The organism is Thioalkalivibrio sp. AKL19 (genome assembly GCF_000420165.1).
Classification (GTDB): domain Bacteria; phylum Pseudomonadota; class Gammaproteobacteria; order Ectothiorhodospirales; family Ectothiorhodospiraceae; genus Thioalkalivibrio.
Genome location: NZ_ATUK01000018.1, coordinates 57003 through 114673 on the forward strand (window position 1 = coordinate 57003; position 57671 = coordinate 114673).

Annotated in this window: 48 protein-coding genes and 2 pseudogenes (2 of these 50 cut by a window edge); 36 read left to right on the top strand and 14 right to left on the bottom strand. The window is 67.9% G+C overall.

Going from position 1 to position 57671, the window contains the following annotated elements:
- Window positions 1-977: the 5' portion of a MerR family transcriptional regulator gene (locus F817_RS0113385; protein WP_024328123.1), read on the bottom strand. Its footprint begins 34 nt before the window's first position; 977 of the gene's 1011 nt are visible here — the first part of the coding sequence; it begins with the start codon at window positions 975-977; its stop codon lies beyond the left edge, outside the window.
- Window positions 978-1106: 129 nt separating this feature from the next.
- On the opposite strand from F817_RS0113385, the gene F817_RS0113390 reads away from it, so the two are divergent.
- Together F817_RS0113390 and F817_RS0113395 are read left to right on the top strand one after the other, a co-directional pair.
- Window positions 1107-2996 (top strand): thioredoxin domain-containing protein, encoded by a 1890-nt coding sequence (locus F817_RS0113390; RefSeq protein ID WP_024328124.1) that lies wholly within the window; start codon window positions 1107-1109, stop codon window positions 2994-2996.
- 399 nt (window positions 2997-3395) lie between these two features.
- On the top strand, window positions 3396-4733 hold the full coding sequence (locus tag F817_RS0113395; RefSeq protein ID WP_024328125.1) for a DUF3422 family protein: 1338 nt from the start codon (window positions 3396-3398) through the stop codon (window positions 4731-4733).
- Between the two features lie 30 nt (window positions 4734-4763).
- Here the strand turns inward: F817_RS0113395 and F817_RS0113400 are convergent, their stop codons facing one another.
- A complete protein-coding gene (locus F817_RS0113400; RefSeq protein WP_024328126.1) occupies window positions 4764-5576 on the bottom strand; it encodes an inositol monophosphatase family protein in 813 nt (270 codons plus the stop codon).
- Between the two features lie 147 nt (window positions 5577-5723).
- Between F817_RS0113400 and F817_RS0113405 the strand changes: the two genes are divergently transcribed.
- The 19 genes from F817_RS0113405 to F817_RS0113495 all read left to right on the top strand — a co-directional run bounded on the left by F817_RS0113405 (window position 5724) and on the right by F817_RS0113495 (window position 23273).
- The gene (locus F817_RS0113405) at window positions 5724-6470 is read left to right on the top strand and encodes an RNA methyltransferase (protein WP_024328127.1); all 747 of its coding nucleotides are present in this window, start codon (window positions 5724-5726) and stop codon (window positions 6468-6470) included.
- Window positions 6471-6527: 57 nt separating this feature from the next.
- Window positions 6528-7355, top strand: coding sequence for a serine O-acetyltransferase (gene cysE / locus F817_RS0113410; protein WP_196801223.1), 828 nt, complete (start codon window positions 6528-6530; stop codon window positions 7353-7355).
- A 58-nt stretch (window positions 7356-7413) separates the two neighbouring features.
- Window positions 7414-7926: an Rrf2 family transcriptional regulator gene (locus F817_RS0113415; RefSeq protein ID WP_024328129.1), complete on the top strand. Its 513-nt coding sequence runs from the start codon at window positions 7414-7416 to the stop codon at window positions 7924-7926.
- A 6-nt stretch (window positions 7927-7932) separates the two neighbouring features.
- A complete protein-coding gene (locus F817_RS0113420) occupies window positions 7933-9156 on the top strand; it encodes an IscS subfamily cysteine desulfurase (protein ID WP_024328130.1) in 1224 nt (407 codons plus the stop codon).
- 54 nt (window positions 9157-9210) lie between these two features.
- Complete coding sequence (iscU, locus tag F817_RS0113425) at window positions 9211-9621, top strand: Fe-S cluster assembly scaffold IscU (protein WP_024328131.1); 411 nt, start codon at window positions 9211-9213, stop codon at window positions 9619-9621.
- A gap of 7 nt (window positions 9622-9628) precedes the next feature.
- Window positions 9629-9952, top strand: a complete 324-nt coding sequence (gene iscA, locus F817_RS0113430; protein ID WP_024328132.1) for an iron-sulfur cluster assembly protein IscA — start codon at window positions 9629-9631, stop codon at window positions 9950-9952.
- Between the two features lie 108 nt (window positions 9953-10060).
- Window positions 10061-10588, top strand: coding sequence for a Fe-S protein assembly co-chaperone HscB (gene hscB / locus F817_RS0113435; protein WP_024328133.1), 528 nt, complete (start codon window positions 10061-10063; stop codon window positions 10586-10588).
- 15 nt (window positions 10589-10603) lie between these two features.
- Complete coding sequence (gene hscA / locus F817_RS0113440; protein WP_024328134.1) at window positions 10604-12487, top strand: Fe-S protein assembly chaperone HscA; 1884 nt, start codon at window positions 10604-10606, stop codon at window positions 12485-12487.
- A gap of 4 nt (window positions 12488-12491) precedes the next feature.
- The gene (gene fdx / locus F817_RS0113445; protein WP_024328135.1) at window positions 12492-12830 is read left to right on the top strand and encodes an ISC system 2Fe-2S type ferredoxin; all 339 of its coding nucleotides are present in this window, start codon (window positions 12492-12494) and stop codon (window positions 12828-12830) included.
- Window positions 12831-12844: 14 nt separating this feature from the next.
- Complete coding sequence (gene iscX, locus F817_RS0113450; RefSeq protein ID WP_017942414.1) at window positions 12845-13048, top strand: Fe-S cluster assembly protein IscX; 204 nt, start codon at window positions 12845-12847, stop codon at window positions 13046-13048.
- Window positions 13049-13469: 421 nt separating this feature from the next.
- Complete coding sequence (ndk, locus tag F817_RS0113455; protein WP_017942415.1) at window positions 13470-13901, top strand: nucleoside-diphosphate kinase; 432 nt, start codon at window positions 13470-13472, stop codon at window positions 13899-13901.
- Window positions 13902-14295: 394 nt separating this feature from the next.
- Complete coding sequence (rlmN, locus tag F817_RS0113460) at window positions 14296-15429, top strand: 23S rRNA (adenine(2503)-C(2))-methyltransferase RlmN (RefSeq protein ID WP_024328136.1); 1134 nt, start codon at window positions 14296-14298, stop codon at window positions 15427-15429.
- Complete coding sequence (pilW, locus tag F817_RS0113465) at window positions 15426-16196, top strand: type IV pilus biogenesis/stability protein PilW (RefSeq protein WP_024328137.1); 771 nt, start codon at window positions 15426-15428, stop codon at window positions 16194-16196. Before rlmN ends, pilW begins: the two co-directional genes overlap by 4 nt.
- Complete coding sequence (locus F817_RS0113470) at window positions 16193-17377, top strand: helix-turn-helix domain-containing protein (protein ID WP_024328138.1); 1185 nt, start codon at window positions 16193-16195, stop codon at window positions 17375-17377. Before pilW ends, F817_RS0113470 begins: the two co-directional genes overlap by 4 nt.
- Before the next feature lie 43 nt (window positions 17378-17420).
- On the top strand, window positions 17421-18701 hold the full coding sequence (hisS, locus tag F817_RS0113475; protein ID WP_024328139.1) for a histidine--tRNA ligase: 1281 nt from the start codon (window positions 17421-17423) through the stop codon (window positions 18699-18701).
- Between the two features lie 23 nt (window positions 18702-18724).
- On the top strand, window positions 18725-19339 hold the full coding sequence (locus F817_RS0113480) for a tetratricopeptide repeat protein (protein WP_024328140.1): 615 nt from the start codon (window positions 18725-18727) through the stop codon (window positions 19337-19339).
- 58 nt (window positions 19340-19397) lie between these two features.
- Window positions 19398-20558: an outer membrane protein assembly factor BamB gene (bamB, locus tag F817_RS0113485; RefSeq protein WP_024328141.1), complete on the top strand. Its 1161-nt coding sequence runs from the start codon at window positions 19398-19400 to the stop codon at window positions 20556-20558.
- A gap of 49 nt (window positions 20559-20607) precedes the next feature.
- Window positions 20608-22068 (top strand): ribosome biogenesis GTPase Der, encoded by a 1461-nt coding sequence (gene der, locus F817_RS0113490; RefSeq protein ID WP_024328142.1) that lies wholly within the window; start codon window positions 20608-20610, stop codon window positions 22066-22068.
- Window positions 22069-22157: 89 nt separating this feature from the next.
- Window positions 22158-23273, top strand: coding sequence for an aminotransferase class I/II-fold pyridoxal phosphate-dependent enzyme (locus tag F817_RS0113495; RefSeq protein WP_042799199.1), 1116 nt, complete (start codon window positions 22158-22160; stop codon window positions 23271-23273).
- A gap of 98 nt (window positions 23274-23371) precedes the next feature.
- On the opposite strand, the gene F817_RS0113500 is transcribed toward F817_RS0113495, so the two are convergent.
- Both F817_RS0113500 and F817_RS0113505 read right to left on the bottom strand, forming a co-directional pair.
- Complete coding sequence (locus F817_RS0113500) at window positions 23372-25039, bottom strand: Na/Pi symporter (protein WP_024328144.1); 1668 nt, start codon at window positions 25037-25039, stop codon at window positions 23372-23374.
- A gap of 49 nt (window positions 25040-25088) precedes the next feature.
- Window positions 25089-25643 (bottom strand): annotated as a pseudogene (locus F817_RS0113505) (sodium-dependent transporter); the annotation flags it as partial.
- 3 nt (window positions 25644-25646) lie between these two features.
- Here F817_RS0113505 and F817_RS0113510 point away from each other — a divergent pair.
- Window positions 25647-26027 (top strand): annotated as a pseudogene (locus F817_RS0113510) (aminotransferase class I/II-fold pyridoxal phosphate-dependent enzyme); the annotation flags it as partial.
- 20 nt (window positions 26028-26047) lie between these two features.
- On the opposite strand, the gene F817_RS0113515 reads toward F817_RS0113510, so the two are convergent.
- Window positions 26048-27421 (bottom strand): sodium-dependent transporter, encoded by a 1374-nt coding sequence (locus F817_RS0113515; RefSeq protein ID WP_024328146.1) that lies wholly within the window; start codon window positions 27419-27421, stop codon window positions 26048-26050.
- 10 nt (window positions 27422-27431) lie between these two features.
- Entirely contained in the window at window positions 27432-29069 is a 1638-nt protein-coding gene (locus F817_RS0113520; RefSeq protein WP_024328147.1) for an alpha-D-glucose phosphate-specific phosphoglucomutase, read from the bottom strand.
- A gap of 112 nt (window positions 29070-29181) precedes the next feature.
- On the opposite strand from F817_RS0113520, the gene F817_RS0113525 reads away from it, so the two are divergent.
- Window positions 29182-29664 carry a DUF1249 domain-containing protein gene (locus F817_RS0113525; RefSeq protein ID WP_024328148.1) on the top strand — a complete coding sequence of 161 codons (483 nt, stop codon included), beginning with the start codon at window positions 29182-29184 and terminating at the stop codon, window positions 29662-29664.
- A 24-nt stretch (window positions 29665-29688) separates the two neighbouring features.
- Here F817_RS0113525 and F817_RS0113530 read toward each other — a convergent pair whose 3' ends face one another.
- Window positions 29689-31830, bottom strand: coding sequence for an EAL domain-containing protein (locus F817_RS0113530; RefSeq protein WP_024328149.1), 2142 nt, complete (start codon window positions 31828-31830; stop codon window positions 29689-29691).
- 30 nt (window positions 31831-31860) lie between these two features.
- On the bottom strand, window positions 31861-33990 hold the full coding sequence (locus F817_RS0113535; RefSeq protein WP_024328150.1) for an HDOD domain-containing protein: 2130 nt from the start codon (window positions 33988-33990) through the stop codon (window positions 31861-31863).
- A gap of 409 nt (window positions 33991-34399) precedes the next feature.
- On the opposite strand from F817_RS0113535, the gene F817_RS0113540 reads away from it, so the two are divergent.
- Window positions 34400-35872, top strand: a complete 1473-nt coding sequence (locus F817_RS0113540; protein WP_024328151.1) for a MinD/ParA family protein — start codon at window positions 34400-34402, stop codon at window positions 35870-35872.
- A 7-nt stretch (window positions 35873-35879) separates the two neighbouring features.
- Here the strand turns inward: F817_RS0113540 and F817_RS14460 are convergent, their stop codons facing one another.
- A complete protein-coding gene (locus F817_RS14460) occupies window positions 35880-36056 on the bottom strand; it encodes a PLDc N-terminal domain-containing protein (protein ID WP_081644515.1) in 177 nt (58 codons plus the stop codon).
- A 226-nt stretch (window positions 36057-36282) separates the two neighbouring features.
- Between F817_RS14460 and F817_RS0113550 the strand changes: the two genes are divergently transcribed.
- The 4 genes from F817_RS0113550 to F817_RS0113565 all read left to right on the top strand — a co-directional run bounded on the left by F817_RS0113550 (window position 36283) and on the right by F817_RS0113565 (window position 40224).
- Window positions 36283-36732: a YaiI/YqxD family protein gene (locus F817_RS0113550; protein WP_024328152.1), complete on the top strand. Its 450-nt coding sequence runs from the start codon at window positions 36283-36285 to the stop codon at window positions 36730-36732.
- Between the two features lie 577 nt (window positions 36733-37309).
- Window positions 37310-37654 carry a hypothetical protein gene (locus tag F817_RS0113555; protein WP_024328153.1) on the top strand — a complete coding sequence of 115 codons (345 nt, stop codon included), beginning with the start codon at window positions 37310-37312 and terminating at the stop codon, window positions 37652-37654.
- 54 nt (window positions 37655-37708) lie between these two features.
- Entirely contained in the window at window positions 37709-38035 is a 327-nt protein-coding gene (locus F817_RS0113560) for a non-heme iron oxygenase ferredoxin subunit (protein ID WP_024328154.1), read from the top strand.
- A 200-nt stretch (window positions 38036-38235) separates the two neighbouring features.
- Window positions 38236-40224, top strand: a complete 1989-nt coding sequence (locus F817_RS0113565; RefSeq protein WP_024328155.1) for a DUF1631 family protein — start codon at window positions 38236-38238, stop codon at window positions 40222-40224.
- Between the two features lie 386 nt (window positions 40225-40610).
- Here F817_RS0113565 and cysZ read toward each other — a convergent pair whose 3' ends face one another.
- From cysZ to queF, 4 genes are all read right to left on the bottom strand, one after another.
- Complete coding sequence (gene cysZ / locus F817_RS0113570) at window positions 40611-41369, bottom strand: sulfate transporter CysZ (protein WP_024328156.1); 759 nt, start codon at window positions 41367-41369, stop codon at window positions 40611-40613.
- 8 nt (window positions 41370-41377) lie between these two features.
- Complete coding sequence (locus tag F817_RS0113575) at window positions 41378-41587, bottom strand: DUF3185 family protein (protein ID WP_024328157.1); 210 nt, start codon at window positions 41585-41587, stop codon at window positions 41378-41380.
- A 249-nt stretch (window positions 41588-41836) separates the two neighbouring features.
- On the bottom strand, window positions 41837-43132 hold the full coding sequence (locus tag F817_RS0113580; protein ID WP_024328158.1) for an FGGY-family carbohydrate kinase: 1296 nt from the start codon (window positions 43130-43132) through the stop codon (window positions 41837-41839).
- Between the two features lie 19 nt (window positions 43133-43151).
- Window positions 43152-43574, bottom strand: coding sequence for a preQ(1) synthase (gene queF, locus F817_RS0113585; protein ID WP_018145957.1), 423 nt, complete (start codon window positions 43572-43574; stop codon window positions 43152-43154).
- 232 nt (window positions 43575-43806) lie between these two features.
- Here queF and smc point away from each other — a divergent pair, with 232 nt between their 5' ends.
- From smc to F817_RS0113625, 8 genes are all read left to right on the top strand, one after another.
- A complete protein-coding gene (smc, locus tag F817_RS0113590) occupies window positions 43807-47301 on the top strand; it encodes a chromosome segregation protein SMC (RefSeq protein WP_024328159.1) in 3495 nt (1164 codons plus the stop codon).
- Window positions 47302-47340: 39 nt separating this feature from the next.
- Entirely contained in the window at window positions 47341-48558 is a 1218-nt protein-coding gene (gene zipA, locus F817_RS0113595) for a cell division protein ZipA (RefSeq protein ID WP_024328160.1), read from the top strand.
- Window positions 48555-50645, top strand: coding sequence for an NAD-dependent DNA ligase LigA (gene ligA / locus F817_RS0113600; RefSeq protein WP_024328161.1), 2091 nt, complete (start codon window positions 48555-48557; stop codon window positions 50643-50645). Before zipA ends, ligA begins: the two co-directional genes overlap by 4 nt.
- Window positions 50646-50801: 156 nt before the next feature.
- Window positions 50802-51257, top strand: coding sequence for a transposase (locus F817_RS0113605; protein ID WP_024328162.1), 456 nt, complete (start codon window positions 50802-50804; stop codon window positions 51255-51257).
- A gap of 288 nt (window positions 51258-51545) precedes the next feature.
- Window positions 51546-53447, top strand: a complete 1902-nt coding sequence (locus tag F817_RS0113610; RefSeq protein ID WP_024328163.1) for a nucleoside-diphosphate sugar epimerase/dehydratase — start codon at window positions 51546-51548, stop codon at window positions 53445-53447.
- A gap of 229 nt (window positions 53448-53676) precedes the next feature.
- Window positions 53677-54843, top strand: coding sequence for a nucleotide sugar dehydrogenase (locus F817_RS0113615; protein WP_024328164.1), 1167 nt, complete (start codon window positions 53677-53679; stop codon window positions 54841-54843).
- An 819-nt stretch (window positions 54844-55662) separates the two neighbouring features.
- Window positions 55663-56517, top strand: a complete 855-nt coding sequence (locus tag F817_RS0113620; protein ID WP_024328165.1) for a Wzz/FepE/Etk N-terminal domain-containing protein — start codon at window positions 55663-55665, stop codon at window positions 56515-56517.
- A gap of 257 nt (window positions 56518-56774) precedes the next feature.
- The gene (locus tag F817_RS0113625) at window positions 56775-57125 is read left to right on the top strand and encodes a MarR family EPS-associated transcriptional regulator (protein ID WP_024328166.1); all 351 of its coding nucleotides are present in this window, start codon (window positions 56775-56777) and stop codon (window positions 57123-57125) included.
- Between the two features lie 6 nt (window positions 57126-57131).
- Here the strand turns inward: F817_RS0113625 and F817_RS0113630 are convergent, their stop codons facing one another.
- Window positions 57132-57671 carry the 3' portion of an IS110 family transposase gene (locus tag F817_RS0113630; RefSeq protein WP_018167930.1) on the bottom strand. 402 nt of this gene lie beyond the right edge of the window, so 540 of the gene's 942 nt are visible here — the last part of the coding sequence; its start codon lies off the right edge, out of view; it ends in the stop codon at window positions 57132-57134.

Consider the following 57671-nt stretch of genomic DNA (forward strand, 5'->3'; position numbering starts at 1 on the left):
GCTTCCAGGGGCGGCCCGGGCAGGACCTCGATCTCGCGGCCGTGTTCGCACTTCGAAAGCTCCAGGGCCGCCGAGCCCGCAAGGTAGCAGGGCGGACCGGCCTGCTTGAGGATGGCCTCCACCCGGGGGAGCTCGGGGCTGCGCATCAGTTGCGAGGAGCCATGGATGATCAGCGCCGGGGCGTTGAGGCGGCGCATCAGGGTCTCCAGGCCCTCGGGGCTGGTGGCGTCGAACAGGGGCAGGGTCTTCAGGCCGCGGCGGGCGCAGGCGAGCTGCAGCAACATGCCGCCGACCTGCTGGTGACCGCCGCCCAGCACCAGGCAGGGGTAGGCGGGGTCATCGCAGGCCCGGGTCGCGGTGCGCAACTGATCGGCGAAGGCCGCGGTGGCCCAGGCCGCGAAGATGGCCAGGCGGACTTCGCCTTCGGCGTCGTGCCGGGACTCCTCGCGCAGGCGGCGGTAGACCTCGAGGAAGGCGCTTTCGTGGACGCCATCCCAGCCGTGGCGCATGACCTGCCGGGCGTAGGTGCGATCCAGTTCACCGACGTCCAGATCCGTGACCGAGTCGTACAGGGCCTCGGCGAGAGGGTCCATGGTGTGGGGGGCGATCCCGGGGCTGGCACTCGTGCGCCGTTGAGGCCGCCTGGTGTTCTCCGGGGTCGTCCCGGTCTTGCTCGGCTCGGACCGGGCGGGTGCCGACGCGGGTTCGTCATCCAGGACCCGATGGACCTGGGACACCGGTATGCCCTGTTCCAGCAGCTCCATGATCCGCTTGATCCGCGCGATGTCACCAAGGCTGTAGAGCCGGTGACCCTTGGGTGTGCGCATCGGGCGAATCAGCCCGTAGCGGCGCTCCCAGGCACGTAGCGTCACGTCGTTGATGCCCGTCTCCGCGCATACGTGCCGGATCGGGTACAGGCCTTCTTCGTCGTGGGGTTCGATGTGCGTCGCGCTCGCCATGAATAAATTGTACGACATTTATACAGCGCATGTACAAGCGGTGAAATATGTGCTGCGATCCGCGTGGCCCCGGGAATGGGAATGAACCTTCCCGGTCTGCGCGTCCCAAAGGGTAGCAACCTTTTTTCGTTGTTGCTGGAGGATCGCATGTTTGCACCGCTCGGAAATCGCTGGTCCGGACTCCTCGCCCCGCTGCTGCTGGCGGCGCTGGCCGCACCCGGCAGCGTCCAGGCCAATCCGGAGATGGCCGACAGCATTTCGCCCTATCTGCGCCTGCACGTGGAGGATCCGGTTCAGTGGCGTGCCTGGGATCCGGCCCTCCTCGAGAAGGCGAAGGAGGAGCAGCGGCCGCTGTTGATCTCCAGTGGCTATTACTCCTGTTACTACTGCCATGTGATGCAGGAGGAGAGCTTCAAGGACGAAGGTATCGCCGAGCGCCTGAACGAGAATTTCATCCCGGTGAAGGTGGATCGCGAGGTCAACGGGGCACTGGACAGCTACCTGCTGGAGTTCCAGCGCGCCACCGCCGGCAGCGCGGGCTGGCCGCTCAACGTGGTGGTCACGCCCCGCGGGCACGCGCTGACCGGCGTGGTGTACGCCCCGCGCGATCAGTTCGCCGAATTCCTCGATGGCATTACCCAGCGTCTGGAGGCGGACTACGACCGGCTGGTGGATCTCGCTCGGCGCGGTAGCGAGGAGTTGACCCAGCAGTTGCGCGAGGGCGAGGAGCCAATGTCGGAAAGCCGTGCCGGCCGCCTGCCGCAGGTATTGTGGAACCGGCTGGAACGCGAGGCGGACGATCTGCAGGGCGGCTTTGGCAGCTCTACCAAGTTCCCGCATTCGCCGTATCTGTACGCAATGCTGGAGGCCGAACAGGCCGGTACGGCCCCCGGGTGGGTTGCGGAATTCCTGGAGATCACCCTGGACGAGATGGCCCACTCCGGCCTGCGCGATGTGCTGGGGGGCGGTTTCTTCCGCTATTCCGAGTCGCCGGACTGGAACGAACCGCACTTCGAGGTGATGCTGGAGGATCAGGCCCAACTGGCGCTGGTGTACCTGCGTGCCGGCGACCATTTCGGCCGCGACGACTGGGTCGAGCTGGGACTGGAGAATCTCGATTTCGTCAAGCGCGACATGGCTCTGCGCGAGGACGAGACCGGAGACCGGGCGGAGACCGCCGAGGACGGGTTCCGCGGGTTCGCGTCGAGCCTGTCGGCGGTCGACGACGAGGGGCGCGAGGGCGGTGCCTACCTCTGGCCCGAGGCGGATCTCGAGTCCGCGCTGGCGGACCACGAGCATCCGGGGCTGGTGCGCGCCTGGTTCGGCATGGAGGGCAGTTCGGTGTTCGATCTCGGCTACCTGCCACGGCGTGGCGCGGGGGTCGAGGCCCTGGCAGAGCGCTTTGACCTGGACGAGGAGGCGGTGCGCGAACAGGTGGCCGCCGGGCGCGAGGCGCTGATCCGGGCCCGCGAGGCGCGCGGCCTGCCGCGCGACGAGAAGGTCCTGACCGGGGCGCACGGTCTGCTGCTCTCCGCCCTGGCGGAGGGCGCGCAGCATGATGAGCGCTTCCTGGAGGCCGGTGCGGCGGTGTATGCCTGGCTGCTGGAGGTTGCTTCCGATGCGGATGAACTGCCCGCGCTGATGGGCCTGCCCGCCGCGCAGGCGGGGGCCGCCACGTTGAACGATTACGCCTTTGTTGCGCGCGGACTGCGCGACTGGAAGGCCGCCACGGGCGAGGGCGAGCAGGCCCCGGCGCTCGCATTGCTGGAAGCGGCCTGGGAGCGCTTCCGCGACGACGACGGCTTTCGCTCGGAGCCGGAGCCGCCGCTGCCGGGGATGATCTCACAGCGCTTCCATCCGGCGGTGCACCGGCCGTCGCCGACAACCCTGATTTTCCGTCTCAGCGAGGCGTGGGCCGGGGACAGCGAGGCGGTGGATGCGGCGTTCGGGGAGTACGACTTGCGCCCGGGGCGTGCCATCGAAACCGATCCCGAACACCACGCCCGCCTGGTCCTCTGGCTGCAGGAGCGCGATTAGGGAAACCCCGATTCATGTACCCAATGGCGTGGGTAGCCGAGGTTTTCCGAGACTCGGCGTCTAACGCAGCGGGTGGTGGTCGACCCGCTGCGTGCCGCAGGATTGTGGGCAATGGGGCGCTCACCCTTCGAAGCCTCGTTCGCCCGTCGTTGCTGAAAACGGGCTGGCGGATTGCGTTGCGGCCCGCCTTCGCAGCTCGGCTACACTGCACTCAGCGGGCCTGGTCAGCACGCCAGGGCGACTCGAGGGCGAATGTGGGCATGAATCCGGCTTTTCATCTGGAGCGGGGCCCCGGTTGGAGCGGCACTCCGGTCGGCAGGATTTCCGGGCCGTGCGTGTCCCCTTGCGCCGGCGCGGCCTGTCCCGGCTGCTGGCAACCGTTTACAGGCTGAATCCGTGATGAAAGAGAGTCCGTCCCTGCCCCCGAGCCACCCCCTGCGGGAGGCGATCCACGACGAGGTCCACGCGCGCTTCTACGAGCCGCTGGACGCGCCTGCCAGGGCTTCATGGCTGGCCTTGTTGTCGCCCCGTGACTCCATCGGCCGCGAACGCGAGCTGGTGGCTTCGCTCTGCCATCGCTTTGGAAGCGAGGAACCGCTCCCGGAGAAAAATTTCGTTGCCTGTGATCTCGGGACGTTCCGCATGCGCTGGGAACGCCACAACGAGTTCTCCACGTGGTCATTCTTCGTGACCGGGGAAACGGTCAGCGATCCGTTCGCCGATCCGGCGATCAACCGGGTACCGGCGGACTGGCTGGCCGAGCTGCCGGGTAGCACGATCGCCGCGATCCATCTGGCGCTGGAGTCGCGGGACATGCCGGAACGGACCGTCGAGGAGCTGGAGGCTGTATTCGCCCCGCATGCCTTCGTCGGCAACGGCGTGGCCGGCGGTGACGGCCTGGTGTGGACGGATTTCCGGGTCCACGAAGACGGCTTCTCCCGCTTCCTGGTGCGCGATATCGACCTCACCCGGCGTGAGGCCGGGCGAATTGCCCAGCGCCTGTTCGAGCTGGAGACCTACCGCTTGCTGGCCCTGCTGGCGCTCCCGCTGGTCCGTGAGCTGATGCCGGAACTCGACGAGCTCGAGAGTCGCCTGAACGATATCAACGACGAGATGGCGGGCATCACCGAGCAGTTCGCCGCGTCCGAGCGCGAGGAGCATTTGCTGGCCGTACTCTCCGACCTTGCATCCGATGTCGAGCGCTTGAGCAGCTATGCCGGCAGCCGTTTCCATGCCTCCCGCGCCTATGCCTCGCTGGTCAACAAGGGTGCCGAGGAGTTGAGGACGGTGCGCATGCCGGGGCTGCAGACGCTGTGCGAGTACCTCGGCTGGCGCATGGATCCGGCCATGGGTACCTGTGCGTCGCAGGCGGAACGGCTGGAGGTGCTGTCGATGCGCGTCCATCGCACTGGAGCGTTGTTGCGCACCCGGGTGGATGTGACGCTGGAACGGCAGAACCGCGATCTGCTGGGCTCGATGAACCGGCGCGCCGATCTGCAGTTGCGCCTGCAGCGCACGGTGGAAGGGCTTTCGGTGGTGGTGATCAGCTACTACCTGACCAGCCTGGTGGCCTACCTGCTACGTGGACTGGACGAGGTCGTCGCGGTGCAGGTACCGGTGAACCTGGCCATCGGGGTGGCGGTGCCGGTCGTGGTCGCGGGGGTGTGGTTCTCCCTGAGGTCGATGCGCACGCGCATCGAGCGCAAGGTCAGGCGCGGGGCTGACAGTGGGGGCTGACACCCGGTGCCCGGGGGCGGCGCGAGGCCTTCAGGCATCGGTGCGGCTGCTGGCTTCCTTTTCCGCTTTGTGCAGGCGCTGGAGCATGGCCTTGAGGACCTTCGGGTTGCCGGCGACGACGTCGCCACGGCGCATCACGTCCGGGTTGCCCTGCCAGTCGCTGACCACGCCGCCGGCTTCCTGTACCAGCAGCAGGCCCGCGGCCATGTCCCAGGGCTGCAGGCCCATCTCCCAGAAGCCGTCAAAGCGCCCGCAGGCGACCCAGGCCAGGTCCAGTGCGGCCGAGCCGGGGCGGCGTACCCCGGCGGTGCCGGGTACCAGGTGGCGCAGGCTGCTCAGGTAGCGCTCCAGGTCCTGGCCCTCGCGGAACGGGATGCCGGTGCCCAGCAGGGCGCCGTTGAGGTCCTTGCGTTCGGTAACGCGGATGCGGCGGCTATTGAGGAAGGCGCCGGCGCCGCGCGTGGCGGTAAACAGCTCTTCCTTCAGCGGGTCGTAGACCACTGCCTGCTCCAGCCGGCCCTTGTGTTTCAGGGCGATGGAGATGCCGTACTGCGGGATTTCGCGCAGATAGTTGGTGGTGCCGTCCAGCGGGTCGATGATCCACACAAAGTCGGCGTCGCTGCCGCTTTGCTCGCCGCCTTCCTCGGCCATGATCGAGTGGTCGGGATAGGCGCGGCGCAGGGTCTGCACGATGGCCTGTTCGGCGGACAGGTCGACGTCCGACACCCAGTCGTTGCGGGCCTTCTCGCGGGTGTTCATGCGATCCGGCCGTCCCCAGGCGCGGGTGGTGATGCGTCCGGCCTCGCGGGCCGCCGATACCGCCGTGTTCAGCATGGGGTGCATGGGGTCTCCTGGTGTTCTGCGGGGTGTCCGGCGGGCCTCTCTGGCAAGCCGCGGGAAGGCCGCGAACAATACACAAGCGGCTCTTTTTTGGGAAGTCGCGGGTGCCCGTGTGTACAATCCGTGGCCTTTGACGAGGGGGCTCCACGAATGGAAGAACGCCTGGGCCGGGCGCGGGTCGTGCTGGTGGGTACGACGCATCCGGGCAATATCGGTTCGGCCGCGCGCGCGATGAAGGCCATGGGGATCGCCGATCTGGTGCTGGTGGCGCCGGAGAAATTCCCGCATGCCGACGCGACGGCGCTGGCCTCGGGGGCGGATGACCTGCTGGCCCGGGCGCGGGTGGTGGAGGATCTGGCCACCGCCGTTGCCGACTGCGTGTGGGTGGTGGGCACCAGCGCGCGGCTGCGCACCCACTCGGTGCCGGTCCTGGGGCCCGACGTCGCGGCCGGGCAGGTACTCGCGCATGCATCCGCGGGGCCGGTGGCCCTGGTCTTCGGCCGCGAGCACAGTGGCCTGACCAACACCGAGCTGGATCACTGCAATGCCTTCGTGCAGATCCCGACGGTACCGGATTTCAGTTCCCTGAATCTGGCCGGCAGCGTCCAGGTGATGACCTACGCGCTGCGCATGGCCGCGCTGGGTGGTCCGGAAGACATCGCGTCCCCCGCCGCGAGCGCGGAGGAGGCCGAGCGCGACCCGCTGGCGACCCAGGCGGAGATGGAAGGCTTGTTCCGGCATTTCGAACAGGCCCTGACCACCATCGAGGTCCTCGACCCGGACAATCCTCGCAACCTGATGCGGCGGTTGCGGCATCTTTACCTGCGCGCCGGGCTGAGCGCCAGCGAGGTGCGCATGCTGCGCGGTATATTGACGCACACCGAAAGGGGCCGCTGAGGCCGCGTGCGCACTGCGTGATAACCTAGTGGAGTACTCAGGATTTGAGGCCGGTTGATGTTTGACAGGATGCGCGAGGACATTCGCTGCGTGTTTGACCGTGACCCGGCGGCACGCAACGCCTTCGAGGTGCTGACCGCGTACCCCGGGCTGCATGCACTGTGGTATCACCGACTCGCGCACTGGCTGTGGAATCACAAGATGCGCTGGCTGGGGCGGGTAGTCGGCAACTTCAGCCGCTGGGTGACCGGGATCGAGATCCATCCGGGGGCGACCCTTGGCCGGCGGTTTTTTATCGACCACGGCATGGGCGTCGTGATCGGCGAGACCGCCGAGGTCGGCGACGACTGCACCATCTACCACCAGGTGACCTTGGGCGGCACGACCTGGGAGGGTGGCAAGCGCCACCCGACGCTCGGCAACGAGGTGGTGATCGGTGCGGGCGCCAAGCTGCTCGGCCCCATCCACGTCGGAAACCATGCGCGCATCGGCTCCAACGCGGTCGTGCTGAAGGACGTGCCGGCGGATGCAACGGCGGTGGGGATCCCCGCCCGGGTGATCGGCCCGCGCCGGGAACCGGACCCGGGTTTCCAGCAGATGGCGGATCGCATGGGCTTCGATGCCTACGGCCTGTCGCGCGACATGCCGGACCCGGTGGCAAACGCCATTCATCGCATCGTGCAGCGCGTGCACGACCTGGACGAACGCATGGAGCGGGCCTGCCAGGCGCTCAAGCGTGCCGGCATCGACCCGGGCGAGGCCCTGGGCGAGGACGAATCCGGCCCGCTGGAGGCCTGCGATCTCGAGGGCCTGGAACCGGATGAATGCGAGGTTCCGGTGAGCACGGCGAGCGAACAAGAACGTAAACAGCAGGGGAATACTTGATCGTTTTGGTCAGGTATTGCTAAGCTTGCCGGCAAATGACCGACAAGTGCACTCAACCATGAAACTGACGACCAAAGGCCGCTACGCCGTGACCGCCATGCTGGATGTGGCGATGCATACCCGCAACGGGCCGGTATCCCTGGCCGAAGTGGCGCGCCGGCAGAAGCTTTCATTGTCCTATCTGGAGCAGCTTTTTTCCAGGCTGCGCCGCAAGGGCCTGGTGAACAGCAGCCGCGGGCCGGGCGGAGGCTATGCCCTCAGCCGCGAGCCGGAAGGCATCAGCGTGGCCGAGATCGTGGTCGCGGTGGACGAACCGGTCGACGTGACCCGCTGCGGTGGCAAGGCCAACTGCAACTCGGATTCGCGCTGCCTGACGCACGACCTCTGGACCGATCTGAGCCAGCAGGTCTACGACTTTCTCAGCACCCGCTCGCTGGCGGATGTATTGCAGCGCCACCGCGAACAAATGGAAAAAGACGGTGTGCAGGAGGTCGTCATGCACGGCACCTCGCTGCAGGCCTCGACCGATAAAAGCCATGCGGCCGCCGAGGCGGCCGCGGAGAGGAGCTAACGCCCCATGAGTGACCTGAAACTGCCGATCTATCTGGATTATTCCTCCACCACGCCGGTCGATGAGCGTGTGGCGGAGAAGATGGCGGGCTGCCTGACCAAGGACGGCCTGTTTGGCAACCCCGCCTCGCGCAGCCACAGCTTCGGCTGGAACGCGGAAAAGGCGGTGGAGAACGCCCGCGGCCAGGTCGCCGAGCTGGTGGGTGCCGATCCCAAGGAGATCATCTGGACCTCCGGTGCGACCGAGGCCGATAACCTGGCGATCAAGGGTGCGGCGCACTTCTACCAGCGCAAGGGCAAGCACATCATCACCGTGAAGACCGAGCACAAGGCCGTGCTCGACACCACGCGCCAGCTCGAGCGCGAGGGCTTCGAGGTGACCTACCTGGGCGTGAAGGAAAACGGCCTGATCGACATGCAGGAGCTGCAAGACGCGATGCGTGACGACACCATCGTGGTGTCGGTGATGCACGTGAACAACGAGATCGGCGTGATCCAGGACATCGAGGCGATCGGCAACCTGTGCCGCGAGCGCGGCATCGTGTTCCACGTGGATGCCGCGCAGTCGACCGGCAAGGTCGCGGTTGACCTGTCGAAGCTGCCGGTGGACCTGATGAGCTTCTCCGCGCACAAGACCTACGGCCCGAAGGGCATCGGCGCCCTGTTCGTGCGCCGCAAGCCGCGCGTTCGCATCGAGGCGCAGATGCACGGCGGTGGCCATGAGCGCGGCATGCGTTCCGGCACGCTGGCGCCGCACCAGATCGTCGGCATGGGCGAGGCCTTCGCGATCGCCGGTGCCGAGATGGGCCCCGAACTCGAACGCATCCGCATGCTGCGCGACCGCCTGTGGGCCGGTCTCGACGGCATGGAAGAGGTCTACCTGAATGGCGATCAGGAGCAGCGCGTCGCGCACAACCTGAACGTGTCGTTCAACTTCGTCGAGGGCGAGAGCCTGATCATGGCGCTGCGCGACATCGCCGTGTCCTCCGGATCGGCCTGTACCTCGGCGAGTCTGGAACCGTCCTATGTCCTGCGCGCCCTGGGCCGCAACGACGAGCTGGCGCACAGCTCGATCCGCTTCTCCATCGGTCGCTACACCACCGTGGAAGAGGTCGATCACACGGTCGAGATCGTGCGCGCCGCGGTCGCCAAGCTGCGCGAGCTCTCGCCGCTGTGGGAGATGTACCAGGACGGCATCGATCTGAGCACCGTCGAGTGGGCGGCCCACTAGGGGCCCGCTCGACACCACTAACGCAACGCGTACACACGCAACAGGAGAACGGTCATGGCTTACAGTGACAAGGTTCTGGACCACTACGAAAATCCGCGTAACGTCGGCAGCTTCGACAAGAACGATGACTCGGTCGGTACCGGCATGGTCGGCGCGCCGGCCTGCGGCGACGTGATGAAGCTGCAGATCAAGGTCAACGACGAGGGCATCATCGAGGATGCCAAGTTCAAGACCTATGGCTGCGGTTCCGCGATCGCCTCCAGCTCGCTGCTGACCGAATGGGTGCGCGGCAAGACCCTGGAAGAGGCGAGCCAGATCAAGAACACCCAGATCGCCGAGGAACTGGCGCTGCCGCCGGTGAAGATCCACTGCTCCGTGCTGGCCGAGGACGCCATCAAGGCGGCGGTCTCGAACTACCAGGAGCGCCACGGCGAGGCCGCCGAAGCCGAGAAGAAATCTGCCTGAGGGCCCTATGGCGATTACAGTGACCGAACCCGCGGCCGAACGCATCCACAGCTTCCTCGAGAAACGGGGCAAGGGCGTGGGCGTCCGGCTGGGCGTCAGGACGACCGGCTGCTCCGGCATGGCCTACGTGGTGGAGTTCGCCGACGATATCGAGGACACCGACACGGTGTTCGAGGATCGCGGCGTGAAGCTGGTCGTGAACCCGAAGTCCCTCGTGTACCTCGACGGGACCGAGCTGGACTTCGGCAAGGAAGGCCTGAACGAGGGGTTCAGGTTCAACAACCCGAACGAGAAGGCGCGGTGCGGCTGCGGTGAAAGCTTCAGCATCTGACTGAGCCTCGTATGCGGGGTGGTGCATGGGGGTCGCGCGGGGATCCGTTCCCGGCGGCCGTCGTCCCACCCCTTTTCTTTTGTTGCCCCGTCGCAAGGCCGAGACTGGATGAACGACCCATTCGAGCAGTTTGACCTGCCGGTCGCCTTCGAGGTGGACCGGCAACAGCTGGACGAGCGCTTTCGCCGGCTGCAGGCGGAGCTGCATCCGGACCGTTTTGTGCGCCAGGGCGATCAGGCCCGGCGCATGGCGGCATCGGTGGCGGCCGACGTGAACGAGGCCTACGCGATCCTGGCGGACGACTACCGGCGCGCTGTGCACCTGTTGGAGCGCACCGGGGTGGATTTCGATCCCGAGCGCGATACCAGCCAGAACATCGAGTTCATCGAGGCGCAGATCGAGTGGCGCGAGCGCCTGGAAGAGGCCGCGGCGGCGCGCGACAGCGAAGCGCTGGAGGTAGCCGGCGGCGAGCTGGAGCAGGCCCGCGCCGCCGCGCGGGCGAAAGTCGCGGAGGCTTTGAAGGACCCGGAGGCACCGGCAGAAGACGCCAAGGACCGGGTGCTGGAGCTGCGCTTCTTCGACCGCCTGCTGGACGAGATGAAACGAACCCGACGAAACCTGGCTGCGGCCGAGTGAAGGAGCCGATTTTCGATGGCCTTACTGCAGATCACTGAACCCGGAGCTGACTCCGCCCCGCACCAGCGGCACCTGGCGGCCGGGATCGATCTCGGCACCACCCATTCGCTGGTCGCGACCGTGCGCAGCGGTGAGGTGGACACGCTGCCGGACGAGCAGGGGCGGCATATCCTGCCGTCGGTGGTGCACTACGCCGCGGACGGCGTAACCGTGGGTCATGCGGCGGCCGAACATGCGGCGGACGACCCGCACAACACCATCGCCTCGGTGAAGCGCCTGATCGGGCGGGGGGCGGCGGATGTCGCGACACTGTCCGGCGAGCTGCCGTTCCGGCTCAAGACCGGCGAGTCCAGCGTGCCGCGGATCGAGACGGCGGCGGGCGACAAGACCGCCGTGGAAGTGTCCGCGGAGATCCTGCAGACGCTGCGGGCGCGCGCCGAAGCGACCCTGGGCGACGAGCTCGAGGGCGTCGTGATTACCGTGCCCGCGTATTTTGATGATGCCCAGCGCCAGGCCACGCGCGACGCCGCGCAGCTGGCCGGGCTCAACGTCTTCCGTCTGATCAGCGAGCCGACCGCGGCGGCCGTCGCCTACGGCCTGGACCAGGGCGAGGAAAGCACCATCGCCGTCTATGACCTGGGCGGCGGGACCTTCGATATCTCCATCCTGCAGCTGCGCCGGGGCGTGTTCGAGGTGCTGGCGACCGGCGGCGATTCGGCCCTGGGCGGCGACGACATCGACCGCGCCATCGCCGACTGGCTCCTGACCCAGGCTGGCATGGGCGGGGAGACCGATCCGCAGCGCCTGCGCCGCGTGTTGCTGGCCGCGCGCCATGCCAAGGAGGCCCTGACCGACGTCGCGAGCACCACGGTCGAGGTCGTGCGCGCTGATGGTTCCACCTGGTCCGGCGAGATGGATCGCGACACCCTGGTGGAACTGGCCCGCCCGCTGCTGGAGCGCACCATGACCGCCTGCCGGCAGGTGCTGGCGGACGCGGGGCTGGAGAAAGACGGCATCGACGAGGTCGTGCTGGTCGGTGGGTCCACTCGCATGCCGGCGGTGCGCGAGGCGGTGGAGGGCTACTTCGGCCGGACCCCGCGCGCCGGGATCGATCCGGACCGCGTGGTCGCGATCGGGGCCGCGCAACAGGCGGACATCCTGGCCGGCAACAAGCCGGATACCGAGCTGGTGTTGCTGGATGTGATCCCGCTGTCGCTCGGGCTGGAGACGATGGGGGGGCTGGTCGAGTTCATCGTCCCGCGCAACACTACCATCCCGGTCACGCGGGCGCAGGAGTTCACCACCTTCAAGGACGGCCAGACCGCGATGTCGTTGCACGTCGTGCAGGGCGAGCGCGACGTGGTCGACGCCAACCGCTCGCTGGCCCGGTTCACGCTTTCCGGCATCCCGCCAATGGTCGCCGGTGCGGCGCGCATCCGCGTGACCTTCCAGGTGGACGCCGACGGGTTGCTGAACGTGACCGCGCGCGAGCAGACCCAGGGGGTCGAGGCGCATATCGAGGTCAAGCCGAGCTATGGCCTGACCGACGCCGAGATCGAGCAGATGCTGCGCGATTCGGCGTCCTCGGCCCGCGAGGACATGGAGGCCCGCCGCCTGCGCGAGGAGCTGGTCGAGGCCGACCGGGTGCTCGAGGCACTGGACGCCGCGCTGGAGGCGGATGGCGATCGGTATCTCGAGCCCGAGGAACGCCAGACCATCGAGCAGGCGCGCGACGCCCTGCGCGCCGAGCGCGAGAAGGGCGCGGATCCGGACGCCATCGAGGCCGCCCGCAAGCGCGTGGAGCAGGCCTCGGAGGCCTTTGTCGCGCGGCGCATGAATGACAGCATCCGGCGCGCGCTCGCCGGACACAACGTTAGCGAATACGACGCAGGGAACTGAGAACATGCCCCAGGTAATCTTTCTGCCCCACGAGGAAATCTGCCCCGAAGGCGCCTCCCTCGAGGCCCAGTCGGGCATCAGCATCTGTGATCTCGCACTGCAAAACGGCATCGAGATCGAGCATGCCTGCGAGAAGTCGTGCGCCTGCACGACCTGCCATGTCTACGTGCGCGAAGGTCTCGACAGCCTGGGCGAGCCGACCGAGGACGAGGAAGACATGCTGGACAAGGCCTGGGGCCTGGAGCCGGACTCGCGGCTTTCCTGCCAGGCCATTGTGGCGGACAGCGATCTCGTGGTGGAACTGCCGAAGTACACCATCAACCAGGTCTCCGAAAACCACTGAGCGAGGGATAGGCGATGAAGTGGACCGATACCCAGGAAATCGCGATGCAGCTGGCCGACGAACACCCGGACGTCGACCCGCGCAACATCAACTTCATGGACCTGCGCCAGTGGGTGATGGGCCTGCCGGACTTCGATGACGACCCGGACCGCTCGGGCGAGCGCATCCTCGAGGCGATCCAGCTCGCCTGGATGGACGAGGCCGACGTCGACGACTGACCGGACGCCTTGGTGGTCCAAGGCGTTTATTCACCACGAAGCCCACGAAGACACGAAGAAAGTCAAAAGCGATCAACAGGAAGATTGGAAGGCGGGAAGATTCTGGGTGTAGGCCGCAGTGTCATGGCTGGACGGATAGGCAGGCATTGCCGCCCATCCACCGACAGGCGCACCAAAAACAAAATCTTCCTATCTTCCCGTCTTCCTGTGCAATTTGTTCGCCCTTGAATTTCTTCGTGGGCTTCGTGGTGAAATCACGGTTTTTGGCGCCGGATTGCCGCGAAGGCGTCAGGTCGCTAGACTACGCGCCGCACGTTGTGTCCGCGTCGTTTTGCGTTGGGAACCCGCCGTTCGGCGGGTTCTCGCGTTTGCACCCGGGCCCGGCGACCGAAATCAATCCAAGTAGCAGGAGAGCCGCCCCATGGCCGTTGAACGCACCCTTTCCATCATCAAGCCCGACGCCGTTGCCAAGAACGCGATCGGCGACATCATCGGCCGCTTCGAGAAGGCCGGCCTGAAGGTCGTCGGCGCGCGCATGATGCACCTGAGCCGCGAGCAGGCCGAAGGCTTTTACGACGTGCACAAGGAACGCCCGTTCTTCAATGACCTGGTCGAGTTCATGATCTCCGGCCCGGTGCTGGTTCAGGTCCTGGAAGGTGAGGACGCCATCGCCAAGAACCGCGACATCATGGGCGCGACCAACCCGAAGGAAGCGGCTCCGGGCACCATCCGCGCCGACTTCGCTGTTTCCATCGACGAGAACGCCGTGCACGGCTCCGATGCCCCGGAAACCGCCGAGCGCGAGATCGCGTTCTTCTTCGGTGACGACGGCGTCTGCCCGCGTACCCGATAAGAGCTCCGCAGGCACCAAGGGAAACACTGATCAATGTACACGCTCGCGCTCGAGTCGCTTTTGCGTGCGAACAAGGCGCGGTGACTGCCGTGCAGTCATTCTGCACAAGGGAGCCGCAACGCAGTTCCCACGCCCGTTTTTGATCAACAACGGGCGGCCGAGCCCCTTCGGGGTTGGCGCCCCAGGTTCCCCGATCCTGCGTTGCGCCGATTGCGGGTAGAACCACTACCCGCCGCACGACGCGCCTTGTCTCGGACAACCTGGGGTGCCAACGCGAGTGTGTACATTGATCAGTGTTTCCCTAAGGGGCCCGGCTGCACCGCGCAGCGGGCCCCGTAGGCAGGCATCCCTTCGGCACAGTACACTAGGGGACTTGAGCCAACCGGTCCCTGTTATGGCAAGCGCATCCTCCACCCTCCTGAATCTGCTGGGCTACAGCCACCAACAGCTCGTCGAGCTGCTGGCGCAGTGGGGTGAACCGCGTTTTCGTGCCACCCAGCTGATCAAGTGGATCCATCAGCGCGGGGTCACCGACTTCGAGCAGATGACCGACGTCTCGCGCAAGCTGCGCGAGCGCCTGGCCCGCGAGACCGAGATCCGGGTACCCGAGATCGGGCTGGAAAAGGCCTCCTCCGACGGCACCGTCAAATGGGTGTTGCGGCTCCCCGATGGCAATGCCATCGAGACCGTCTTCATCCCCGAGGGCGGCCGCGGCACGCTGTGCATCTCCTCCCAGGTCGGCTGTGCGCTCGACTGCACCTTCTGCTCCACGGCCCAGCAGGGCTTCAACCGCAATCTCACCAGTGCCGAGATCATCGGTCAGGTGTGGCTGGCCATGCAGCGCCTGCCGGCGCCGGAAGGCCGCAAGCGGGCGGTGAGCAACGTGGTCCTGATGGGCATGGGCGAGCCGCTGGCCAATTTCGATGCGGTGGTCCCCGCCTGCCAGTTGATGACCGACGACAACGCCTACGGCCTCAGCCGGCGGCGCGTGACGTTGTCGACCTCCGGGCTGGTGCCGGCCCTGGATCGTCTGAGCGAACACACCGATGTTGCGCTGGCCGTCAGCCTGCATGCGCCGAACGATGCATTGCGTGACCGCCTGGTGCCGATCAATCGCAAGTACCCGATTGCCCGGCTTCTGGACAGTTGCCGCCGCTACGTCGAGGCGACCGAGGCCCACAGCGGCGTGACCTTCGAATACGTCCTGCTGGCGGGGGTGAACGATCAGCCCGAGCACGCCAACGAGCTTGCCGCGCTGTTGCGCGGCATCCCCGGCAAAATCAACCTGATCCCGTTCAATCCGTTCCCGGGAGCCCCGTTCGACCGCCCGCGCGAGACCGATGTGCTGGCGTTCGAGCGGCGCCTGCAGAAGGCCGGCTACGTCACCACCGTGCGTCGGACGCGCGGCGACGACATCGATGCCGCCTGCGGGCAGCTGGTGGGGCAGGTCGAGGATCGAACCAATCGCGGCATGCGCATGTTCCGCCTGCATGCCGAGTTGCCACAGACGGACCGGAGGGCTTCATGACGGGACGCACGGGTTTGCGCCTGGCGGCGTTGCTGTGCTTGGCGCTGCTGCTGGGGGGCTGTGCCGCGACCGCCGACCGGCCGGTCTCCGGCGAGCGCGAGGAGGCGGCCGAGGTGCATGCCGAGCTCGGGATCGGGTATCTGCGCGAAGGCGAGTTCGAGCAGGCCGAACGCAACCTTCGCCGCGCGCTCGACTATGACCCCGGCTACGCCCTGGCCAACATCGGCATGGCGGCGGTGTACGAGCGCAAGGGCCAGCTGGACCGTGCCGAGGAACACTACCGTCGGGCCCTGCGCCGGGACGAGGGGAACCCCTTCGCCCAGACCAACCTGGGTGCGCTGCTGTGTAGTCGCGAGGACTTCGACGAGGCCCAGGAGCTCTTCGCCCGGGCCATCGACAACCCGGACTACGACCGTCGCGACATCGCCTACATGAATTCCGGCGTCTGTCACGCCGATGCAGGCGACACTGAACAGGCGGAACGTCAGTTGCGGCGTGCACTGGAACTGAACCCGCAGTACCCGCGGGCGCTGCTGGAAATGGCGCGGCTGACCTATCACGCCGACCGCCCCATGCAGACCCGTGCCTTCCTTCAGCGCCTGGACAGCCAGGGCGTGGAGAATGCCGAGACGCTCCTGCTGTGCTACCAGGCCGAGACCGCGCTGGGGAACAGCCGCGCGGCCAATGCCTGCGCCGAGCGCCTGAGCCGCCAGCACCCGGACAGCGAAGAGATGACCGAGCTGCGCCGTCTGGAGCGTGAGGGGTGAGCGATTCGCGCGACAAGGAACCGGATCTGGGCCGGGTCGAGGATGTCGATGACTCGACCGGAAACGTCGCCCCGCTGCGCACCGAGGCGACGGACCCCGACCCGGAGCCGTCGTTCTCCGCCGCCCACGGCCTGACCACCCGCGATCAGCCAGGTGGCACCGAGGCGGAGGTGCCGGGGAACGACGACGAGCCCGGTGCCAGCCTGCGCCGGGCGCGCGAGGCCGCGGGTCACGATACCGCGTCCCTGGCCCGCCGTATCCATCTGGGGCGCGGTACCCTGGAAGATCTGGAGTCCAACCGCTTTCAGCACATGCCGCCGGCGTACGTACGGGGGTATCTGCGCTCCTGCGCGCGCGAGCTTGGTGTGGATGCCGGCCCGTGGATCGAGGCCTTCGAGCGTCATGGCCTGGTGGACCCCGAACTCCGGGCGGTCGCGACACCGTCCGCGCGGGCGCGTCACCAGCGCCGCGGCCGGGGCATCTACTGGCTGGCCCTGTTGCTGTTCGCGATCCTGCTGGGTCTCGGGGTGTACGCCTGGAGTGAACGCACGGGGACCCCGGTCCTGCCGTCGCTGAACCTGGGCGACGCCCGCGAGGCGGTTCCGGGGCTGGGCGGGACCCAGGACGCGGATGTAGACCCACCGGGTCCGCCGGAGACCATTCCCTCGGACAGCGAGCGTGCCGAGCCCGAGACGCCCGCTCCGGCGGGCGTGGCGGAAGAAGCTCCGGTAGAGGAGACCGCCGAATCCCCGATGACCGGGCCCGGCGGGGACGATTCCGCCGAGGCCGCGGCTGAAACCGCGCCGCCCGGGGTGACGGCCGAGTCCCTGACCGAGCGCCTGGCCGTGCCGGAAGAGCCGGCCACGCCCGATGTGGCCGCATTGCCTGAAACCGAGTCCGTGGCCGAGGCCGATTCCGGGCCGGCCGAGGCGGGCGACGGCGCCGAGCTGGTACTGACATTCGAGGAAACCTCCTGGGTGGAGATCCGCGATGCCGATGACGAGGTAGTGCTGACCGGTGTGCTCAGTTCGGGCGATCGCGAGACGCTCCGTCTGGAGCTGCCGGGCCGGGTGATCCTGGGCAACGCCCCTGGCGTCTCGCTGACGCTGGACGGCGAACCGGTGGACCTCGAGCCGCATATCCGTAGCGACCGCACCGCGCGCTTCGATCTGGAAGGCTGAGCCCGGGCCTTCCCGGTCGGCTATCACAACCAAGAAAGACGCCATGAAAGCGATCAAGTCGATCCGCGGGATGCACGACATCCTGCCCGAGTCCATTCACGTCTGGCAGCACCTGGAAGCCACCCTGCGCGAGGTCCTGGAGGGCTACGGCTACCACGAGATCCGTATGCCGATCGTGGAGGCCACGGAGCTGTTCAAGCGCTCTATCGGCGATGTCACCGACATCGTCGAGAAGGAGATGTATACCTTTGACGACCGTAACGGCGACAGCCTGAGCCTGCGCCCCGAGGGGACCGCCAGCTGCGTGCGCGCCGGGATCCAGCACGGGCTGCTGCACAACCAGGTCCAGCGCCTGTGGTACCTGGGGCCGATGTTCCGCCACGAGCGCCCGCAGAAGGGTCGCTATCGTCAGTTCCATCAGGTCGGAGTCGAGGTCTTTGGTCTCCCGGGCCCGGATGTCGACGCCGAGATGCTGGCGATGACGGCGCGGCTGTGGCACATGCTGGGACTGGCGAACGTGCGTCTGGAACTGAATACGCTGGGCACCCCCGAAAGCCGTCAGCGCTATCGCGACCACCTGATTGCCTATTTCGAGCAGCACCGCGACGCCCTGGACGAGGAGGCGCAGCGCCGGCTGTACGACAACCCGATGCGCATCCTCGACAGCAAGCATCCGGAGACCCGAGAGGTCGTTGCGAACGCGCCCAGCCTGATGGATGACCTGGACGACGCCTCGCGCGCCCACTTCGATGGCCTGTGCGCGCATCTCGACGCGCTGGGCATCGCCTACGAGCACAACCCGCGCCTGGTGCGCGGCCTCGATTACTATACGCATACCGTATTCGAGTGGATCACCGATGACCTTGGTGCCCAGGGCACGGTATGCGCCGGCGGCCGCTACGATGGCCTGGTCGAACAGCTCGGCGGGCGCGGGACCCCGGCCATCGGGATGGCCATGGGGCTGGAGCGCCTGGTGGCGCTGCTGGAGGCGCGGGAAGAGGCCCCGGCGGCCCCGGGGCCCGATGCGTACCTGATTGTCGGGGGCGACGAGCTGGTGGGGCCGGCGCTGCAGCTGGCGGAACAGCTGCGTGGCGAGTTGCCGGGGCTGCGCCTGGTGCAGCACTGTGGCGGCGGGAGCTTCAAGTCGCAGATGAAGCGCGCCGACCGGCTGGGGGCGCACTACGCCCTGGTCCTCGGAAGCGACGAACACGCCGCGGGCACCGTGACGGTGAAGCCGTTAAGATCGCAGGGCGGCGAGCAGGTGGCCGTCGACCGTGCATCCCTCGCCGATCATCTGCGCAGCGCCCTCGACGCGCGCTCGTAGCCAACGCAAGGACAGAAGACACGATGAGTTATCTCACCGACGAAGAAAAAGCCGAGCGCATCAAGCAGTGGTGGTCGGACAACGGCCTGGCGATCGTGGCCGGGCTGGTCCTCGGGATCGGCGGCCTGTTTGGCTGGAACTGGTGGAGCGATCGCGAGGAAACGCGGGCCCAGGCGGCCTCCGAGATGTATCAGGCCCTGCAGACGGCCGGACGGACCGGTCAGACCGATCGTGCGCTGGAACTGGCCGATGCGGTGATCGAGCAGGGCCGGGGGACACCCTACCGAGCCCTCGCCTGGGTCTACCGTGCGGACGTGGCGATCGCGCAGGATGACCCCGAGGCCGCGATCGATGCCCTGCAGGCCGCGCGTGACGCCGCGCCGGATCGCGGCTATCGCGAGGTCCTGACCCTGCGTCTGGCCCGTCAGATGATCCTCGCCGAGCGTCTCGATGACGCCGAGGCCACCCTGGCGGACATCCGCAGCGATGCCTTCACGGGGCTCAAGCGCGAGCTGGAAGGCGATCTGGCCCGTGCCCGTGGCGATCGCGAGGCTGCCCGCGAACATTACGAGGCCGCACTGGACGCGGGGCACAGCCCCGAGTACCTGCGCCTGAAGTACGAAGAACTCTCCGTCTAAATTTTCCGTCCAGAGGATTCCTCGCCCGATGTCAGTGCCTTCCCTTGCGAGTCCGGCCGTGCGCCTGCTGATTGCCAGCGCGTTGATCCTGTCCCTGAGCGCCTGCGGTCTGTGGCAGCGCGATACCACCGAGCCGCCCGCGGACCTGCCGGACTTCGAGGCCGAGGGCCAGCCGGAGCGGCTGTGGTCGCGCTCGGTGGGCAGCGGCGGCGAGCGTTTCCTGTGGCAGGTCTACCCGGGCATTACCGATGACCTGGTGGTGATGACCGATGCCGCGGGACGCGTCTCCGGTCTGAATCCCGATGGCGGCAGTCAGCGCTGGCAGGTGCGCCTGGACGATGCCCGCGTCTCCGCCGGCGTGGGGGTCGGGGAAGACCTCGCGGTGGTCGGCACGCTGGACGGCTACGCCATTGGCGTGGATCTCGAAGGCGGTGGCGAGCGCTGGCGGGCCGCGCTCTCCAGCGAGGTTCTGACGGTCTCGGACGTGGCCGCCGGGCTGGTGGTCGTGCGGACCAACGACGGGCGCATCCACGCCCTGGATGCAGCCTCCGGCGCAACCCAGTGGACCGCGCTGCGCACCACTCCCTCGCTCAGCCTGCGCGGGGCCCAGCGCCCGCAGATCACCTCCGGCCGGGTGCTGGCCGGGTTCGACAACGGGCGGCTGCTGATGCTGGGACTCAACCGCGGGAACGTCCTCTGGGAGACGACCCTGGGCGTCCCCAGTGGCCGCACCGAGGTCGAGCGCATGGTGGACGTCGACGGGCACATCCCGTTGTATCGCGGGGCGGCCATCGCCGCGACCTATCAGGGGCGCCTGGCGGCTCTGGACCTGAATTCCGGCGAGATCTTCTGGGCCCGCGACTTCTCGTCCTACCAGGGCGCGGACGTCGATACCGGGTCCGACGTGCTGGTGGTGACCGACGCCGAAAGCCACGTCTGGGGGCTGGAGCCGCGCAGTGGCGGCGACCTGTGGCAGATGGACGGCCTGCGCCTGCGTGGCGTTACCGCGCCGGTCGTGGTGGGGCAGCACGCGATCGTCGGCGACTACGAGGGCTACCTGCACTGGATCGACCTGGAGGACGGGCGCATCGTGGCCCGGCTGCGCGCCAGCTCCGGTTCCGTGGTCACGCGGCCGACCCTGGTGAACGGTACGCTGTACGTCGTTACCGACAACGGGCAGCTGACCGCGGTGAACCCCTCGATCCGGGGCGCCGAGTGAACCACGCCATGCCGGGTCGCCGGGCGCACTGCAACGGGCTGGGCCGCCGATGATCCCGGTGATCGCGCTGGTCGGACGGCCGAACGTCGGCAAGTCCACGCTGTTCAATCAGCTCACGCGCTCGCGCGATGCCCTGGTGGCGGATGTTGCCGGGCTGACGCGCGATCGTCAGTACGGCATCGGCAAGGTCGGCGACTTTCCCTACCTCGTGGTGGACACCGGCGGGCTCTCGGGCGAGGGCGCGGAGATGGACCGCGCGATGGCGGAGCAGACCCGGCGCGCGGTGAACGAGGCGGATCACGTGCTGTTCATGGTGGATGCCCGGGACGGCCTGACGCCGCAGGACCAGGCGATTGCGGACCAGCTGCGCGAGGCCGGCGTGAAGGCTCGCGTGGTGGTGAACAAGACCGATGGTCTGGATGCCGACTCCGTCAGTGCCGAGTTCTACGCCCTGGGGCTCGGGACGATCACGTCCATCGCGGCTGCCCACGGCCGAGGTGTGCAGGGCCTGATGCAGGCCGTGCGCCGGGACGTGGCGGCTGCTCGCCGGGTGTCGACGGATGCCGCCGGCGAGGAACCGGGTGAAGAGACGGCCAGCGACGGTCTCGACGAGGCCTCGCAGCAGGCCGCGCTGGATGACTGGCCGGGCATCCGCGTGGCGATTGTCGGGCGGCCCAACGTCGGCAAGTCGACCCTGGTCAACCGCATCCTGGGCGACGAGCGTGTGGTGGCCACGGATGTCGCCGGTACCACCCGCGACAGTATCTTTGTTCCGTTCGAGCGTGACGGTCAGGACTACACCCTGATCGATACCGCCGGGGTGCGCCGCCGGGCCCGGGTGCACGAGGTGATCGAGAAGTTCAGTGTCATCAAGACACTGCAGGCCATCGAGGCGGCCCACGTGGTGATCCTGGTGGTCGACGCCCAGTCCGGGCTGTCGGATCAGGATTCGCACCTGCTCGGGATGGTGATCGAGGCCGGGCGGGCGCTGGTGCTGGCCGTGAACAAGTGGGACGGCATGGAGGACCACGCGCGCGAACGCATCCGCGACGAGCTGGACCGCCGCCTGGGCTTTGTCGATTTCGCCCGCATGCGCCTGATCTCGGCGCTGCACGGGACCAACGTCGGGCATTTGCTGGACGACGTGCGCGAGGCCCACGCCAGCGCCTTCCGCAAGGTCTCCACGCCGGAACTCACGCGCCTGCTGGAGGCCGCGGTAGCGGAGCACGCCCCGCCGATGGTCAGCGGGCGCCGGATCAAGCTGCGCTACGCCCACCAGGGCGGGCAAAACCCGCCGGTAATCGTGGTCCACGGCAACCAGACCGATTCCCTGCCGGGCAGCTACAAGCGCTACCTCGAAAACTTCTTCCGCAAGCACCTGGAGCTGGTGGGGACGCCCCTGCGGCTGGAATTCCGCTCCGGGCGCAACCCCTACGCCGGGCGCCGCAACAAGCTGACCCCGCGCCAGCAGCAAAAGCGCAAACGCCTGATGCGGCACGTTCGCCGCTGATCGCGACTGTGGTCCCGGAGCATCCCGCCAATCGGCTTCGTGACCCGGCGCTGTCCGGCTTTGCCGAGGTTGTCGAGCCGTTTCGGGTGATGGACATCCTGGCACGGGCCCAGGCGGCCGAGCGCACCGGGCGCGACATCATCCACCTGGAGGTAGGGGAGCCGGACTTCCCGACGCCGCCCGCGGTAATCGCGGCCGGTCGCGCCGCGCTGGCGGCCGGGGATACCCGTTACACCCCCGCGCACGGGACCCAGGCCCTGCGCGAGGCGCTGTCCGCCGACTACCGGCGACGCCATGGGGCCGAGGTCGACCCGGAACGCATCGTGATCACCGCGGGTGCCTCCGCAGCCATCCTGCTGGCGCTGGCGGGAGGGGTGAATCCGGGCGAGGAAGTCCTGCTGCCGGACCCCGGCTATGCCTGCAACCGCCAGTTTGTCGCCGCGCGTGGGGCGACCCCCGTGGGTTTGCCCGTCCAGGCAGAACATGCCTTCCAGCCGACCGCCGAGTCGATTGCCGCCGCGTGGGGCGCCAATACCCGGGCGGTGCTGCTCGGGTCGCCGGCGAACCCGACCGGGACCTGCCTGTCGCGTGACCGGCTGGCTGCGATCGTCGAGATCGTGCGCGAGCGGGGAGGCCTGGTGATCATGGACGAGATCTACGCCCAGATCGTCTTCGATACCCCGGAGCCCAGTGCCGCGGCCGGCTTCCCGGATGTGGTGGTGATCAACTCGTTCTCCAAGTACTTCGCCATGACCGGATGGCGCCTGGGCTGGATGGTGGTGCCGGAAGCCTGGGTGGACCCGGTACGGCGTCTGGCGCAGAACCTCTTCGTGGCCCCGGGCACTGTGGCGCAGGCCGCCGCACTCGCGGCTTTCGCCCCCGAAACCGAGGCCCTGCTGCAGTCCCAGGTCCAGGAACTAAAGGCGCGCCGGGATGTGCTACTGGACGCGTTGCCCAGGCTTGGCCTGGAAGTGCAGGCACGCCCGGAGGGGGCGTTCTATGTCTGGACCGACTGTCGGGCGCATGGAGTGGATTCCGAGGCCCTTTGTGCCCGAATCCTGGACGAGACGGGGGTGGCCCTGACTCCGGGGACGGACTTCAGCCCCACCCGCGGTCGTGATTATGTGCGCATTGCCTACACTCAGTCCGAGTCCCGCCTGCGCGAGGCGCTGGAGCGCCTGCAAACCGTGTTCGCCCGCGGGTGACACGGCTCTCGCGGTTCCGGGGCCATCGCACTGCAGGAGGCTAGCCCTCTGGCCGAAGGGGCGCTGGCGAGGCCAAGATCGCCGAAAGGACTCGGCTCCTATGCGCTGGTGGCTGCGGTTTCGGGGGCCTCGTGGCGAGCGCCCTCCGGGGAGGCCAACAGCAGGGAGTAGCGGCGCAGCAGCCAGACCCCGCGCTCGAACAGGCTGGTGGCACCGAACACTGCGTCACGCGTGCTGCCGACGAGTTCGCCGCCGGTCAGTAGACGGCGCCGGATCGAGTCCATCAGTTCCGATCGATCATGGGTCAGCGACTGCAGCAGTTCGATGTCGTCGGCATCCTCGGTACGCGCCGCATCGTTCAGCGTCAGCAGCATCATGTGGAGGGTCTCGATCAGGCCATGGGTCAGCGCACGCGCCTCGGCCGAGTCCTTGCCAGTGCGTGCGCGTTCGACCTCGATGACCAGGTCGTTGAGGGTCTCCTGCAGCGACCCGATCAGTTCGTTCCGGCTCTTCAATACGATCGCATGGTCCAGGGTGGCGCCGCTGAGGGCGCCAGACAGGATCTCGTCCAGGAATTGTGCCGTCGCGTCCGCGACCTGGGTTCCGCCGCGCTGCAGGCTAACGCGGTCGTGACGGGGCTGTGGAATCTCGTCGCGCACGCCGTCGAGATATTCCGGCAGATGCCGCAGCAGGCGCAGCTGCTCCTGTTCAGCGAGCATCAGGGCACTGCCCGCGTCGTTCTGGGCCCCGGCGTACAGGTACTTCGGCTTTCCCAGGGTCTCCTCCGCGGTGGGTGGGGCCTTGCGTTCGAGATAGTCGGCGACGCGGTGGTGGAACGGGTGCATGACCATGTCGCAGGCAATCTGATAGAGCACATAGGAGAACGCGATCTGGAAGCCAATCCCGATCGGGAGTGCGGCCAGCAAGGCCGCGACCAGCGGGATGCCGCCGTAGAACTCGATCCAGAACAGTGGAAGCAGCAGGGCCAACCCCATGGCCTTGAGGATAAACTGGTACAGCGCTAGCTGCCGCCCGAGCCCCTTGTGCGAGGCGGCCAGCACAAGGGTGCTGATGCCCGTGCCGAAGCCCGCGCCGTAGACCACCATCAGCCCGTACTCCAGATCAATCACGCCACTGGCGGCCAAGGCCATGGTGACGATGGTGATGCTGGAGGCGGAGTGGGCGATGACCGCGAATACCAGCCCCGTCACGAACGCGATCAGCAGGGATTGCGCCGAGAGGGACATCAGTTCGGTCATCCAGGGGAGGTCGGCCAGCGGCTTGGCCCCCTCCTTGATGAAGATCAGGCCCAGAAACAGCAGCCCAATGCCGAGCAGCGCGCGGATCAGATGGCGCAGGCGAGCGGACTGGTCGCGATCGAAATAGAACAGCAGACCGGTCACACCCACCAGGATGAACACCATCAGGCTCAGGTCCAGGGCGGCGATCAGCACCAGCAGCGAGGTCCCGAGATTGGCGAAGTTGATGACCGGCTGGGCACGGCGCGCATCCAGCACGCCTGCGGTCACTAGCGAGATCAGCACGAAGATTACGGCGTGGATGCTCTGGCTGATGGCCCCGCCTACTAGTCCCAGCGCGGCAGCCGAACGATCGCTTGCGGTTGCCCGTCCGACCAGGGTGCGCAGGCGCCGATCCGCCAACTGGCGCAGATGTTCGCTGATCAGGCGGATGCCGACGAAAAACAGCCCGAGTCCCGCGAACAGGGTGGCGGCGATCTCGAACGTGACGATCCATTCATCATTCATGGGCGTATTCTAACGGGGCCTGAGGACGCAACGTGCAGCGGGCGTCGGTTCACAACGGCAGATGGCCGCTCAGGTCCGACAGCTGCCAAAAGCGGCCGAGCAGGGCCGCGGGCGCGACATAACGCAGGATCGTGCGCCATAACGAGTCGGTGATTCGCCACTGTCCCATCTCGCTGACGGCGATCTGGTTGGGGATGACCCAGCCCGCGAACAGGGCGATCAGCAATCCGCTCATGGGTAGCAGGATATTGATTGAGGCATGCTCGATCAGTTGGTAGAGCGTGGGCAGTTCTCGCCCCAGCAGGGTTAGCTCGATCTGCGCCCATTCGGCATCGGTGAACGAGGCAATGGTGATCAGGCTGAGCCCCCAGATTGCGAGTCCGGAGATCATCGCAGCCCCGGCCGGATGCATCCCGAAGCGCTCCCTTAGCAGGTGCGCGAAGACCTGCACATTGGCAATCATGGTGCTGAATACCCCGATACCCAGGACCACGAAAAATACGGTCGCGAACAGCACACCCGCCGGGATTGCCGAGAGTGCCAGGGGCAGAGTCTCGAACATCAGGCCCGGCCCCGCGGCGGGGTTCAGCCCATGGGCGAACACGGGCGCCTGGGCTGGATGGTGGTGCCGGAGACCTGGGTAGACCCGGTGCGGCGCCTGGCGCAGAACCTGTTCGTGGCCCCGGGCACTGTGGCGCAGGCCGCCGCACTCGCGGCTTTCGCCCCCGAAACCGAGGCCCTGCTGCAGTCTCTGGTCCAGGAACTAAAGGCACGCCCGGAGGGGGCGTTCTACATCTATGCCGACTGCACGGCCCATGGACCGGATTCCGAGGCCCTTTGTGCGCGCATTCTCGACGAGGCCGGCGTGGCCCTGACGCCCGGCACCGATTTCAGCCCCACCCGGGGCCGGGACTACCTGCGCATCGCCTATACCCAGTCGGAGACCCGGCTGCGCGAGGCGGTGGAGCGCCTGCGGGCCGCGTTGTAGGCGCCTGGGTGTGATCAGACCTAGAGCACCCCGACCAGGTTCAGCAGGAGTACGCCGAGGCCGACCGGGGCCACGTAGCGCACCACGAAGCGCCAGATCGTGAAGCCAGCGGGTGGCAGGGCGAGCTCCTCGCGGGCCATGCGGTCCTTGATCACCCAGCCGGCGAACACCGCGATCAGCAGCCCGCCCACGGGCAGCAGCAGATTGATCGCGATGTGCTCGATGGCGTGATAGAGCGTCGGGAGCTCGCGCCCCAGCAGGGTGATGTCCAGGCGTGTCCAGTCGGCGCCGCTGAACGAGAACACGCTGGCCAGGCTGAGCAACCAGACCGCGCCACCGCAGGCCAGGGCGGCGCGGATGCGCGAGGCGTGCAGGCGTTCGTGAAACAGGTGCACGAACGCGCGGGCGTTGGTGATCATGGTGCTGAACGCGGCCAGGCTCAGGGTGGCGAAGAACAGCGTGGTCAGCACGACGCCGGCGGGTACCGCCGCGAGGGCCAGGGGGACGGTCTGGAACATCAGGCCCGGTCCCTCGGCCGGATCGAGTCCGAAGCCGAACACAATGGGGAAGATCGCCAGCCCCGCGATCAAGGCCACGGCGGTATCCGCCAGCGCCACCCCGATGGCGGTGCGGGCGATGGACGTCTCCTGTGGCAGGTAGGCGCCGAACATCATCAGCACGCCGGCGGCCAGCGTCATGGTGAAAAACGCGTGCCCCACCGCGATGAGGACGCCGTGCGGGCTGAGTGCGGAGAAGTCCGGGCGCAGCAGGAATTCGAGGGCCTGCCGGGGTTCCCCGATCCACCAGGCGCTCGCTAGGGCGGTCAGCAAAAGTACCAGTAGCACCGGCATCAGCACATGCAGCCAGCGTTCCAGGCCCTGGCGCAGGCCCAGGGCGACGATGGCGAAGGCGAGGGTGACGGCGAGGGTGCTCCAGGCGAGCATTTCGACGGGGGAGGCGGTCATCGCGGCGAACAGCCGCGCCACCTGCTCGCCGCCCGCCCCGACAAAGGCCCCGGTGGCGGCCTTGTGGACGTACGAGAAGGCCCAGCCGGTGATTACCACGTAGAAGCTCATGATCAGGAAGGCGGCGAACAGCCCCAGCCAGCCAACCAGTTGCCACAGGTCGTGGGCGCCGCTTTCGCGTGCCACCGCACGGGCGGCATAGCCCGGCGAGCGGCGGCCGCGGCGCCCGATCATGACCTCGGCCATCATGATCGGGATGCCGATCAGGACGATGCAGCCGACGTAGATCAGCAGGAACGCACCGCCCCCGTTCTGACCGAGGATGTAGGGAAACTTCCAGACGTTTCCCAGTCCGACCGCCGACGCCGTGGCCGCCAGGAAGAACGCGTAGCCGTGGCTCCAGCGCTGCGCGGTGGCGGTGATGTCCATCCGGCGCGGCTCAGGTGATGACGTCGGGCTTCTCGCGGCGAGTCAGGCCGGGGATGTCGCCCAGGCGGCAGGCGGCATCGATCAGCGGTCGCAGCAATTCCTGCGGGTCGGCATCCAGGTGTTCGGGATGGGTCTCGTGCTGTTCGATATACAGGCGCAACGTGGCGCCCTCGGTACCGGTGCCGGACAGGCGGAAGACGATGCGGGCACCGCTCTCGAACAGCACTCGCAGGCCCTGGTGCTCGGTCAGGCTGTTGTCCACCGGATCGCGGTAGGCGAAGTCGTCCGCGCGGGCCACGCGCATGCCGGCCAGTGATTGTCCCGGCAGCACCGAGAGCTGTTCGCGGATGCGCGCCATCACCTGCTCGGCGCGGTCGCTCTCCACGGCCTCGTAGTCGTGCCGGGTGTAGTAGTGGCGACCGTACTGGCGCCAGTGGTCGCGCACGATCTCCTCCACCGACTGACGCCGGGCGGCCAGCAGGTTGAGCCAGAACAGTACGGCCCACAGCCCGTCCTTCTCGCGCACGTGGTCGGAGCTGGTGCCGAAGCTCTCCTCGCCGCACAGGCGGATGCGCCCGTCGTCCAGCAGGTTGCCAAAGAACTTCCAGCCGGTGGGGGTCTCGAAGCAGGGCACGGCCAGCTTCTCGGCGACCACGTCCACGGCCTGGCTGGTGGGCATGCTGCGGGCCACGCCCTTCAGGCCGTCGGCAAACGCCGGGATGTGATGGGCATTGGCCGCCATGATCGCGAGACTGTCCGACGGCGTGACGAAGAAGTGCCGGCCGAGGATCATGTTGCGGTCGCCGTCGCCGTCCGAGGCGGCCCCGAAATCCGGGGCGTCGCGGCCGAACAGGGCCTCGCTCAACTCGCGCGCGTGGGACAGGTTCGGGTCCGGGTGACGCCCGCCAAAGTCGGCCAGGGGCTCCGCGCGCAGGATGGTGTCGGCCGGGGCCCCGAGGCGGTTGACCAGGATCTCCTCGGCGTACGGGCCGGTGACCGCGTGCATCGCATCGAAGCGCATGCGGAAGTGATCGGAGCGCAGCAGGTCGCCGATGCGTTCGAAGTCGAACAGCGTGGCCATGTAGTCGGCATAGGTCCCGACGGGGTCGACGACCTCGACCGCCATGTCCCCGAGCGGGCCCGCGTGCAGGTGGTCGATATCCACGTGTTCCGTGCCGTTCGCGATGCGGTAGTGGCCGAGGCGGGTGCTCTGCTCGAAGATGGCGTCGGTCACTGCGGGTGGCGCCGGGCCGCCATTGGCGGTATTGAGCTTGACGCCAAAATCGCCCTCCGGTCCGCCCGGATTGTGCGAGGCCGAAAGGATCAGTGCGCCAGTGGCCCCGCGCGAGCGGATCAGGTAGGAGGCCGCCGGGGTCGACAGCAGACCCCCGAGGCCCACGGCCACCTTCTGCACACCGTTGGCGAGCGCCATGCGCAGGATGACCTGGATCGCCTCGCGGTTATGGAAGCGTCCGTCGCCGCCGAGGAGCAGTTCGCCGTCCTTCAGTTCCGGACAGGCATCGAAGATGCTCTGGATGTAGTTCTCGAGATAGTGTGGCTGGCGGAATTGCCGGACGCGCTTGCGCAGGCCGGAGGTGCCGGGTTTCTGATCGGGGAAGGGCCGGGTCGTGACGACGCTGATGTCCATGGGGTCGCGCATCCTTGTTGGTCCATTCGAAGGTACCAAAAAGGCCCGGGGGTGTCCCGCCCGATGATACTGATGCTCGCGGAATTGCCGTCGTTTCCCTAGACTGCGCGGCATGTTGCTGGAGCGTAAGACCCCGTCCCATCTGGAGCCCAGGCCCGAGAGCTTTGCGGCGCTGATGGAGATGTACGAGGAGAACTACCTCGCACTGCGCCGTCTGTGCCCGGAACTCGAGCGGCAGCCGTTGCGGTCGGTGTCGCGGGTCGACGGCGCGCTGGACCTGTACCTGGAGGTGCTGGAGCGCACGCGTTACACCACCACGCTGCATCTGACCTATCGGTTCGACCACCACGGCGAGTGGCGCCAGCAGCCGGACATGCGCGTGCGCATGTTCCACGATGCGCGCCAGGCCGAGGTGCTGGAGCTGCACTGCCGGACCATGGGCGAGGACACGGCGCAGGAGATGCTGACCGGGCACCCGGGGCTGGTCTGCCGCTGGCGGCACAACCGCTTCCTGTACAAGTGGCTGCGCTACTGCCTGCGCCAGGGGCACCGCTTCCTCGCGGATGCCGCGTCGCAGGCGGTCGCGGTCGAGTAGGGGGCGTTTAGGCGGCGCTCCGGCCTACTGACATGCTGCCGGGTGGGGCGTCAGCGCCTCGTTTTCCCGGAGGCGGTGCAGCGGGGCGGGCTGGCCGAACAGGAAGCCCTGCATCATCGGGCACTCCAGCTTGCGCAGGTAGGTGCGATGGGCGTCGGTCTCCACGCCCTCGGCCACGATATTCATGTTCAGCCCGCGCGCCATGGAGATGATGGCGTTGACGATGCAGGCCTCGTCCGCCTGGCAGATGCTCTGGGTAAAGCTGCGATCGATCTTGAGCGTGTGGATTGGCAGCTTCTGCAGGTAGCTGAGGGACGAGTAGCCGGTGCCGAAGTCGTCCACCGCGATCTGCACGCCGGCGGCGCCCAGCCGGTTCAGCTTGTGCACCGTGTCCGGGGTGTCGCTCATCAGCAGGTTCTCGGTGATCTCCACCTCCAGCAGGTCGGGCGGAAAGCCGGCCTCGCCGAGGATGCCCAGGAAATCCTCGACAAAGTCGTCGCGCTCCACCAGCACGGGCGACAGATTCACGGCCAGGCGCAGTTCCGGGTATCCCTCCTGCATGTGCTGCAGGATCTCGCGGCTGGCGGTGCGCAGGGTCAGGCGGTCGAGGTCCACGATCAGGCGGGTGTCCTCGGCGACCGGGATGAACTCGGCCGGGCCCAGCAGCCCCAGTTGCGGATGGTCCCAGCGGATCAGCGCCTCGACACCGACCATGCGCCCGGTTTCGGTGTCCACCTGGGGCTGGTAGAGGATATGGAACTCCTCGCGCTCCAGTGCGCGGCGCATGTCCTGTTCCAGCTGCAGCCGCCGCGGGGGGTGTCCGCCCATGTCCGGACTGTAGACCCGGACCCCGGTCTTGCCGGTGTTCTTCTCGCGATACATCGCGATGTCGGCGTTCTTGATCAGGGCCTCGAGATTGTCCCCGGCATCCGGGTAGATCGCGATGCCGATGCTCGCCCCGACGAACAGCTCGTGGTCGCCGATCTCGAACGGCTCCTGCAGGCTCTCCAGGATCTTCTCGGCCACCTGGATGGCCGCCTCGCTGCTGGACAGGCCGGGGATCAGCAGCGTGAATTCGTCGCCCCCGAAGCGCGACAGCGTGTCGCCTTTGCGGATGCAGGACTGCAGCCGCTGCGCCACCCCCTGCAGGAGGCGGTCGCCGACGGTGTGTCCCAGGGAGTCGTTGATGACCTTGAAGCGGTTGAGGTCGATAAACAGCACGGCCAGCTGGGTGCCCGCGCGGTGGGCATGGGAGATGGCGACATCGACCCGGTCACGGAACAGGGCGCGGTTGGGCAGGCGGGTGAGCAGGTCGTGATAGGCCTGGAAGTTGATAAAGGCCTCGGATTCCTTGCGCTCGGTGATGTCGCGGGCGGTCCCGTAGGTCAGTGCTTCATGGCCGCCATCGGCATTCTCTTCGCCGGAGCTGTTGGGCCAGATGGCCACCTCGAAGAAGTGCCGGTTGTGCGATGGCTGGGCCGGTTTCAGGGCCAGTTCCACGGAGCGAATATGCGCCTGGCGGCGGCTCGCCTGCTCGAAGAAGTACGCGGCCTTGTCCCGGTCCTCGGGTTCGACCAGATCCAGGATGGAGGTGTCCAGCACGTCCTGGCGCGAATACCCCAGCAGCTCGTGGACGCGGGAGTTCACGAAGCGGAAGCGATGGGTGGGGTCCAGCACGAACACGATGTCCGGCGAGTTGTTCACGATCATGCGGTGCAGGCGTTCGGATTTCTCCAGCCGCGCGCGCATGGTGCGGTTGGAGTCTTCCAGCGCCTTGTGCTGCAGCGCGTTGCGCACGGTCGCCAGCAGTTCGGCGGGTTCGTAGGGCTTTTTCAGGTAGTCGTGTGCCCCCTCGCGCAGCGCGCCGGCAACGTCCTCCACCGTGCTGTTTCCGCTGATAACCACGGTCAGGGTCTCCAGGCCGGCGGCCTGCATGAAGCGCAGCACGTCCAGCCCGTCGAGCTCCGGCATGGCGAGGTCGAGCAGCAGCAGGTCGTAGCGCTTCTCCCGCAGGGCCTCGATGGCGGCGCCGCCGCCCGGAGCGGTCTGGACGGGATAGCCCTCCAGGGTCAGGAGTTCGCGGAGGCTGTCGAGCAGGCCGGGATCGTCATCCGCGATGAGGATGCGGACGGACTGCGGGTCGATCGGCGCGTCGCGTTCGGTCATCGGGCAGTGTGTCCCTGGGTTATGGTTGGGTCATGGCCGCGTCGTCCCTGTGGCGTCCGCCGGACCCGCTGGCTGATGGGGCAAGGCGATCTCGAAGCGCGTCCCGGCGCTTCCGGTGGTAAAGGTGAGCCCCGCACCGATCTCTTCGGTGAGGCGCTTGACGATGCTGAGCCCGAGCCCGGAATGGCCCGGTCCCTTGGTGGATTCGACCGGGGCGAAGGCGGCGGCCTGGACCGACGGTGGCAGCCCGGGACCCTTGTCGGTGACCGAAAGGGGCACCACCCGGCGGCCCTTGACCGTGGTCGGGGCCCGCGTGGCGATGGTGATCTCGCCGCCGGTGGCCTGGGCCTCCGCGGCGTTTTTCAGCAGGTTGGTCAGGATCTGGCGCAGGTGGTCCGCCGGAACGGATAGCGGCGGATCGGAGGGGCTCAGGTCCAGGTGCAGGTTGATGCCCCGTGTCCGGCACAGGGAGCCGTCGACGATGTCCGCGACCTGACGCACCAGGTCGTTCAGGGAGGCCGGGCCTGCATCGCCGGCCGGGGCGGCTTGCGGGTCGCGCAGGCGCAACAGGATGCGGCCAACCCGGTCGATTTCCTCCTTGATCAGCCCCAGTTCGTGGCGCGCCTCGTGTTCCTCGCCCAGCTTGTGGTGCAGCACCCCCAGGTAGTTCTGGATGATGCTCAGCGGGTTGCCCGCCTCGTGCACGGTCTCGCGGATGCGCTGTTCGGTCTTGGTGTCGTCGCGGGAGGCCGCGGGGGTGGGCTGGACCAGGGCGCGGGCGATCTCGCGGGCCAGGGCGCGGATGAAGTCGCTACGGGCCTCCAGGGCGCTCGCCTGATCCTGGGTCAGTCCGAGGATCAGCACCCCGGCCGGCGGGCGGTCATCGGCAAGGAGCGGGAAGCTCCATAGTCGTTCGGCCTCGCACAGGCGGAACAGCTGCTGGTCGATCACCGGGAGGCCGGCGGCATTCTCCTCCTCGTGGCGCAGGATCTCGCGGTCCAGCAGGGTGTCGGTTACCAGGCTGCGGCCGGGCAACAGCGGGAGGATGAAATCCGGTGTCTCGTCGTCCTCCACCCATGCGGATACCGACTGCTGGTCCGCGTCGACCAGGAACAGCAGGCTCTGGCTCACGCCCAGGGTCAGGAAGAGGGTGCGACGGGCGGCTTCGCAGCGTTCCTGGAGGCTGGCGCCCCGGGCCAGTTCGCCGTTCATCCGCTGCAGCTCGGTGAGATCGCGTACCCGGGCGCCCAGCGCGCGTTCGGCGGCGCGGTCCGCCGACTCCGGGCCGGCTGCGGGCTCCGGCGCGGGGCCGTCCAGGTCAATCTCGAGCGAGCCGGCGATGCGTTGCACGTCCTCGGCCACCCGCCCGCGCAGCTCCCGCGCGAGCCCCTCGTTCAGGCCGAACAGGGTATCGGCAGCGGCCAGTGCGGTCTCGTTGCAGCCGGCCTCGGCGGTGGCGGATAGCGTCGCTGGCAGGCAGCCCAGGGAATGGGCCAGGTTGACGAGCTTGACCAGGTGGTGCGCATCGCGGACGTGCTCGGCCGGCTCCATGTGGTAGCGCACGGCATCGGCCACGAAGGGGCCGATGCCCCAGGTCTCCAGGCAGTCCCCGCCCAGTTCGCCGTAGTGGCGCCCGTAGGTCTCGCGCTCGCTGGCCACCAGGTGCGGGTCGTCCTCCGCAGCCTGCAGGATCGGCCAGTAGTGCCCCTCGTCCTCGACCAGCCGGATCAGGCGGCCGATGTCGATCAGGAGCCCGGCCAGGTAGGCCTCTTCCGGGCGTGGGTAGCGGGTCAGGGTTGCGAGGACCTGGGCAAGGTTGGCCGTGGTCAGGGCACGGCGCCAGACGACCCGCAGGTAGCCGCGATGGCGCGGACCAAACTCGCCGAAAAGCTGCTGGATTGCCGCCGTCAGCGCCAGGCTGCGGACCGTGTCCAGCCCCAGGCTGAACAGCGCGCGATCGATCGTGCGGCAGGGCGAACCGCGGTAAAAGAAGGGGGAGTTGGCGGCCTGCAGCAGACGCCCGGACATCCCGGCGTCTTGCAGGATGGCGCGGGCAAGGGACTGGAAATCGGCCTCCTCGGCCTGCGTCGCGTCGAGAACAGGAATCAGTGCCTGCGGCAGGCTGGGTAGTGCGTCGGTTGCCGTGTTGACCCTCGCCATGCTGCTCCTCGGTGACGCTGCAGGAGACCTGCCGCCCCTGTTGCCCGATGCACGGGTCCGGCGCTGGAACCGCGTGGTTCGGGGTCGCCGGGCGGTTACTGATACCCGACTATACTGCGTGGTCTTGCCCTGTGCCACCGAATGGGGTAGACCGGCTGTAAATTCGCCGTCATTCTCTAAGGAAACACGGATCAATGTACATGCTCGCGTGGGTACCCCAGGTTTTCCGCGACAAGGCGCGTCGTGCAGCGGGTAGAGGTTTTACCACGCTAGCAGCGCAACGCAGTATCGGGATGACGGTACGGCGGTCACTGCGCCTTGTTCGCCCGCAAATGCGACCCGAGCGCGAACGCGTACATTGATCCGTGTTTCCTTGACGATGCCGATGAGCGCGATGCAGGAAGCGACAATGCTTGGTCGGAGTGCCCCGGTGGACCCCAGGTCCGCGGCCGTTGCCCGGCCGCGGGTTCTGGCGGTGGCCAGCGGCAAGGGCGGGGTGGGCAAGTCGAGCATTGCCGTCAACCTCGGGATCACCCTGGCGCGACGGGGCCGCCGGGTCTGCATCCTGGATGGCGACACCGGGCTGGCCAACGTCAACATCCTGCTGGGACTGCGTCCGGAGCAGGGCCTGGCCGAGGTGCTGGCCGGGGATTGCGGTATCGAGGACATCCTGCTGGAAGGGCCCCACGGGGTTCAGATCATCCCGGGTGCCAGCGGTATCCGCGAATACGCCGAGCTATCCGATGCGCACCAGCAGCGCCTGGCCATGGAGCTGGCGCGCATCGAACAGGGCTTCGACGACCTGTTGCTGGATACCGCCGCCGGCATTGGCGACACCACGCTGGACTTCCTGGCCGCGAGCCACCAGGTCCTCCTGGTGCTGACCCCGGAGCCGACCTCCCTGACCGATGCCTTCTCGCTGTTGAAGCTGGCACTGCGCCGGCAGCCGCTGGATGTGCGGGTGGTGGTCAACATGGTCGCGGATGTCGCCGAAGCGCGCAGCGTGTTCCAGCGGTTCGGGAACGCGGTGGAGAAGTACCTGCACACCCGGGTCGAATTTCTCGGTTTCGTTCAGCGCGACGAGAGTCTGCGCGCGGCGGTCACGCTGCAGCGTCCGGTCGCACTGTTCGCGGAGGAAGACCCGTCGGCGCGACCCTTCCAGCGCCTCGCCAACGCGCTGGACGACGATCCGCCGCGGGGTACGGATGCGGTCTTCAGCCGGTTCTGGCGTGGCCGGTCCCAGACCGCATCATCTGTTCCCGAGCCCGAGCCCGAGCCCGAGCCCGAGCCCGAGCCCGAGCCCGAGCCCGAGCCCGTCGCCCCGGAGCCGCTCGCGAGCTCCGGACCCCGGGACGAGGTCCCGACGGAAGACGGGGCCTCGTCCCGGCTCGAAGGCCCTGCCGACCGGGAAACGACCGCGGCGCTGGCCACGGAGGATCCCGTGCGGGCCCTGCATCAGCTGCGCACGGCCTTCGAGACGGCGCTGGACGTCGCGGACCCGGAGGCCCTTGCGGCATCCCTGAAGGCGCTGCTCGAGCAGTACCGGACCCATACCGGTCGTTCGCTCACCGAAGAACCTGCGCCGGCCGAAGCCTGCCCGCCACGACCGGAGGCCGGGCCGGAAGCCGCCGACGCTGAGGGGCGCCGTGGAGCGCCGGTTCCCGGGGACCGGGATGCGGTCGCCGGGCCGGCCCGCAAACCGCCGCCGGACTTTGGCTGGCACACCGCCGGAGCGGGGCAGGGCGTCGTACGCCCGGCGCGTCCACGCCACGCCACGGGCTTCGATCACGAACGCTTCGGGTCGCAGGAGGCGTTGCTCGACCGGCTGCGCGAGCTGGAGGGCCGGGACATTGAGCTGGCGGAGTTCCTGCGCCGGCTGTGAAGGGACGCTACCTGGGGCCCAGCAACAGCCAGGCGATCAGGCCCAGCAGCGGCAGGAACAGCAGAATCAGGATCCACAGCACCTTCACGAGCGGGCTCGCAGGACTTTGTGCGGTGCGCACGATGGCCCAGATGACGATCAACAGCCAGATCAGACCGAGAATACCGGTGACTTCAATGCCCATGCGAGGCTCCTTGCGGGGTTCGGCGCGCCCGGGACGCGCGCCTGGAAGGGGTTGGAGCGGATCGCCTCGGGCCGCCCTCACTCGGCTCGGCCCCGGAGCAATCCCTCTGGAAACTTGATAGCACGCAGGCGGCACAAGTGCCAATCCGGGCCGCCGCAAAGTGTGCCGGACGCCGCGAACGGATACCCTGCATCCCGTCGTTCAGTCTGTTTCTGGAAGGAGTTCCATGAAAATCTGGGTGGATGCGGATGCCTGTCCCGCCGTCATCAAGGAGATCCTGTTTCGCGCCGCCAAGCGGACCGGGACCCCGATGACCCTGGTCGCCAACCAGCCGATGCGCACGCCGCCGTCGAAGCTGATCGACTCGATCCAGGTCGGCGCCGGTTTCGATGTGGCCGACAACGAGATCGTGCGGCGTCTCGCCGCCGGTGATCTGGTGATCACCGCCGACATCCCGCTGGCCGCGGAGGTGATCGAGAAGGGCGGTCAGGCGCTCAATCCGCGCGGCGAGCTCTACACCCGCGACAACATCCGCGAACGCCTCAGCATGCGCGATTTCATGGACACGCTGCGCTCCAGCGGCGTCGAGACCGGTGGCCCGGCGGCGCTGGGTCCGCGCGACCGCCAGGCCTTCGGGAATGCCCTGGACCGCTGGCTGGCACAGCACGGGGTGTAAGGCGGGAGGCTTCCAGGGCGACACGGGTCAATCCGGGCCGTGGCGGCAGCCCATTGAGGGCGGGGCCATGCTGTGCTCGCCGCGCCGGGTCGGCGCGCAACGTGGACTCGAGCGCGGACGCGCGGATTGATCCGGGTCACTCTAAAGTCGCAACTGTCGGATCAGCCTCGCGGTTTCGTTTGCCAGTTCCACCCAGTCGTCATTCTGCGGGACGGGTTGGCTTGCCTGTGGCGTGTCCTGCCTGGTGCGACGCGACGCGCCCCGGGTTTCCCGGGAGAGGGGCGAGGCGTCCAGCGCGGGTGCGAGCGGTTCACGGCGGCGTGCGGGATTCACGGGCGGCTCCCTTGCTGGGTCTTTCTGCGGTAACGGCCGACGAGGCGCTCGCTTGAGCGATGCGCCTCGGTTCCCCCGCAGCCGCAACCCCGTACCGGTCCCGCCTGAACCGGGAGGGCCGGCGGCTTGGGCCCGTCAATCGCGCGTGAATCGGGATCGCCTGACGGAATTTCGATAGGCTGTTACCGGGTAGAAAGCGGCGAGGCCGCGAGCAGAAGCAGGAGATAAGGCCGTGTGGAAAGGGATCATCGCGATCGGGCTGGGGCTGGCCATAACGGGCCTGCTGGTGGCCTGCGGGAGCGAGCGCGTCACGCCGGTGACGCTCGCGCAGCTGGCCGCGTCGGCGCCGGCGTTCAATGGCGAGCTGGTGGAAACCGAAGGGGTCGTGAATCGTTTCGACGATCCCGAGCACTACTGGCTGGAGGATGACGCCATCAATCGCGTGGCGGTTACCCCGGGTTCGGCGGTGCGCGACCACCTGGGCGAGAACCTGCGCGTGGTGGGGCGTTTCTCCTACCACCCCGAGGAGGGCCGGGAGATCGAGATCGACGCGGCCGCGACGGCGGCCCTGCGCGCGTCCGCGCGCTGATCCACTGCGGCGGCGCGAGCTTGTGTTGAACCTTGTTACGCCCTGAGGGATGCAATGACGGAATGGATTGACGTGGCCCAGGCCGGGACCATCGAGGATGGGGATCATCGCCTGGTGGAGACTGCCGATACCGAGGTTGCGATCTTCAATCTGGGGGGCGAGTACTTTGCCGTGGAGAACCTCTGTACCCACGAGGATGTGCCCATCGCGGATGGCGAAATCGATGCCGATGACTGCATTACCTGCCCGATGCATGAAGCCCAGTTCTGCCTGCGCACCGGCGAGGTATTGGAACCGCCGGCCGAAGAACCCCTCACCCGGTTCCCGGTCCGCGTCGAGGGAGGCATGGTCCAGGTGGGGGCCCAGCCACTGGACGACTGAGCCGCCCGCGCCGCGGGGTGAAACTTGCCCCGGATGCCCTGCTTTTGCCGCGCCTGTACACTATTGGCCGAACTCACGCTGAACTAACGTGAGTGATCCAGCGGCAATACGAGGGCACCTCAGCGATGACAGGCAGGGAGCAGGCAGACAAGGGCGGGCGAAGCGCGGACCCGGCGGCCGTCTGGTCGGGGCTGTCCGGCTTGTCGGATGCCCAGCGCCAGCAGCTCGCGCACGGCATCGTCCCGCGGGTCATCGATCATCTTGACCAGTGCCTCGAATCCATCGCGCGTGCATGGGCCGCCGGCGACGAGGAGGCGGACAGGAAGGAGTGGGCGAATGAGCTCCAGGGCTACCAGTTCGTGCTTCGGCGCGAGTTCGAGGAGGCCCTGGAACGGGACTTTCTCGCCACGACCTACCCCCCGAAATACGAGTTCTCCGGCTCGAGCTACGCGGGCGATGACTCGGGGCTGCAGATCCTGGACGACTACCAGTCCACCCGGCGCTCGTTGCGCCACAAGCTCGAGGGGCTGGTCCGCGAGCACAACCGCTATTCCTGGTTCGTCTTCCTGCAGGCCGCGCGCGAGAATCATCGTTTCGAGCACCCCGGCTGGGCGCCCTGGTCGCCGCTGAACTGGTACGAGCGACTGATCGAGTCTGTCGAGGCCCAGTTCGGGCGGACCGACATGGCGCTGGAACTGATGCGCGCCTACGTGCGCTGCCTCGGCAAGACCGGCGCGCCGACCCTGGCCTTCGTGGTCGAGACCGTGGAGTCCTGCGGCCTGGTCCGCGAGCCGGTATCCGAGACTCCGGATGGCGACCTCACGCGTTCGTCGCGGCGCGCCAGTTGGCGGACGCCCGCTCATGATGAGGCGGCCACCTCCGGCTCCGAACCCGGCGGGTCGGATGCCGCGGTTGTCCCCGCCGGCGGTGTGGGCGGCGCTCTGGGGTCGCGGGCGTCAATACCCGCAGCGGATGCCGGGTCCGCGGCCTGGCAGCAATGGGCGGCGACCTCGGGCTGGCTGCCGTCGCGAGCGGGCGCCGGCGGGGGAATCGCCGCCGGTGGGGGTGCGGTGGTAACCGGCTCCGGTGAGGCCGCCGCGGAACCGCCGCTCGAGGCCGTCATGGAGGCCGTGGTCGCCGGCGTGTTCGGCGAGGTCTCGCGCCAGCTCCAGTGCCATGCCGACTTCCGCGCGATCATGCTGAAGCTGCAGCCGTTGCTGGCGCGCGCGGTCTGCCGCGATCTGGAGTTCTTTCACGATGCCGACCACCCGTTACGCGAGTGGGTGGGCAGCCTGATCAATACGGGGGTGCGCATCAGCCCCGGGATCAGCGCGGAGGATTCACGGGCGGTCGGCAGCTACCTCGATGCGATGCGCCGCAGTGTCGAACGCCTGGAGGCGGAGGTCGACGACCTCGATCGCGCGGGCGCGCAGGCGCTGCGCGAGGACTGGGATGCGGTCGTGGCCGCGGAACACGAGCACTGGCAGGCGCAGGCGGAGGAGCTTGCAGAGCCGATGTGCCAGAAGGAACGCGCCGCCCGTGCCCGGCGCACCCTGACGGTCTGCGTGCTGGAGACCGGTGCCGAGCTTCCCGAACGCACGGCCGAGCAGATCGCCGAGGCCTGGGAAGACCTGCTCGCCGAGAACGAGGCCGCCGTGCAGGCGCTGGATACCGAGGTTCAGAAGGTCGTCCGGGCGATCTGCAACGGTGTCACGCCCCAGGAGGTCAATCCGCTGGTGCAGCGCATCGTGACCACGGCCCGCGAGCACGGCGCCGACGATGCCCGCATCAAGGCGGTGGTGCAGCACCTGGGGCAGGCGCATCTGCAGCGGATCCGTGCCTCGGCCGACGAGCCGCGCTTCGACCCGCAGGCGCGCATCCAGGCGCGCCGTGCCACGCGCTTCGAGGATGACGATCCCGACCTGTTGACCGATCTCGACGACCCCTGGGTATTCGATGCCAGTCGCATCCGCACTGGCGAGTGGTTCGAGATGGTCGACAAGGCCAGCGGGGAGTTGCATCGCATGGGGCTCGTCTGGCGCGGCGAGGCGACCCGCGGTTTACTGTTCCTGTCGCTGGACCTGGGCGCCAGCCGGCGGCATTCGCTGCAGGGCGTGGCCCAGGAACTGCGCGAGGGCCGGATGCGTCCGCTCCCCGAAGACAACCCGCTGGATGCGTTACTGGCCTGATCCGGCACTTGCCTGGCATGGGCGAGATCAAGGGCGTTTGTCACCACGAAGCACATGAAGGCACGAAGAAGGTCAAAGGCGATTCACAGGAAGGCTTGAAGGCTGGAAGGCGGTTGATGGGCTGGAGGGTCCGGGGGCGCCGCAGGGTTTCGGTGCGCCGGTCTGCCTGCAGGAAAAAGGTTGACAATGAATGCGGGGCAGCGCGCCGCTGGCGGTTCAACGCCTGAACCCTCTTATCTTCGCGTGGCCTTGCCATGGAAGGCCTGAATCCGAGCTCGGCGATCCCGGAAGAATCGACGCGGCAATCGTTATCCCTTCCAGCGTCCTTCCCTGCTTCCTGTAACCGGCTTTTGAATTCCTCCGTGCCCTCTGTGGTGAAAAATGATCTAAGCGGTGCCCCGGGGTTCGGGAGTGGGTGAATCCTGGGGCAGGCGCACGCGCAGGTGGGTTGCGCCGATGACCGCGGCCGGTACCAGCAGCAGGTTCAGCACCGGCACCATGGCCAGCAGCGTGGTCCCGGCCCCGAAGCTCAGCGTCTCCAGCCGGTGGGCGCGCAGGGTCCGGCGTACCTCGGCGAACCCCAGGCCGTCGTTGGCCAACGGTGCTTCCATGAACTCCACGGCCAGCACCCAGCTGCCGAATACGAACCAGGCCAGTCCGGCCAGCAGGTTCAGCCCGGGAATCACCGTGATCAGCAGTACGGGGATGAACAGCAGCGCGTAGTAGCCGGTCTTGCGCAGTGCGGTCACGGTTGCGTGGCCCATCTCGCCAAGGAACGAGCGTGCCGGCTGGCGCGGTTCGTGGCCCAGCCCCTGCGCGGTGCGGTAGGCCAGGGGCCCGGAGAACGGACTGGCGATGATCGCGGCCAGCGCGACGGCGGAAACCCCGAACGCCACCAGCAGCGCCAGGGCGAACAGGGGCCACAGCAGCCAGGCGAGCCAGTCCCACCCGCCGGGCAGCCAGGTGGCCAGCAGGGATTCGAAGCCAATCCCGGCGGCCGTTGCCAGTCCGAGGACCACCACGATGTTGATCACCAGCGGGCCGATCACCAGGCCGCGCAGGCCCGGTTCGAAGACCCGCGACAGGCCCCGGAACGGCGCGAGGAACGCGAACAGCGGCGTGAGGCGAAGCGGACCGCGCGCCAAGGATGCCCTCAGCGGCGCACCCCGAAGATCGTCAGCACCAGCCCAACCACGGCCATGACACCCCCCGCGATCAGATACCAGCGAGTCTCTTCCGTATAGCGCCCCATGAACTCCCGATGCAGTTCCTCGCCCAGGCTTTCGGTGGCGTTGTAGCCCATTACCAGCAGGATGATGCCGCCTGCCAGCAGGGCAATCCCGAGAATCCGCGTCCAGTGCATGTCATGTCCCTTTATAGTGGGCCTGTTCCGAATGTAGCACCGATCACCGTTTCCGGCCCCGCAGCCGGACATGCTGTAGGAGCCGCCTTGGCGGCGAAGCCCCTGCCCGCGTCCGGTTCTGGAAAACCGGATATCCGTGCTTCAGGAACCGGTTCGCCGAACTCATCCCATTCGGGGCCGTCTCCGGCTTTGGCAGGGGCTTCGCCGCCAAGGCGGCTCCTACATGGGCCTTGTCGGCACAGGGGATGGTCAGTCCGCGGGGCCCGGCTCCAGGCCTACGCCGATCCGCGCGAGCCGGGCGGCGCCCTGGGCGGCGTCGTCGTCCTCGGCCAGGGTTACGGGCAGCCCCAGGATACGGCTGCGGATGCGGGTCCAGACGGCGTTCCGGGCGCCAGCCCCAAGGGACACCACGCAGTCGATGCGCGGGGCGCCCAGCTCGGTCAGGCGCTGATAGCCGTCGCGTTCCACCCGCGCAATGCCTTCGAACAGCCCCTGCAGGAAAAGCGCGTCGTCTTCCGGCCGGGGGCTGAGCCGGGGTTTCAACTCGGGGTCATTGACCGGGAAGCGCTCGCCGGGCCGGGGCAGGGGGAGGTAGTCGAGGCCGCTGTCGGTCTCCGGGTCGATCGCGGCGCTCAGGCGCTCCAGTGTCCGATCGTCGAAGTGCTGGCGCAGCACCGCGCCCCCGCTGTTGGAGGCCCCGCCGACCAGCCAGCGCCCCAGCAGCCGGTGGCTATAGATCCCGAGTTCCGGGGCGTAGATCGGTTCCGGCGCGAGCTGCTTGATCACCAGCGTCGAGCCGAGGCTGGTCACGCCGGTGGTGTCGTCGCCCACACCGGAGGCGAGGAACCCGGCGATGCTGTCGGTGGTGCCGGCGACCACCCGGCAGGCCGGGTTCAGGTGCAACGACTCCGCCGTGCCGGGGTCCAGTGGCCCCAGCACGGTCCCGGCCGGGACGACCTCCGGCAGCAGTTCGGCATCGGTGCCCAGGGTCTCCTGCAGCCAGTTCGGCCAGCCGCCCCACAGCGCGTCGTAGCCGAGCTTGAGGGCGTTGTTCTCGTCCATGCGGTCAAAGCGCGCGCGCAGGCGCCCGGCAATCCAGTCGGCCTGGTGCAGGACGCGACGCACGCCGGAGAGCCCCTCGTGGCGTCGCAGCCACAGCAGCTTGGCCGCCGACGAGCTGGGGCTGTGCACGGCGGACTCGGCCGGCGCGACCCCGGCCAGCACCGACAGCATGTCGGTGGCCCGGGCATCGTTGTACATCAGGGCGGGGTGGGTCGGGCGTCCGTCGGCATCCAGGCGCAGCAGGGTGGCGGAGGTGCCATCCACCGCGATGGCGGCGGGTTCGCCGTCGAGATGCGTGGCGGCCTCGCGCAGCAGCTCGCGCACGATGGACCACCAGAGTGCCGGGTTCTGCTCTGCCCACTGTTCGTCACCACCCACCGAGGCCGGCAGCGTCCGCTGCGCGGCGTGGATGCGCACGCCTTCGGGGTTCAGCAGCACCAGGCGGATGCCCGAGGTGCCGAGATCGATGCCGATGGCGTGCATCTTCAGTGTTTCCCCGGGCTCAACCGTTCATGTCCAGCGGGCTGCGCGTCGGCGCTGGCAGATGCACCGGCTCCGGGGGCGTCCAGCCGGGCTTGCGGTGTTCCGCAACCACCGTGGTGTAGACGCCGCCACGCACGTTGAAGTACGAGGTCAGGCGCATGTAGCGCGGGTCGGTCGCCGCGACCAGGTCGGCCAGGATGCGGTTGGTGACCGCCTCGTGGAAGGCGCCCTCGTCGCGGTAGGACCACATGTAGTTCTTCAGCGATTTGAGTTCCACGCACTTGCCGTCGGCAACATACTGGATATGAATCTCGGCAAAGTCCGGCTGCCCGGTGGCCGGGCACAGGCAGGTGAACTCCGGGACGCGGATGTAGATCGCGAAATCGTTCTCCGGCGCCGGGTTGTCGAAGGTCTCCAGGGTCTTGCTCGGCTGGCTGGGCATCTACGTCTCTCGTTATTGAATGAATGGTCCCGCGCCTGACTGTGCCACCGCAGGAGCCTGCTTGCAGGCGAAGCCCCTGCCCGCGCCGGATTTTGGCAGGGGCTTCGCCTGCGAGCAGGCTCCCACAGGGGATCAAGGCAGGGGCGAACAGGTTTTCGGGCTGTGGTCACGGTACGGGTCTAACCGTGTACCATTCTACCTCCGACTGTCCTGACCGCGGATTACGCCGAACGTGCGACTCGCCCGAATCAAGCTGGCCGGCTTCAAGTCGTTCGTGGACCCGACCACACTCGTCCTCCCCGGCAATCGGGTGGGCGTGGTCGGGCCCAACGGCTGTGGCAAGTCCAATACCATCGACGCCGTGCGCTGGGTCATGGGCGAGTCCTCGGCCAAGCACCTGCGCGGGGACTCCAGCGAGGACGTCATCTTCAACGGCTCGTCCAGCCGCAAGCCCGTGGGGCAGGCCTCCATCGAGCTGGTGTTCGACAACTCCGACGGCCGCCTGGGCGGCGAGTACAGCGGCTACGGCGAGATCGCGGTCAAGCGCGCGCTGACCCGCGACGGCCAGTCCAAGTACTTCCTCAACGGCCAGCGCGCGCGCAAGCGCGACGTGGTCGACCTGTTCCTCGGCACCGGCCTGGGCCCGCGCAGCTACGCCATCATCGAACAGGGCATGATCGCGCGGCTGATCGAGGCGCGCCCCGAGGAGCTGCGCGTCTACCTGGAGGAGGCCGCCGGGATCTCCAAGTACAAGGAGCGCCGCCGCGAGACCGAGAACCGCGTGCGCCATACCCGCGAGAACCTGGAACGCCTGGACGACGTGCGCGACGAGGTGTCCAAGCAAGCCGAGCGCCTCAACCGCCAAGCCGCCACTGCCGAGCGCTACCAGGCACTGGCCGCCGAGCGCCGGCGCAAGCGCGCCGAGGCCATCCTGCTGCGCCTGCAGGCCCAGGAACGGGAGATGGAGGCCAGCCGTACCCGCCTGAACGACGCCGAGACCGCCCTGGCCGCTGCCCAGGCCGAGGCGCAAAAGGCGCAGACCAGCACCGAGCAGGCCCGCCAGGAGCGCGTCGAGCTGGAGGCCGCCACCACCCAGGCGCAGAGCGCCTACTATGATCGCGCTGCCGAGGTCTCGCGCCTGGAGCAGTCCATCCGCCACGCCGAGGACGAACTGGCGCGCGAACAGGCCGAGCTGCGCCAGCTGGACAGCCGCATCGAGGCCGCGGCCGGCGAGCATCAGGCGGTCGAGGCTCGCATCGCCCAGGCCGAGCAGGAGAGCGCGCAACGCCAGGAAGCGGCCGCGACCGCGGAGGCGGAGCGGGAACGCCTGGAGGCCGCCGCCGAGGGCGCCGAGACCGAGTATCAGACCGCGCGCGAGGCGCTCACCGAATGGGAGCGCTCACTGGCCGAGCCGCGCCAGAACGCCCAGCTCGCCCGCTCGCGTATGGACAGCGCCGAGCACCTGCTCAAGCGCGTCGCCCAGCGCCAGGAACGCCTTGAGGCCGAGCGCGCGGCCCTGCCACAGACCCACCCGGGCACCGAGGCGGATCGCCTGGATTCCGAACTGACCGGCCTGCGCGAGCGGCTGCAGGAACTGCAGGGCGAACGCGAGCAGCAACAGGCGGCGCTGGCCGATCTCGAACAGGCCCAGCGCGAGGAGCAGGACACCCTGCATGCCACCGAACGCGAGGCGCGCGAGGTCGCCGGGCGCCTGGCGGGGCTGGAGCACTTCGCCGGCGAGGACGACCCGCAGGAGACCCGCGCCCGCCGCGAGGCCTGGGCGCGCGAGCACGGGCTGGACCTGTCGCGCCCGCTGGTGCAGCAACTGGAGGTGGCCGAGGGCTGGGATACCGCGGTGGAGATGGTGCTGGGTGCCTGGCTGGAGGCCGCCGTTACGGAGCGGCCGGAGGCGGCGCCGGACCTGCCCGACACGATGCTGCGTCTGGTCGGGACGGACGTGCCGCAGGCGGCGCAGGCCCCGGCCGGCCGCCTGGCCGCCCGCGTCCAGGGTTCGCCGGTGGTCACCGCCTGGCTGGCGGCGGTGCATTGCGCGGAGGACCTTGATGCCGCGCGGGCGCAGGTGGCCACGCTCGGCCCCGGCGAGAGCGTGATCACGCCCGATGGCACCTGGCTGGGGCCGGGCTGGGTCGCCCATCGCACCCTGGAGGGCGGGGCCAGCGGCGCGGTGGCCCGGGTGCGCCTGGCGCGCGAGCTGCAGGAACGCCAGGAGGAACTGGCCACGCAGGTGAACCGCCTGCAGGCCGCGCTGGAAGAACGCAAAGAGACCATCGCGGCCACCCGCGCCCGGCGCGAGGCGCTGGACGGGCAGATCCGCGAGCAGCAGGCGCAGATCGACGACCGCGAGCGTCGCGTGCAGCGCCTGCGCGACCAGGCGCGGCAGCTGGAACAGCAGCAGGAACGCATCGACCGCGAGGCGGGCGAGCTCGACGAGGAGGCCGCGCGGGCCCGCGAGCAGTTCGCCACGGCCGAGGCCGAGCGCAACGAGGCGCTGGCGCGCATCGAGACCCTGGAGGCCGACCGCGCCGCCCTGGAAGCCCGGGTCGTTGCCGCCCGCAATGCGCAGTCCGAGGCCCGCGACGCGGTGCGCGCGGCGCGCGACGCAGCCAACCAGGCGCGCATGGCCGAGCAGGAGGCGCGCCATCGCCTGGAGCGCGAACAGAACGAGCGGGGGCGCCTGGAACGCCAGCGCGAGGAGGATGCCCAGCGCCGCGAACGCCTGGCGCAGGGGCTGGGCGAACGCCAGGGCCCGCTGGAGCAGTGGCGGGCGGACTTGCAGAGCGCGGCGGAGCAGCGCCAGGAGGCCGAGGCACGGTTAACCCAGGCGCGTGCCGACCTGGAGGCCTGCGACGCCCGACTGCGCGAACTGGCCGGCACCAGCACCGAGCTGGGCAACCGCGTCGAGGCGCAGCGCTCCACCTGCGAGGAGCTGCGCCTGGACCTGCGCGAACGCTCGGTGCAGATCGAACAGCTCAAGACCCAGTTCCAGGAATCCGGCTTCGCCGCCGAGGCCCTGGCGCCCGAGCTACCGGAGGACGCGACCGTCCCGGCCTGGGAACAGGCGATCGGTGAACTGGATCGCAAGATCGAGAAGCTCGGGCCGATCAACCTGGCGGCGATCGACGAGGCGCGCAGCCTGGAGGAGCGTTCGCGCTACCTGGAGGAGCAGCACGCCGACCTGATCGAGGCGCTGGAGACCCTGGAGGCGGCGATGCACCGCATCGATCGCGAGACCCGGGCCCTGTTCAAGCAGACCTTCGACCAGGTTAATGCCGGGCTCGGGCACAAGTTCCAGCGCCTGTTCGGGGGCGGCGAGGCGCGCCTGGAGATGACCGGCGATGACCTCCTGGATACCGGCGTCACCATCATGGCGCGCCCGCCGGGCAAGCGGCTGTCGACCATCCACCTGATGTCCGGCGGCGAGAAGGCGCTCACCGCCTCGGCCCTGGTGTTCGCGATCTTCGAGCTGAATCCGGCGCCCTTCTGCATGCTGGACGAGGTGGATGCCCCACTGGACGAGGCCAACGTCGGCCGCTTCTGTGACCTGCTGCGCGAGATGTCGGAGCAGATCCAGTTCATCTTCATTACTCACAACAAGGCAACGATGGCCATGGCGGAACAGCTGATCGGCGTTACCATGCACGAGCCGGGCGTGTCGCGCCTGGTTAGCGTGGATATCGACGAGGCTGTGGAACTGGCCGAGGCCTGACCGTCGGTACCGGGATCAACGAGGTTTTTTGTGGATTGGATGCGCATCAGTCTGGTCATTCTGGGGATTGTCCTGATCGCGGGAATCTGGCTCGCCCATCGCCTGCGCACGCGCTCGGTACAGCGTGACGAGGAGGACGACGCCGCGGACTGGGGCGACGAGGCGGTCCACATCCGCGCGAGTGACGAGCCGGGCCGCAAGCGCTGGTACGAGCCGGCGGAGCCCGGCGGCTCCAGCGAACCGGAGGCCGGCTGGGGTGATCCGCTGGACACCGGCCGCAGCGTTCGCCCCGGTGGTGCGCGCGAACCGGATCTGGACGAACCGCATATCCCCGGACCCGCCCGCGAGGAGCGCCACGAGCCCCATCTCGGCGTGACCGCCAGTGACGACGAGTCGGATCTGGAGCCGGACTACGGGCGCCGCGGCGAGCGCGCCCAGGATATCTACGGCGTACTGGACAGCGACGACGAGCCGACGCCGCCCCCGCCACACGGGGCGTTTGAGCCGTCGCCCGAGGATCGCCCGGTCCGCGCCCGCCGCAAGGGTTCGGCCACCGCCCCTGGCGAGCGGGCGCGCGCGGCCCTCGGGGGGCTGGGGGCGCGCCTGCGTTCCGGCATGGACCGCCTGCGTCCCGCACGACTCAAGCCGCCGCGTGCCGAGGACACCCTGGGCGAGCATCTGGACCCGGATCACGAGGTGGACCCGGACCTCATCGAGAAGCCCGCGCCGGACATGGAAACCCTCGGTGAATACGTGTCCGAACCGCGCGTGGTCGGGCGCAACCCGAAGGCCGAGCATCGCGCAACCGACGAGAAGATCCTGCTGCTGCACGTGGTCGCACCGCGCAACAAGCCGTTTACCGGTGTCGCCCTGGGCGCCGCGATGCAGCGCGCTGGCATGACCCCGGGCGAGATGGACATCTACCACTTCCACGAGCCGGAGACGGACAACCGCGTGCCGTTGTTCTCCGCCGCGAACATGGTCCCGCCCGGCACCCTGCGCGAGGAAGACCTGGCCGACATGATGACGCCGGGCGTCACGCTGTTTACCCAGGTCCACCGCAGCGCCGAGCCGCAGCGTGCCTTCGAGGCATTGTTGGAGCACGCCCACGTGCTGGCACGCGATCTGGGCGGCAGCATCCTGGACGCGCAGCAGTCCACCGCCACCAACCAGACGCTGGCCTACATGCGCGAGGACCTGAACGACTGGCTGCGCCGCCACCGGCCGGACGTGCTGCGCCGGCGCAGCGTGCGATGAGCCCGTCGGGTTCGCCGGCCTCGCAGGGCGGCTCGACCGACGCTCCGCAGGCGCGCATCGACGAGCTGCGCCGGCAGATCGAGCATCACAACTACCGCTACTACGTGCTCGACGACCCCGAGGTGTCGGACGCCGAGTTCGACGCCCTGATGCGCGAGTTGGAGCAACTGGAGGCGGACCACCCGGAGCTTGTCACCCCCGATTCGCCCACCCAACGCGTGGGCGCCACCCCGGCCGAGGGCTTTGCCACCGTCCGACATCGCCTGCCGATGCTGTCGCTCGCCAACGGCTTCGAGGCGGACGCGATCCGCGACTTCGACCGCCGCGTGCGCGAGCGTCTGGCGAAACAGACTGGCGACCCTGCGCGCGGCGAGGGCGCCGTCACCTACATGGCCGAGCCCAAGCTGGACGGCCTCGCCATCAGCCTGATCTACGAGGACGGTCGCCTGATCCAGGCCGCCACCCGCGGCGACGGCGAGACCGGCGAGGACGTAACCGCGAACGTGCGCACCGTGCGGCCGATCCCGCTGCATTTGGGCGACCGCTTCACCGACGATGCCCCGCGGGTGCTGGAGGTGCGCGGCGAGGTCTTCATGCGCCGCGCCGACTTCGAGCGCCTGAACGCCGGGCTGGAGGCCGACGGCCTGCGTGGGTTCATGAACCCGCGCAATGCCGCCGCCGGCAGCCTGCGCCAGCTGGACTCGAAGGTGACCGCGCGCCGCCCGCTCAGCTTCTTTGCCTACTCGGTGGGTTTCGTCGAGGGCGGGACGCTGCCGGACACCCAGTCCGGCACGCTGGACTGGCTGCAGCGCCTGGGCTTCCCGGCCTGCCCGGAGCGCGAGGTGCTGGAGGGCGTCGAGGCCTGTCTCGACTACTACGAGCGCCTCGCCGCCCGCCGCGCGGGGCTGGATTACGAGATCGACGGCATCGTGTACAAGGTGGATGCCCTGGCCGATCAACAGCAGCTGGGCTTCGTCTCGCGCGCGCCGCGCTGGGCCATCGCCCACAAGTTCCCGGCGGAGGAGCGCACCACCACGCTGCGCAATGTCGAATTCCGTGTCGGTCGCACCGGCGCGCTCACCCCGGTGGCGCGCCTGGAGCCGGTGCTGGTTGGTGGCGTGATGGTCAGCAACGCCACGCTGCACAACATGGACGAGATCGCGCGCAAGGATGTGCGCATCGGCGACCGCGTGATCGTGCGCCGCGCCGGCGACGTGATCCCCGAGGTGGTCGGCCGCGCCGGCGGCGAGCGCCCCACCGATACCCGCGCCATCGAGATGCCCGCGGCCTGCCCGGAGTGCGACTCGCACATCGAGCGCACCGAAGGCGAGGTCGTCGCCCGTTGTACCGGCGGACTGGTATGCCCGGCGCAACGGCGCGAGGCCCTCAAGCACTTCGTCTCGCGCCGCGCGATGGACATCGAGGGCTTCGGCGAGAAAATCATCGAGCAGCTGGCCGACGGCGGCATCGTGCAAAGCCCGGCGGATCTGTTCGCCCTGGATGCCGAGCGCCTGGAGGCGCTGGAACGGGTCGGCCCCAAGCTCGCCGAGAACCTGGTCAACGCCCTGGAACAGGCGCGCGAGACCACGCTGGCGCGCTTCATCTTCGCGCTGGGCATCCGCGAGGTGGGGGAGGTCACCGCCCGCAACCTGGCCGAATACTACGGCGACCTCGACACGCTGATGCAGGCCGACGCCGAGGCCCTGCAGGAAGTCCCCGACGTCGGGCCTATCGTCGCCGAGCACATCGCCAACTTCTTCGCCGAGCCGCACAACCTCGAGGTCATCCGCGCCCTGCGCGACGCCGGCGTGCACTGGCCCGACCCGCCCCGGCGAGAAGCCGCGGCGACCGATGACGATGCCCCGCTGGCGGGCTGCACCTACGTCCTCACCGGCAGCTTCGACGCCATGACCCGCGACGAGGCCAAGGCCGCCCTCGAGGCCCGCGGCGCCAAGATCACCGGCTCCGTCTCCAAAAAGACCACCGCCGTTATCGCCGGCGCCGACCCCGGCTCCAAGGTCACCAAGGCCGAATCCCTCGACATCCCCATCCTCGGCCCCGACGACCTCGCCCAACTCCTCGCCTGAGGCAATTTGGGCTGTCGCAATTTCACTGTGGGAGCGGGCCTTGCCCGCGAAGCGCCTGCCGGTGTTGGGCTTGGGCGGGAGGCATTCGCGGGCAAGGCCCGCTCCCACAAAGCTCGTTCCTGCAAGTAAGTGCTTCGACAAGTCAAGGAGGTTGGAATGCCACGGAAGGCACGAACGCACCGTCTGCGCCTCGGCCGTTTCAGCGAGCCGGGGCGGGTCTATCTGATCACCGCGGTCTGTGCTGATCGGCAAGCCTGGTTTTCGCAATTCGACCAGGGTCGCTGCGTCGTTCATGCGTTGCGCGATCTGGAAGGCGCGGCGTCGACGTTCTGTTTCGTGGTCATGCCTGACCATGTGCACTGGCTGATGCAGTTGGAAGGGGGTGACCTCTCCAGTACCGTGCAAAAGCTCAAGAGTCTCACTACCCGCCGGATTGGGCGACTGCGGAGGTGCACGTGTCGAGTGTGGCAGAGCGGCTTCCATGACCGCGCGTTGCGCCGGGAAGAGGATCTCCAGGCGGTCGCCCGCTATGTGGTGGCGAACCCGCTGCGGGCAGGGCTGGTCGGCAATCTCGGTGATTACCCCCTGTGGGATGCGGTCTGGCTGGAGTAAGGGGCTGGATGGAGTTTGGCGGGGGCTTCGCGGCCAGGGCCGCTCCCACAGTAAACCAAGCCGGGGGTACCCTTGTGGGAGCGGGACTGCCCGCGAACGCCCCTGCCAGCATGGAACCGATCACAACCCCTTCAGCGATGAGTGCATTTTCATCACGGCTTGCTTATGCTCCGCACGCCGCGATGGAGAGCGGCGGTGAGCGGGTGCGTACACTTGCTGTAGTGTAATCCGGGTAGTTTTTGTGGACGGGAGAGTCGGGCGAGACATGCCGGGACGGTGTTGCAGATCATGCTGAGAAGGGGCCTGGAAAGCTTGTTCAAGCTGCCGCGCTCGAAGAAGCGCTGGCTCATGGTGATGGCGGATACCGTCATGCTGCCGCTGGCGTTGTGGTCCGGCTTCGCGATCCGCCTGGCCGAGCCGTTCCCGCTGATCATGCTGGAGACCTGGTGGCTGTTCCCGCTGGTGGTCCTGGTCGGCATTCCGCTGTTTGTGCGGCTGGGGCTTTATCGGGCCGTGGTGCGTTTCATGGGGGCGCGCACCATCTGGGCCGTGGGGTCCGGGGTGGTGGTCCTGGCGTTGGTGCTATGGGCGGCCGCGATGCTGGGACGGGTCGAGGGCTTCCCGCGTTCGGTGCCGATTAACTTCGCGATCGTGGCCTTCATCTATGTCGGCGGCAGCCGCTTCCTGGTGCGCACGTGGTATCGCTCGATCATCGAGGCGGGCGCGGGTGCCGAGCCGGTGGTGGTCTTCGGGGCGGGCGAGGCCGGCGTGCAGCTCCTGTCCGGGCTCAAGGCCGGGGGCCGGTTTCGAGTGGTCGCCTTCGTAGACGAGGATCGCAGCCTGCAGGGGAGTTCGATCGACGGGATTCCCGTCCATAGTCCGGATCGTCTTGAGCGCTTTGTGTCCCGTTTCCGGGTCAGGCGGATGCTCCTGGCCATTCCGTCCGCGACGCGCCAGGAACGCCGGCGCATCCTGGAACAGCTGGAACCGCTCCCGGTGTACGTGCAGACGGTTCCGTCGATGGAGTCGGTGGTCTCCGGGCATGCGAGCCTGGAACAGCTGGAAGACGTGGACATCGCCGATCTGCTCGGGCGCGACCCGGTACCCCCGGACCCCGAGCTGCTGACCTGCAGCGTGCACGGGCGGGTGGTGATGGTGACCGGCGCGGGCGGTTCCATTGGCTCCGAACTGTGCCGGCGCATCATCCGTCTGGAGCCGGCGGCGCTGATCCTGTTCGAGCGCAACGAGTTCGCGCTCTACAGCATCGAGCGCGAGCTGCAGGAGTACTCGGCGCAACTGGAGCAGTGCCCGGCCATTCACGCGGTGCTGGGTTCGGTGGCCAATGCGCGGCGTGTGGCCTCCGTGCTGGCGGAATACGGCGTACAAACGCTGTACCACGCCGCGGCCTACAAGCATGTGCCGATCGTCGAGGCCAACCTGATCGAGGGCGTGCGCAACAATGTCTTCGGGACCGCCGTGCTCGCGGAGGCAGCGCTCAATGCCGGCGTGGATCGCTTTATCCTGATCTCCACCGACAAGGCCGTGCGCCCCACCAACGTCATGGGCGCCACCAAGCGCCTGGCCGAGATGGTCCTGCAGGATCGCGCCCGAGACCAGCGCGGGACCATCTTCAGCATGGTGCGCTTCGGCAACGTGCTGGGCTCGTCCGGCTCCGTGGTGCCGCTGTTCCACCAGCAGATCCGCGATGGCGGCCCGGTGACGGTGACCCACCCGGAGATCACGCGCTACTTCATGTCCATCCCCGAGGCGACCGAACTGGTGATCCAGGCCGGTGCCATGGCCGAGGGCGGCGAAGTCTACGTGCTCGACATGGGCGAGCCGGTCCGCATCGTGGACCTGGCGCGGCGCATGATCCACCTGCATGGGCGCCAGGTGAAGGAAGACGGCGTGCCCGAAGATGGCGTGGAGATCGTGTTCACCGGCCTGCGTCCGGGCGAGAAGCTCTACGAGGAGCTGTTGATCGGCGACAACGTCCAGGCCACAGGCCATCCGCGGATCATGCGCGCACGCGAGGACTGCGTATCGGCGCAGGATCTGCACGCAGCCCTCAATCAGCTGGACCAGGCCGACCGCGACATGGACACCGAGCGGGCCTGCCGCACCATCCGCGCTGTAGTACACGAGTACGCCCCGGCCAATCACCCACCGCAGGAACGCGTGGCTGGGTAAGGCGGGCGTTAACCTTTCGTGCCCCCGATCGCATCATTGTTCATGGCGCCCCAGTATCCTCGGGCGCTGGGCAAACGTGCCAGCGCCCCTGTAGGAGCCTGCTCGCAGGCGAAGCCCCTGCCCGCGCCGGACTTCGGCAGGGGCTTCGCCGCCAAGGCGGCTCCTACAGGGCTCGGACGCACGGCCGACGAACTTGGCTACACCGATTGCAACAGGAAGGAAACCAGGAATGAAAATCGCAGTCGCCGGAACCGGCTACGTCGGGCTCTCCAACGCCGTCCTGCTCGCGCAGCACCATGAAGTCGTCGCGCTCGACGTGGTGCCGGAGAAGGTCGAGCAGATCAACCGCAAGCACTCCCCGATCATCGATGTCGAGATCCAGGACTTCCTGGAAAACCATGCGCTGAACCTCAAGGCCACGCTGGATAAGCAGGAGGCCTACGCGGACGCGAACTTCGTGATCATCGCCACGCCGACGGACTACGACCCGCAGACCAACTACTTCAACACCGCCACCGTGGAGTCCGTGATCCGCGATGTGCTTGCGATCAATCCGCATGCGGTGATGGTCATCAAGTCCACCGTTCCGGTCGGCTACACGCGCGAGATCAAGGCGCAGCTGGAGACCGACAACATCCTGTTCTCGCCGGAGTTCCTGCGCGAGGGGCGGGCGCTGTACGACAACCTGCACCCCTCCCGGATCATCGTCGGCGAGCAGTCCGAGCGGGCCGAGACCTTCGCCCGGCTGCTGGCGGAAGGCGCGATGGACGACGATATCCCCATGGTCTTCACGCACTCGACCGAGGCCGAGGCGATCAAGCTGTTCGCCAACACCTACCTGGCCATGCGCGTGGCGTATTTCAACGAACTGGACAGTTACGCCGAAGCCAACGGCCTGGATACGCGTCAGATCATCGAGGGCGTGTGCCTGGACCCGCGCATCGGCAGCCACTACAACAACCCGTCGTTCGGTTTTGGCGGCTATTGCCTCCCGAAAGACACCAAGCAGTTGCTGGCCAACTATGACGAGGTCCCGAACAACATCATCAAGGCCATTGTTGACGCGAACCGCACGCGCAAGGACTTTGTGTCAGACGCGATCATCAAGCGTCAGCCAAAGGTCGTCGGCATCTACCGTCTGGTCATGAAGAGCGGCTCCGACAACTTCCGTGCCTCCGCCATCCAGGGCGTGATGAAGCGCATCAAGGCCAAGGGCATCGAAGTCGTCGTCTACGAGCCGGAGCTCCCCGATGACGAGTTCTACCGCTCCCGCGTCATCCGCGACCTGGACGAGTTCAAGCGCGTGTCCGACGTCATCGTCGCCAACCGCATCACCGACGACCTCCGCGACCAGACCGACAAGGTCTACACCCGCGACCTCTTCAACAACGACTGACCCAGCCCGGTTCGCTGTCCCCCTGTAGGACGGGCTCGCCCGCGAAGCCCCCGCCAAAGCCAGCCCGGGTCCCCCTTCGCGAACAGGCCCGCTCCCACAAGGCTCTTCTCCGTGGTCATGCAGCCACGGACCGACGATGCCTTCGGTTGGGTCATCTCGGTCGATGCGGCTTTATTCCTCTGATCATCACCGGCTGGCCGGTTGCGGGGGTCATTGGGAAACCTGATTAGCAACGAGCGTCCGCCAGGCTCAAGGCCCGTGAGGGCTCGGGTATCCAGGCGCCTCCTACATCGTCATCCCGGAAACCGCGCAGCGGTTATCCGGGATCTCCACGGTATGAGTGACGCGTACGTTGGGGCTGGAACGGCGTGCGGAGATCCCGGCTCTCCGCTGCGCTACGGCCGGGATGACGGGGAGGGGGCGCTACGACCGGTATCACAATCAGGGTGAGCTCCGACCAGGATGACAGGGCAGGGGTAAGGGCCCCGGGAGGGTGACACTCCCAGGAAGGCCTGGATCAAAGTGGCCCGGGGGGGCATGCACGTCCCCAAATGGGCCCCGCCACTGGCTGACGATCGTTGCTAATCAGGTTGGGAAAAGGGCGGCGGCTAACCTTGCAAAAAGCCCTGGTTTCCGGTCCAATCGCGACGCCCCGGGGTTGAACCCTTAAGGCACTTCGAGCCCGCATTATGGCAATGCCCGAGCGCCTTCCTGGCAAGTGGTTCGCGGCCGCCATCACTGCCGGTATTGACCTGGCCGAATGCCTCGGGCCGAACCGAGGCCCCCCTGCACATTGCGTTTGAATACAGGAACTGACTCATGAACGATCCCACCGGTCCGCAATCCCGTCCGTACGACGACGAAATCAGTCTGTACGAGCTGTGGGATGTGCTGATGCGCCGTTTGCCGGTCCTGCTGGGTGTCGCGGTACTCACCGTCGTTCTGGGTGTCGTGTATGCCTTGATGCAGCCGGTGGAGTACGAATACCGCTCGGGTGTGGATCTCCCGAGGATCTATTCCGCCGGGTTCATCGACGTGGTCTCACAGGATATGGTGATCGCTCGGCTCGAGGACGTACTGATCCCGCAGCAACGCGATCAGCTCTTCGGCGACGAGGAGCGGGGGCCTCGCGTTCGCGTGAGTGCCCACGGCTCGGACTACAGCCTGATCCTGGAGTCCACCAGTACGCGCGAGGCCGCCGAGCATGTGGCGGATCTCCACGAGGGGGTGATCGCGGCTATGGCCGAGTGGCTGAGGCCACGGTTTGAACAAAGCCTGGCCAGCCATCTGAGGCCCTTGAACAGCCGCATCGAGGTCCTGGATGACCAGATCGCGCTGCTGCAGGAGGACCTCAACGCCCTCTACGGGCGGCTGGGCGAGGGCGATGACATCGCCGGCTTGATCGTGGCCCAGCAAATTGGCGATATCCGCCGAGAGCTGTCCAGGTTGCGTTCGTCCCGCACGGATGCGGCATCCAGCGCCGAAACAATTGAAGCGATGAGCCGCGACACCGAGCAAACCTTCCTTACCGGGGAATCCGATAGCCCCGTGGGTGCCGGCCGCGCGCTCATCGTCGCCCTGTCCGTTGTCCTTGGGGGCATGCTCGGATTGTTTGCGGCGTTCTTCTGGGAGTTTGTCAGCAACGCCCGAAGCCGCCGCCCCGAACAAGGCTAGCTCCGGACTCATGTAGCGTTCCCCGCCGGAGCTTCTGGAGGGGAGGGCTTCTTCAAAGCATGGTCATGTTTGCGCGCGGGCCCGACCGGACCCGCGCGTTCCGTTGCCATGCGACCGGCCGATATGCTCTAATTTTGGCCTGCGTTCATGCCGTGAACGCACATTTAGCAGTTCTCCTAGGGCGGGCCCGCGAATAATCCGGGTGCACCGTCCCGGCGGTAGCGTGCCCAAACGCTGCTCATGATCCGGATAACCTATTGATTGAAGAAGACCTACATCTGGAAGTGCTCCGCCTGCTGGAGCGCGAGCCGGACATGAGCCAACGCCAGCTCGCGCGGGCGCTGGGCCTGTCGGTGGGCAAGACGCACTACGCGCTCAGGGCCGTGCTCGACCGTGGCTGGGTCAAGGCGCAGAACTTCCGCCGCTCGGACAACCGCTCGGCCTACCTGTACAAGCTCACGCCGAACGGCCTGCAGGAAAAGGCGCGCCTGGCGTACGGCCTGCTCCAGCGCAAACGCGCCGAGCACGAAGCCCTGATGACCGAAATCGAACAACTCCGCGCCGAGGTGCAAAACGCCAAACCCGCGGATGAGCCACCCACCCTGTAGGAGATTCTATGTCTCTCCACAAGGGATCTTAGGTTGGTAATCGGTCTGATTTTTCATCAGGGCGAAGGCGACGCGGGCCAGCTTTCGAGCCAAGGCGTTCAGTGCCTGGGTCGTCGCCAGGCCACGGTCCAGGCAGCGCTGGTAGTAGTCGCTCCAGGCGGCTTTCGACTTGGCCTGCATCGCGGCCAGATAGAGCAGCCGTCGCAACTCTGGATCGCCCTGTTTGGTGAGTTTGCGCTGCCCCCGTTTCGTGCCGGAGTCGCGTATGCGGACATCCAACCCCAGGAAGGCAACGAACGCATCACCGCTGCGGAAGGCGCCGCGATGGAACGCCATCGTCAAGCCGGTGGCGGTGAGCGGGCCCACACCCTCGATCTGCTGGCAGCGTCGGGCGTGATCCGACCAGCCGGCGCGACCGACCGTCTCGCGCAGCACACGCTGGAGGACAGCGTCCAGCCGACCGATCTCCCGGAGCAGATCCTTCAGATTGGACTGCAGTTCGGGTACGCCTCGCAGGCTCTGCTCCAGCATGACCCGTGCCCGCAC

Coding starts and splice junctions, on each gene's coding strand:
- F817_RS0113390 (WP_024328124.1), top strand. CDS start 1,107: ATGTTTGCACCGCTCGGAAATCGCTGGTCCGGACTCCTCGCCCCGCTG.
- F817_RS0113395 (WP_024328125.1), top strand. CDS start 3,396: ATGAAAGAGAGTCCGTCCCTGCCCCCGAGCCACCCCCTGCGGGAGGCG.
- F817_RS0113400 (WP_024328126.1), bottom strand. CDS start 5,576: ATGCACCCCATGCTGAACACGGCGGTATCGGCGGCCCGCGAGGCCGGA.
- F817_RS0113405 (WP_024328127.1), top strand. CDS start 5,724: ATGGAAGAACGCCTGGGCCGGGCGCGGGTCGTGCTGGTGGGTACGACG.
- cysE (WP_196801223.1), top strand. CDS start 6,528: ATGTTTGACAGGATGCGCGAGGACATTCGCTGCGTGTTTGACCGTGAC.
- F817_RS0113415 (WP_024328129.1), top strand. CDS start 7,414: ATGAAACTGACGACCAAAGGCCGCTACGCCGTGACCGCCATGCTGGAT.
- F817_RS0113420 (WP_024328130.1), top strand. CDS start 7,933: ATGAGTGACCTGAAACTGCCGATCTATCTGGATTATTCCTCCACCACG.
- iscU (WP_024328131.1), top strand. CDS start 9,211: ATGGCTTACAGTGACAAGGTTCTGGACCACTACGAAAATCCGCGTAAC.
- iscA (WP_024328132.1), top strand. CDS start 9,629: ATGGCGATTACAGTGACCGAACCCGCGGCCGAACGCATCCACAGCTTC.
- hscB (WP_024328133.1), top strand. CDS start 10,061: ATGAACGACCCATTCGAGCAGTTTGACCTGCCGGTCGCCTTCGAGGTG.
- hscA (WP_024328134.1), top strand. CDS start 10,604: ATGGCCTTACTGCAGATCACTGAACCCGGAGCTGACTCCGCCCCGCAC.
- fdx (WP_024328135.1), top strand. CDS start 12,492: ATGCCCCAGGTAATCTTTCTGCCCCACGAGGAAATCTGCCCCGAAGGC.
- iscX (WP_017942414.1), top strand. CDS start 12,845: ATGAAGTGGACCGATACCCAGGAAATCGCGATGCAGCTGGCCGACGAA.
- ndk (WP_017942415.1), top strand. CDS start 13,470: ATGGCCGTTGAACGCACCCTTTCCATCATCAAGCCCGACGCCGTTGCC.
- rlmN (WP_024328136.1), top strand. CDS start 14,296: ATGGCAAGCGCATCCTCCACCCTCCTGAATCTGCTGGGCTACAGCCAC.
- pilW (WP_024328137.1), top strand. CDS start 15,426: ATGACGGGACGCACGGGTTTGCGCCTGGCGGCGTTGCTGTGCTTGGCG.
- hisS (WP_024328139.1), top strand. CDS start 17,421: ATGAAAGCGATCAAGTCGATCCGCGGGATGCACGACATCCTGCCCGAG.
- F817_RS0113480 (WP_024328140.1), top strand. CDS start 18,725: ATGAGTTATCTCACCGACGAAGAAAAAGCCGAGCGCATCAAGCAGTGG.
- der (WP_024328142.1), top strand. CDS start 20,608: ATGATCCCGGTGATCGCGCTGGTCGGACGGCCGAACGTCGGCAAGTCC.
- F817_RS0113495 (WP_042799199.1), top strand. CDS start 22,158: ATGGACATCCTGGCACGGGCCCAGGCGGCCGAGCGCACCGGGCGCGAC.
- F817_RS0113500 (WP_024328144.1), bottom strand. CDS start 25,039: ATGAATGATGAATGGATCGTCACGTTCGAGATCGCCGCCACCCTGTTC.
- F817_RS0113515 (WP_024328146.1), bottom strand. CDS start 27,421: ATGGACATCACCGCCACCGCGCAGCGCTGGAGCCACGGCTACGCGTTC.
- F817_RS0113520 (WP_024328147.1), bottom strand. CDS start 29,069: ATGGACATCAGCGTCGTCACGACCCGGCCCTTCCCCGATCAGAAACCC.
- F817_RS0113525 (WP_024328148.1), top strand. CDS start 29,182: ATGTTGCTGGAGCGTAAGACCCCGTCCCATCTGGAGCCCAGGCCCGAG.
- F817_RS0113530 (WP_024328149.1), bottom strand. CDS start 31,830: ATGACCGAACGCGACGCGCCGATCGACCCGCAGTCCGTCCGCATCCTC.
- F817_RS0113535 (WP_024328150.1), bottom strand. CDS start 33,990: ATGGCGAGGGTCAACACGGCAACCGACGCACTACCCAGCCTGCCGCAG.
- F817_RS0113540 (WP_024328151.1), top strand. CDS start 34,400: ATGCTTGGTCGGAGTGCCCCGGTGGACCCCAGGTCCGCGGCCGTTGCC.
- F817_RS14460 (WP_081644515.1), bottom strand. CDS start 36,056: ATGGGCATTGAAGTCACCGGTATTCTCGGTCTGATCTGGCTGTTGATC.
- F817_RS0113550 (WP_024328152.1), top strand. CDS start 36,283: ATGAAAATCTGGGTGGATGCGGATGCCTGTCCCGCCGTCATCAAGGAG.
- F817_RS0113560 (WP_024328154.1), top strand. CDS start 37,709: ATGACGGAATGGATTGACGTGGCCCAGGCCGGGACCATCGAGGATGGG.
- F817_RS0113575 (WP_024328157.1), bottom strand. CDS start 41,587: ATGCACTGGACGCGGATTCTCGGGATTGCCCTGCTGGCAGGCGGCATC.
- F817_RS0113580 (WP_024328158.1), bottom strand. CDS start 43,132: ATGCACGCCATCGGCATCGATCTCGGCACCTCGGGCATCCGCCTGGTG.
- queF (WP_018145957.1), bottom strand. CDS start 43,574: ATGCCCAGCCAGCCGAGCAAGACCCTGGAGACCTTCGACAACCCGGCG.
- zipA (WP_024328160.1), top strand. CDS start 47,341: ATGCGCATCAGTCTGGTCATTCTGGGGATTGTCCTGATCGCGGGAATC.
- ligA (WP_024328161.1), top strand. CDS start 48,555: ATGAGCCCGTCGGGTTCGCCGGCCTCGCAGGGCGGCTCGACCGACGCT.
- F817_RS0113605 (WP_024328162.1), top strand. CDS start 50,802: ATGCCACGGAAGGCACGAACGCACCGTCTGCGCCTCGGCCGTTTCAGC.
- F817_RS0113610 (WP_024328163.1), top strand. CDS start 51,546: ATGCTGAGAAGGGGCCTGGAAAGCTTGTTCAAGCTGCCGCGCTCGAAG.
- F817_RS0113615 (WP_024328164.1), top strand. CDS start 53,677: ATGAAAATCGCAGTCGCCGGAACCGGCTACGTCGGGCTCTCCAACGCC.
- F817_RS0113620 (WP_024328165.1), top strand. CDS start 55,663: ATGAACGATCCCACCGGTCCGCAATCCCGTCCGTACGACGACGAAATC.